The 57,671-nt window shown below is 37.4% G+C and carries 60 protein-coding genes and 2 pseudogenes (1 of these 62 running past the window's edge); 11 read left to right on the forward strand and 51 right to left on the reverse strand.

Features of this window, described 5'->3' with window-relative positions; all coding sequences use genetic code 11:
• Nucleotides 1-223: 223 nt before the first annotated feature.
• Nucleotides 224-2,041, reverse strand: a complete 1,818-nt coding sequence (gene glmS, locus HZR21_RS05320; protein WP_180746769.1) for a glutamine--fructose-6-phosphate transaminase (isomerizing) — start codon at nucleotides 2,039-2,041, stop codon at nucleotides 224-226.
• Between the two features lie 122 nt (nucleotides 2,042-2,163).
• On the reverse strand, nucleotides 2,164-2,856 hold the full coding sequence (locus HZR21_RS05325) for a LexA family transcriptional regulator (RefSeq protein ID WP_180746770.1): 693 nt from the start codon (nucleotides 2,854-2,856) through the stop codon (nucleotides 2,164-2,166).
• Between the two features lie 99 nt (nucleotides 2,857-2,955).
• Between HZR21_RS05325 and plsY the strand changes: the two genes are divergently transcribed.
• The 5 genes from plsY to nrdF all read left to right on the forward strand — a co-directional run bounded on the left by plsY (nucleotide 2,956) and on the right by nrdF (nucleotide 7,509).
• Nucleotides 2,956-3,597 (forward strand): glycerol-3-phosphate 1-O-acyltransferase PlsY, encoded by a 642-nt coding sequence (gene plsY / locus HZR21_RS05330; RefSeq protein ID WP_180746771.1) that lies wholly within the window; start codon nucleotides 2,956-2,958, stop codon nucleotides 3,595-3,597.
• Nucleotides 3,598-3,701: 104 nt separating this feature from the next.
• Nucleotides 3,702-3,920 (forward strand): glutaredoxin-like protein NrdH, encoded by a 219-nt coding sequence (gene nrdH / locus HZR21_RS05335; RefSeq protein ID WP_040526073.1) that lies wholly within the window; start codon nucleotides 3,702-3,704, stop codon nucleotides 3,918-3,920.
• Nucleotides 3,917-4,273 (forward strand): class Ib ribonucleoside-diphosphate reductase assembly flavoprotein NrdI, encoded by a 357-nt coding sequence (gene nrdI / locus HZR21_RS05340; protein ID WP_180746772.1) that lies wholly within the window; start codon nucleotides 3,917-3,919, stop codon nucleotides 4,271-4,273. The genes nrdH and nrdI overlap by 4 nt, the downstream gene beginning before the upstream one ends.
• A 3-nt stretch (nucleotides 4,274-4,276) precedes the next feature.
• Nucleotides 4,277-6,430, forward strand: a complete 2,154-nt coding sequence (nrdE, locus tag HZR21_RS05345) for a class 1b ribonucleoside-diphosphate reductase subunit alpha (protein WP_180746773.1) — start codon at nucleotides 4,277-4,279, stop codon at nucleotides 6,428-6,430.
• Nucleotides 6,431-6,546: 116 nt separating this feature from the next.
• On the forward strand, nucleotides 6,547-7,509 hold the full coding sequence (gene nrdF / locus HZR21_RS05350) for a class 1b ribonucleoside-diphosphate reductase subunit beta (RefSeq protein WP_219605575.1): 963 nt from the start codon (nucleotides 6,547-6,549) through the stop codon (nucleotides 7,507-7,509).
• A gap of 54 nt (nucleotides 7,510-7,563) precedes the next feature.
• Here the strand turns inward: nrdF and HZR21_RS05355 are convergent, their stop codons facing one another.
• The 5 genes and pseudogenes from HZR21_RS05355 to HZR21_RS05375 form a co-directional block, all read right to left on the reverse strand.
• Nucleotides 7,564-8,433 (reverse strand): glutathione S-transferase C-terminal domain-containing protein, encoded by an 870-nt coding sequence (locus tag HZR21_RS05355; protein WP_180746774.1) that lies wholly within the window; start codon nucleotides 8,431-8,433, stop codon nucleotides 7,564-7,566.
• A 35-nt stretch (nucleotides 8,434-8,468) separates the two neighbouring features.
• Nucleotides 8,469-8,606: a hypothetical protein gene (locus HZR21_RS05360; protein ID WP_180746768.1), complete on the reverse strand. Its 138-nt coding sequence runs from the start codon at nucleotides 8,604-8,606 to the stop codon at nucleotides 8,469-8,471.
• Between the two features lie 184 nt (nucleotides 8,607-8,790).
• Entirely contained in the window at nucleotides 8,791-10,005 is a 1,215-nt protein-coding gene (locus tag HZR21_RS05365; RefSeq protein ID WP_180746775.1) for an L-lactate MFS transporter, read from the reverse strand.
• Nucleotides 10,006-10,043: 38 nt separating this feature from the next.
• Nucleotides 10,044-12,471, reverse strand: a pseudogene (locus tag HZR21_RS05370) (flavocytochrome c).
• Nucleotides 12,471-13,091 (reverse strand): NADPH-dependent FMN reductase, encoded by a 621-nt coding sequence (locus tag HZR21_RS05375; RefSeq protein ID WP_180746776.1) that lies wholly within the window; start codon nucleotides 13,089-13,091, stop codon nucleotides 12,471-12,473. The pseudogene HZR21_RS05370 and the gene HZR21_RS05375 overlap by 1 nt, the downstream one beginning before the upstream one ends.
• A 151-nt stretch (nucleotides 13,092-13,242) precedes the next feature.
• On the opposite strand from HZR21_RS05375, the gene HZR21_RS05380 reads away from it, so the two are divergent.
• A complete protein-coding gene (locus HZR21_RS05380; protein WP_180746777.1) occupies nucleotides 13,243-14,169 on the forward strand; it encodes a LysR substrate-binding domain-containing protein in 927 nt (308 codons plus the stop codon).
• Here HZR21_RS05380 and HZR21_RS05385 read toward each other — a convergent pair.
• The 7 genes from HZR21_RS05385 to HZR21_RS05410 all read right to left on the reverse strand — a co-directional run bounded on the left by HZR21_RS05385 (nucleotide 14,166) and on the right by HZR21_RS05410 (nucleotide 20,159).
• Complete coding sequence (locus HZR21_RS05385) at nucleotides 14,166-15,089, reverse strand: FAD:protein FMN transferase (protein WP_180746778.1); 924 nt, start codon at nucleotides 15,087-15,089, stop codon at nucleotides 14,166-14,168. The two genes, HZR21_RS05380 and HZR21_RS05385, sit on opposite strands and share 4 nt — an antisense overlap.
• Before the next feature lie 200 nt (nucleotides 15,090-15,289).
• Complete coding sequence (locus HZR21_RS05390) at nucleotides 15,290-16,549, reverse strand: MFS transporter (RefSeq protein WP_180746779.1); 1,260 nt, start codon at nucleotides 16,547-16,549, stop codon at nucleotides 15,290-15,292.
• 22 nt (nucleotides 16,550-16,571) lie between these two features.
• Nucleotides 16,572-18,218: a glycoside hydrolase family 43 protein gene (locus tag HZR21_RS05395; RefSeq protein WP_180746780.1), complete on the reverse strand. Its 1,647-nt coding sequence runs from the start codon at nucleotides 18,216-18,218 to the stop codon at nucleotides 16,572-16,574.
• A gap of 192 nt (nucleotides 18,219-18,410) precedes the next feature.
• Nucleotides 18,411-18,875 (reverse strand): helix-turn-helix domain-containing protein, encoded by a 465-nt coding sequence (locus HZR21_RS11740; protein ID WP_246307810.1) that lies wholly within the window; start codon nucleotides 18,873-18,875, stop codon nucleotides 18,411-18,413.
• Nucleotides 18,876-18,886: 11 nt separating this feature from the next.
• On the reverse strand, nucleotides 18,887-19,303 hold the full coding sequence (locus HZR21_RS11745; RefSeq protein ID WP_246307811.1) for an AraC family ligand binding domain-containing protein: 417 nt from the start codon (nucleotides 19,301-19,303) through the stop codon (nucleotides 18,887-18,889).
• Between the two features lie 256 nt (nucleotides 19,304-19,559).
• The gene (locus tag HZR21_RS05405; protein WP_180746781.1) at nucleotides 19,560-19,835 is read right to left on the reverse strand and encodes a hypothetical protein; all 276 of its coding nucleotides are present in this window, start codon (nucleotides 19,833-19,835) and stop codon (nucleotides 19,560-19,562) included.
• A 57-nt stretch (nucleotides 19,836-19,892) separates the two neighbouring features.
• On the reverse strand, nucleotides 19,893-20,159 hold the full coding sequence (locus HZR21_RS05410; protein WP_180746782.1) for a metal-sensitive transcriptional regulator: 267 nt from the start codon (nucleotides 20,157-20,159) through the stop codon (nucleotides 19,893-19,895).
• Nucleotides 20,160-20,325: 166 nt separating this feature from the next.
• On the opposite strand from HZR21_RS05410, the gene HZR21_RS05415 reads away from it, so the two are divergent.
• The 3 genes from HZR21_RS05415 to HZR21_RS05425 are packed head-to-tail and all read left to right on the forward strand — an operon-like array spanning nucleotide 20,326 to nucleotide 22,575.
• Entirely contained in the window at nucleotides 20,326-20,640 is a 315-nt protein-coding gene (locus tag HZR21_RS05415) for a rhodanese-like domain-containing protein (RefSeq protein WP_180746783.1), read from the forward strand.
• Nucleotides 20,637-22,286, forward strand: a complete 1,650-nt coding sequence (locus tag HZR21_RS05420) for an FAD-dependent oxidoreductase (RefSeq protein ID WP_180746784.1) — start codon at nucleotides 20,637-20,639, stop codon at nucleotides 22,284-22,286. Before HZR21_RS05415 ends, HZR21_RS05420 begins: the two co-directional genes overlap by 4 nt.
• Nucleotides 22,279-22,575, forward strand: a complete 297-nt coding sequence (locus HZR21_RS05425; protein ID WP_180746785.1) for a rhodanese-like domain-containing protein — start codon at nucleotides 22,279-22,281, stop codon at nucleotides 22,573-22,575. The genes HZR21_RS05420 and HZR21_RS05425 overlap by 8 nt, the downstream gene beginning before the upstream one ends.
• A gap of 63 nt (nucleotides 22,576-22,638) precedes the next feature.
• Here the strand turns inward: HZR21_RS05425 and HZR21_RS11750 are convergent, their stop codons facing one another.
• From HZR21_RS11750 to HZR21_RS05445, 4 genes are all read right to left on the reverse strand, one after another.
• Nucleotides 22,639-24,876, reverse strand: coding sequence for an Ig-like domain-containing protein (locus HZR21_RS11750; RefSeq protein ID WP_180746786.1), 2,238 nt, complete (start codon nucleotides 24,874-24,876; stop codon nucleotides 22,639-22,641).
• 656 nt (nucleotides 24,877-25,532) lie between these two features.
• Nucleotides 25,533-26,123, reverse strand: coding sequence for a dTDP-4-dehydrorhamnose 3,5-epimerase family protein (locus HZR21_RS05435; RefSeq protein ID WP_180746787.1), 591 nt, complete (start codon nucleotides 26,121-26,123; stop codon nucleotides 25,533-25,535).
• A gap of 25 nt (nucleotides 26,124-26,148) precedes the next feature.
• Nucleotides 26,149-26,817, reverse strand: coding sequence for an SGNH/GDSL hydrolase family protein (locus tag HZR21_RS05440; protein ID WP_180746788.1), 669 nt, complete (start codon nucleotides 26,815-26,817; stop codon nucleotides 26,149-26,151).
• A 122-nt stretch (nucleotides 26,818-26,939) separates the two neighbouring features.
• Nucleotides 26,940-27,752, reverse strand: coding sequence for a class I SAM-dependent methyltransferase (locus HZR21_RS05445; protein WP_180746789.1), 813 nt, complete (start codon nucleotides 27,750-27,752; stop codon nucleotides 26,940-26,942).
• Nucleotides 27,753-27,894: 142 nt separating this feature from the next.
• On the opposite strand from HZR21_RS05445, the gene HZR21_RS12005 reads away from it, so the two are divergent.
• Nucleotides 27,895-28,428 (forward strand): GIY-YIG nuclease family protein, encoded by a 534-nt coding sequence (locus HZR21_RS12005; RefSeq protein ID WP_310592553.1) that lies wholly within the window; start codon nucleotides 27,895-27,897, stop codon nucleotides 28,426-28,428.
• 84 nt (nucleotides 28,429-28,512) lie between these two features.
• The gene (locus HZR21_RS12235) at nucleotides 28,513-28,782 is read left to right on the forward strand and encodes a DUF4357 domain-containing protein (RefSeq protein WP_489752608.1); all 270 of its coding nucleotides are present in this window, start codon (nucleotides 28,513-28,515) and stop codon (nucleotides 28,780-28,782) included.
• A gap of 326 nt (nucleotides 28,783-29,108) precedes the next feature.
• Here HZR21_RS12235 and HZR21_RS05455 read toward each other — a convergent pair whose 3' ends face one another.
• From HZR21_RS05455 to clpX, 33 genes and pseudogenes are all read right to left on the reverse strand, one after another.
• Nucleotides 29,109-29,720: a Fic/DOC family protein gene (locus tag HZR21_RS05455; protein WP_180746790.1), complete on the reverse strand. Its 612-nt coding sequence runs from the start codon at nucleotides 29,718-29,720 to the stop codon at nucleotides 29,109-29,111.
• A complete protein-coding gene (locus HZR21_RS05460; protein WP_003137318.1) occupies nucleotides 29,713-29,901 on the reverse strand; it encodes a hypothetical protein in 189 nt (62 codons plus the stop codon). The genes HZR21_RS05455 and HZR21_RS05460 overlap by 8 nt, the downstream gene beginning before the upstream one ends.
• 347 nt (nucleotides 29,902-30,248) lie before the next feature.
• Entirely contained in the window at nucleotides 30,249-30,443 is a 195-nt protein-coding gene (locus HZR21_RS05465; protein ID WP_180746791.1) for a hypothetical protein, read from the reverse strand.
• A complete protein-coding gene (locus HZR21_RS05470) occupies nucleotides 30,436-31,479 on the reverse strand; it encodes a hypothetical protein (protein WP_180746792.1) in 1,044 nt (347 codons plus the stop codon). The genes HZR21_RS05465 and HZR21_RS05470 overlap by 8 nt, the downstream gene beginning before the upstream one ends.
• A gap of 383 nt (nucleotides 31,480-31,862) precedes the next feature.
• Nucleotides 31,863-32,768 carry an AbiJ-NTD4 domain-containing protein gene (locus tag HZR21_RS05475; protein WP_180746793.1) on the reverse strand — a complete coding sequence of 302 codons (906 nt, stop codon included), beginning with the start codon at nucleotides 32,766-32,768 and terminating at the stop codon, nucleotides 31,863-31,865.
• Between the two features lie 241 nt (nucleotides 32,769-33,009).
• A complete protein-coding gene (locus HZR21_RS05480; protein ID WP_180746794.1) occupies nucleotides 33,010-33,654 on the reverse strand; it encodes a hypothetical protein in 645 nt (214 codons plus the stop codon).
• Between the two features lie 24 nt (nucleotides 33,655-33,678).
• Complete coding sequence (locus HZR21_RS05485) at nucleotides 33,679-34,239, reverse strand: hypothetical protein (RefSeq protein ID WP_180746795.1); 561 nt, start codon at nucleotides 34,237-34,239, stop codon at nucleotides 33,679-33,681.
• A gap of 72 nt (nucleotides 34,240-34,311) precedes the next feature.
• Nucleotides 34,312-34,656, reverse strand: a complete 345-nt coding sequence (locus tag HZR21_RS05490) for a hypothetical protein (protein WP_180746796.1) — start codon at nucleotides 34,654-34,656, stop codon at nucleotides 34,312-34,314.
• Nucleotides 34,657-34,916: 260 nt separating this feature from the next.
• A pseudogene (locus tag HZR21_RS05495) lies at nucleotides 34,917-35,399 on the reverse strand (recombinase family protein); the annotation flags it as partial.
• A 261-nt stretch (nucleotides 35,400-35,660) separates the two neighbouring features.
• Entirely contained in the window at nucleotides 35,661-35,897 is a 237-nt protein-coding gene (locus HZR21_RS05500; RefSeq protein WP_180746797.1) for a DUF2800 domain-containing protein, read from the reverse strand.
• Nucleotides 35,890-36,222, reverse strand: coding sequence for an rRNA biogenesis protein rrp5 (locus HZR21_RS05505; RefSeq protein ID WP_180746798.1), 333 nt, complete (start codon nucleotides 36,220-36,222; stop codon nucleotides 35,890-35,892). Before HZR21_RS05505 ends, HZR21_RS05500 begins: the two co-directional genes overlap by 8 nt.
• Complete coding sequence (locus tag HZR21_RS05510; protein WP_180746799.1) at nucleotides 36,209-36,418, reverse strand: hypothetical protein; 210 nt, start codon at nucleotides 36,416-36,418, stop codon at nucleotides 36,209-36,211. The genes HZR21_RS05505 and HZR21_RS05510 overlap by 14 nt, the downstream gene beginning before the upstream one ends.
• Before the next feature lie 83 nt (nucleotides 36,419-36,501).
• Complete coding sequence (locus HZR21_RS05515) at nucleotides 36,502-36,990, reverse strand: sigma-70 family RNA polymerase sigma factor (protein ID WP_180746800.1); 489 nt, start codon at nucleotides 36,988-36,990, stop codon at nucleotides 36,502-36,504.
• Nucleotides 36,991-37,344: 354 nt separating this feature from the next.
• Nucleotides 37,345-38,925 (reverse strand): ImmA/IrrE family metallo-endopeptidase, encoded by a 1,581-nt coding sequence (locus HZR21_RS05520; RefSeq protein WP_180746801.1) that lies wholly within the window; start codon nucleotides 38,923-38,925, stop codon nucleotides 37,345-37,347.
• Nucleotides 38,903-39,652, reverse strand: a complete 750-nt coding sequence (locus tag HZR21_RS05525) for a M48 family metallopeptidase (protein WP_180746802.1) — start codon at nucleotides 39,650-39,652, stop codon at nucleotides 38,903-38,905. The genes HZR21_RS05520 and HZR21_RS05525 overlap by 23 nt, the downstream gene beginning before the upstream one ends.
• Nucleotides 39,645-41,903 (reverse strand): type I restriction endonuclease subunit R, encoded by a 2,259-nt coding sequence (locus HZR21_RS12015; RefSeq protein WP_310592557.1) that lies wholly within the window; start codon nucleotides 41,901-41,903, stop codon nucleotides 39,645-39,647. The genes HZR21_RS05525 and HZR21_RS12015 overlap by 8 nt, the downstream gene beginning before the upstream one ends.
• 6 nt (nucleotides 41,904-41,909) lie before the next feature.
• A complete protein-coding gene (locus HZR21_RS11600) occupies nucleotides 41,910-42,323 on the reverse strand; it encodes a type I restriction endonuclease (RefSeq protein ID WP_220441090.1) in 414 nt (137 codons plus the stop codon).
• A gap of 10 nt (nucleotides 42,324-42,333) precedes the next feature.
• Nucleotides 42,334-43,017, reverse strand: coding sequence for an N-6 DNA methylase (locus tag HZR21_RS05535; protein ID WP_246307812.1), 684 nt, complete (start codon nucleotides 43,015-43,017; stop codon nucleotides 42,334-42,336).
• A 29-nt stretch (nucleotides 43,018-43,046) separates the two neighbouring features.
• On the reverse strand, nucleotides 43,047-43,259 hold the full coding sequence (locus tag HZR21_RS05540) for a type II toxin-antitoxin system Phd/YefM family antitoxin (RefSeq protein WP_180746803.1): 213 nt from the start codon (nucleotides 43,257-43,259) through the stop codon (nucleotides 43,047-43,049).
• 286 nt (nucleotides 43,260-43,545) lie between these two features.
• A complete protein-coding gene (rlmD, locus tag HZR21_RS05545) occupies nucleotides 43,546-44,910 on the reverse strand; it encodes a 23S rRNA (uracil(1939)-C(5))-methyltransferase RlmD (RefSeq protein ID WP_180746804.1) in 1,365 nt (454 codons plus the stop codon).
• Nucleotides 44,911-44,981: 71 nt separating this feature from the next.
• Entirely contained in the window at nucleotides 44,982-46,055 is a 1,074-nt protein-coding gene (locus tag HZR21_RS05550; protein WP_180746805.1) for an ABC transporter substrate-binding protein, read from the reverse strand.
• Complete coding sequence (locus tag HZR21_RS05555; RefSeq protein ID WP_180746806.1) at nucleotides 46,056-46,640, reverse strand: LemA family protein; 585 nt, start codon at nucleotides 46,638-46,640, stop codon at nucleotides 46,056-46,058.
• Nucleotides 46,641-46,692: 52 nt separating this feature from the next.
• On the reverse strand, nucleotides 46,693-47,532 hold the full coding sequence (locus HZR21_RS11915; RefSeq protein WP_180746807.1) for a TPM domain-containing protein: 840 nt from the start codon (nucleotides 47,530-47,532) through the stop codon (nucleotides 46,693-46,695).
• A complete protein-coding gene (locus tag HZR21_RS05565; RefSeq protein ID WP_003137310.1) occupies nucleotides 47,519-48,301 on the reverse strand; it encodes an ABC transporter permease in 783 nt (260 codons plus the stop codon). Before HZR21_RS05565 ends, HZR21_RS11915 begins: the two co-directional genes overlap by 14 nt.
• Nucleotides 48,298-49,098, reverse strand: coding sequence for an ABC transporter permease (locus HZR21_RS05570; protein ID WP_180746808.1), 801 nt, complete (start codon nucleotides 49,096-49,098; stop codon nucleotides 48,298-48,300). The genes HZR21_RS05565 and HZR21_RS05570 overlap by 4 nt, the downstream gene beginning before the upstream one ends.
• Nucleotides 49,095-50,276, reverse strand: a complete 1,182-nt coding sequence (locus HZR21_RS05575; RefSeq protein ID WP_180746809.1) for a DUF998 domain-containing protein — start codon at nucleotides 50,274-50,276, stop codon at nucleotides 49,095-49,097. Before HZR21_RS05575 ends, HZR21_RS05570 begins: the two co-directional genes overlap by 4 nt.
• An 87-nt stretch (nucleotides 50,277-50,363) precedes the next feature.
• Nucleotides 50,364-51,515 carry an ABC transporter ATP-binding protein gene (locus tag HZR21_RS05580; protein WP_180746810.1) on the reverse strand — a complete coding sequence of 384 codons (1,152 nt, stop codon included), beginning with the start codon at nucleotides 51,513-51,515 and terminating at the stop codon, nucleotides 50,364-50,366.
• A complete protein-coding gene (gene murB, locus HZR21_RS05585; protein WP_180746811.1) occupies nucleotides 51,505-52,419 on the reverse strand; it encodes a UDP-N-acetylmuramate dehydrogenase in 915 nt (304 codons plus the stop codon). Before murB ends, HZR21_RS05580 begins: the two co-directional genes overlap by 11 nt.
• An 87-nt stretch (nucleotides 52,420-52,506) precedes the next feature.
• On the reverse strand, nucleotides 52,507-53,394 hold the full coding sequence (gene rarD / locus HZR21_RS05590; RefSeq protein ID WP_180746812.1) for an EamA family transporter RarD: 888 nt from the start codon (nucleotides 53,392-53,394) through the stop codon (nucleotides 52,507-52,509).
• Nucleotides 53,395-53,608: 214 nt separating this feature from the next.
• Nucleotides 53,609-54,475 carry a homoserine kinase gene (thrB, locus tag HZR21_RS05595; protein WP_180746848.1) on the reverse strand — a complete coding sequence of 289 codons (867 nt, stop codon included), beginning with the start codon at nucleotides 54,473-54,475 and terminating at the stop codon, nucleotides 53,609-53,611.
• 17 nt (nucleotides 54,476-54,492) lie between these two features.
• Complete coding sequence (locus HZR21_RS05600; RefSeq protein WP_180746813.1) at nucleotides 54,493-55,773, reverse strand: homoserine dehydrogenase; 1,281 nt, start codon at nucleotides 55,771-55,773, stop codon at nucleotides 54,493-54,495.
• Nucleotides 55,774-55,867: 94 nt separating this feature from the next.
• The gene (yihA, locus tag HZR21_RS05605; protein WP_003137300.1) at nucleotides 55,868-56,458 is read right to left on the reverse strand and encodes a ribosome biogenesis GTP-binding protein YihA/YsxC; all 591 of its coding nucleotides are present in this window, start codon (nucleotides 56,456-56,458) and stop codon (nucleotides 55,868-55,870) included.
• 52 nt (nucleotides 56,459-56,510) lie between these two features.
• Nucleotides 56,511-57,671, reverse strand: partial view of an ATP-dependent Clp protease ATP-binding subunit ClpX gene (gene clpX / locus HZR21_RS05610; RefSeq protein ID WP_180746814.1) — the 3' portion only. The gene runs 57 nt beyond the window's last position; only the last 1,161 of its 1,218 coding nucleotides appear in the window; its start codon lies beyond the right edge, outside the window; it ends in the stop codon at nucleotides 56,511-56,513.

Consider the following 57,671-nt stretch of genomic DNA (forward strand, 5'->3'; position numbering starts at 1 on the left):
GGGTCTCCTTTTAAACTTAATTTTTCAAGATAGTCGCTATCTCCAAATAAATTCATCTTCAATACCTCGTTAGCTTATTTTTAATCTATTATACCTCTTTTCATACGTTTTTAGAGGTGCCCTTTATATTATACGGATAATCATTTTCTTAATCAAAGATTTAGATTATAAATTTAAACTATAAAAAAACAACCTCGAAAGGTTGCTTCCTATAAGATATAGTCTATTCAACTGTGACTGATTTAGCCAAATTACGTGGTTTATCAACATCTAGGCCTCGGTGTAAGCTAGCATAGTAGGCGATAAGTTGTGTTGGAATGACCATTGAAATACTTGATAGGTAAGGATGAACATTATTAATCACAATGTCGTCGCCTTCAATGGCAGCGTCTTGTTCTACTATCGTCACAACGTTTGCACCGCGTGCTGCAACCTCAGATACATTGCCACGGGTATGGGCAGCGACTTTAGGGTTGTTTGAGATAAGTGCGATAACTGGTGTGTTATCTTCAATTAAAGCGATTGTGCCGTGCTTGAGTTCGCCTGCTGCAAAGCCTTCACATTGGATATATGAAATTTCTTTGAGTTTGAGGCTCGCTTCCATTGATACATAGTAATCTTGTCCGCGCCCAATATAAAAAGCGTTACGAGTTGTTTCCAGCAATCCTGTTACTTTGCTTTCAATTAACTCTTTTTCAGACAAGGTCGCTTCAATCGACTGTGCGACAATTGATAGCTCGTGCACGACATCAAAGTTTGTAGCTTTCTCATTGTGAATTGCAGTACCTGTGGCTTTCGCCAAGAATGCCAAGGCCGCAATTTGTGCAGTGTAAGCTTTTGTAGAGGCTACGGCAATTTCAGGTCCGGCATGTAAGAGGAGGGTAAAACTTGCTTCACGTGACAAAGTTGAACCTGGAACGTTGGTAACTGTTAGACTTGGAATACCTAATTCATTTGCTTTCACTAAAACTTGACGGCTATCAGCGGTTTCACCTGACTGTGATAAGAAAATAAAGAATGGTTTTTTAGAAAGACGTGGCATATTATAGCCCCACTCTGATGCAATGCCGAGCTCAACTGGTTTTTCAACTAATTCTTCTAATAAATACTTACTTGCATAGCCTGCATTATATGAAGTACCTGCTGCAATAATATAAATACGATCAGCTTCAATTAGAGCTTGAACGATAGTATCATCTACTTTGACATTACCTGATTCATCTGCATAGACTTGACTGAGCTTACGCATAACAGCTGGTTGTTCATCGATTTCTTTAAGCATGTAGAAAGGATAAGTTCCTTTGCCGATGTCAGAAAGGTCAAGTTCAGCTGTGTAGCTATCTCGAGACAAGATATTGCCTTCTAAATCATGAATTTCAACATCATTTTGAGTCAAAATCACTAATTCATGGTCGTGAATCTCCATAAATTCACTTGTTTCACGAATCATAGCCATGGCATCTGAACATACCATGTTATAACCCTCACCAAGACCAATTAAAAGTGGTGATTTGTTTTTAGCAACATAGATGACGTCTGGTTCGGTTGCATCCATCAAGGCAAAAGCATAAGAACCTTCAATAATTGTTAGGGCTTTTTTGAAAGCTTCAAGTGTACTAATGTTCTCAGTTTCAGCAAGTTTAGCCACCAAATGAACAGCAACTTCTGTATCAGTTTGACCATTGAAAGCGTCACCTGCTAGGTATTCATTTTTGATATCAAGATAATTTTCAATGACACCGTTATGAACTAGAACGAAACGACCGTCTGTTGATGTATGAGGATGTGCATTGGTTTCCGAAGGCTTACCATGTGTTGCCCAACGTGTATGACCAATCCCTGCAGTGCCGGCTATGTCCATGCCGATTTTTTCGCGTAAATCAGCAATTCGACCAACTGACTTGATAAGTTTTGCATTTTGATTTTGATTGGTAACGAATATCCCAGCGCTATCATAGCCGCGATATTCAAGTTTTTCTAATCCCTGCATCAATATATCACGCGCATTTTTATTTCCTACTACTCCGACAATCCCACACATATTATTTCCTCTTCTTAAAATTGGTATAGTTCAATAATTCGTTTCACAAACTCGATATATGTATGATAAACAAAAGATTATAGAATGTCAAGTGATAACTGTTTTTTATTGGTATAGCTCAATTAGACATCAACTGGAAAGAAATTACCAATGATTTTTCCGACAATGCGCGGTTCTTCATCATAAGGTGCAAATTTATCTTGATATTTTTCATTAATAGAAACAAGTCGTAAACCTTCTTCTTCTTTATAGACTTTTTTGATATAGGTCTGCCCTTCCCAATCAATGGCATAAATCGCACCATCATAATCAAAAGAGGTATCTTTTATTAAGGCAACAGAACCATTAGCATAAACCGGTTCCATTGAATCGCCATAAACCCAACTGGCAAAATCATACGATAATTCAGCATCAAAATAGACAGTATCATAGCTACCATCGTCCATATATGAAAATCCTGTACCTGCTGATAATTTTTCGTAGACTTTATATGGAAATAACTTAACGATTTTTTCAGCTTGCTCTTGATTTTGTTCTGACAGCTGATCTTGTGTATAGCTCATGACTTTTTCCTTTCGTTTATCTGTTAGTTGATGAAATGCTGATAATAAATCGGCCGCCTCATCTTTGACTAACTTTTCATAGGGAATACCAAATACATCAGAGAGTTTCAATAAATTATCCTTTTTAGGTTTTGTTTTACCACGCTCCCAGGCAAAATAAGAGGTATTGGCAACTCCTATTTTTTTAGCTACTTCACGCTGGGATAAGCCTTTAGCTTCCCTGAGTTGCTTCAATTGATTTGCGATTGACATGTCACCCTCCTGTTAACTTGTTAGTTTTTAAAACTAACACCAGTATATAATTTTTATATTAGCATGTCAAATCGGTCGTTTTTTTGATATAATGTAGTAATGATAACGATATTATTATTATTAGTCGCCTACTTATTAGGTTCGATCCCTTCGGGTCTGTGGATTGGTCATTATTTTTTCCACAAAAACTTACGTGACTTTGGTTCTGGTAACATTGGTACGACCAATACTTTCAGAATTTTAGGTAAAAAAGCAGGTACAATCGTCTTTGCAATGGACTTGCTCAAAGGTACACTAGCTACTGTTTTACCATTAATTTTCGGGATAGAGACAATCTCACCGGCCTTATTTGGTTTATTCGCCGTTCTAGGTCATACTTTTTCTATCTTCAACCATTTCCAAGGCGGTAAGGCTGTCGCAACAGCGGCTGGTATGCTTTTAGGTTATAGTCCTAAATTCATCCTACTATTGGTCGTTGTTTTCTTTATTACGTTCTATTTAACGAGCATGGTGTCATTTGCCAGTGTATTGAGTGCAGGTGTCGCGGCTATTTTGGTACTAGTTCTCCCAGCCTTTCATCTCATATTCACTTCTTATGATTGGTTATTTACAAGTATTGTTTTATTTATAGCTTGTTTCATTATCGTTCGACATCGCGATAATATCACAAGAATCCGAAATAAAACCGAAAATATTTTTAACTTCGGTTTGAACATAACCCACCAAAAACACAACATCTAGTGGGTTGTTAGAAAAAACATCACAATATCTAGTTAAAATTGTTGACTAGATATTTTTTTATTGCTAAAATATAGAGACAATAAACTAATAAAAGGGGTATCCAAATGGTAACCGTATTTTCAAAAAATAATTGTATGCAATGTAACATGGTTAAAAAATGGTTAGCTGATAAAGCTGTCCAATATAAAGAAATCAATATCGATGAAGAACCACAATATATCGAGCAAATTAAAGCAATGGGCTTTATGGCTGCACCAATTATCGTTAAAGATGAGGTATCATTCTCAGGATTCCGTCCTACTGAATTGGCAAAATTGGTATGAAAATTGCCTATTATAGCGTGACACGACAGGTTAGCCGTTTCGTTAAAAAGCTAACCCTAACTGATGACCAGGCTGTCGAAGTCACGGATACGCTCACTTTATCTGAACCATTTATTTTAATCATCCCAACTTACGAGAAGGAAATCCTTCAAGAGGTTTGGGATTTTATGGTAGAAAACGCATCTAATTGCCAAGGGATTATCGCCAGTGGTAATCGCAATTTTGCTGAGCTTTATATTTATTCTGCTAAAGATTTATCGGCCGAGTTTAACGTGCCGATTTTATATGATTTTGAGTTCAACGGGACTAATGAAGATGTCACTGCTGTCAACTCTATCTTAGAAAGCTATTAACCTATGTCTTTAAAAACTTTGGAAAATGTGTCATATTTCCGTTTAAATAATGAAATCAATATCCCTGTCAATGGTCAAATTCCATTGCACAAGGATCATGAGGCCTTACTTGCCTTTTTCGAAGAAAATGTGCGACCTAATCTTAAAACCTTTCCAACAGTTGCAGAAAAAATCGCCTATTTACTAGAACATGATTATATCGAATCAGATTTTATCAAAAAGTATTCGATTGCTTTTATTACTGAACTGTCTGAGTGGCTTTATGCGCAAAATTTTCAGTTCAAATCATTCATGGCTGCCTATAAGTTTTATCAACAATATGCCTTAAAAACGAACGATGGTGAATTTTATCTAGAAAATATCGAAGATCGCATTTTGATGAACGCTTTGTATTTTGCGGATGGTGATACTGAATTAGCGCAATCACTCGCTGATGAGTTGATTCACCAACGTTATCAACCCGCAACACCAAGTTTCTTAAATGCAGGTCGTTCGCGTCGTGGTGAGCTAGTATCGTGTTTCTTGATTCAAGCAACTGACGATATGAATAGTATTGGTCGTTCGGTCAATTCAGCCTTACAACTTTCACGTATTGGTGGTGGTGTAGGAATTAACCTTTCTAACCTCCGTGAGGCGGGTGCACCGATTAAAGGCATTGAAAATGCTGCTAGCGGTGTTGTTCCTGTCATGAAACTTTACGAGGACAGCTTCTCCTACTCTAACCAACTTGGTCAACGTCAAGGGGCAGGTGTGACTTATCTTAGCGTTTTCCACCCTGATATCATGGCCTTTTTGTCGACTAAAAAAGAAAATGCTGATGAAAAAATACGTGTGAAAACTTTATCACTCGGTGTAACAGTTCCAGATAAATACTATGAACTTGTACGCGAAAATGCGGATATGTTCTTGTTTAGTCCTTATGACGTTGAGCGTATCTATGGTAAACCTTTCAGTTATATTGATATTACTGCAGAATACGATAACCTCCTTGCCAATAATGACATCAAAAAATATCGCATTCGTGCCCGTGATTTAGAGCAAGAAATTGCTAAACTCCAACAAGAATCTGGTTATCCATATATCATTAACATTGACGTTGCCAATAAAGCCAACCCAATCCATGGTAAGATTGTCATGAGTAACTTGTGTTCAGAGATCTTGCAAGTGCAAACAGCCTCAGAACTTAACGAAGACCAAACTTATAAAACTTTAGGTACTGATATTTCATGTAACCTGGGTTCTACAAACGTTGTTAACTTGATGCAATCTCCTAACTTCGAGAAATCAATTGATAGCATGGTTAAAGCGTTAACGTTTGTTACTGACCATTCAGATATCGATGCTGTACCAACGATTAAAAACGGTAATAAAAAAGCCCATACGATTGGTCTTGGTGCAATGGGACTTCACTCTTACTTCGCTAAACATCATATGGTTTATGGCTCACCTGAGTCAATTGAATTTACAGATATTTACTTTATGCTGTTGAATTTCTACACGCTTAAATCATCTATGAATTTTGCTCGCAAAACTGGTCAAACTTTTGATGATTTCGACAAATCAGCCTATGCTGACGGGACTTATTTCGAGCAATATATCGAAGATAAACACCTTTCTGATAAGGTAGCCACTTTATTTGAAGGTATCCATATTCCAACTGCTGAAGACTGGCGTGAACTGCGTCAAAATGTCATGACACACGGTCTTTACCACCAAAACCGTCTAGCAGTGGCGCCAAATGGTTCGATTTCATATATCAACGACGTTTCTGCAAGTATTCACCCCATTACCCAACGTATCGAAGAACGTCAAGAAAAGAAAACAGGTAAAATCTACTATCCAGCACGCGATTTAGCGACTGATACGATTCCTTACTATACAAGTGCTTACGACATGGATATGCGTCGTGTGATTGATGTCTATGCAGCAGCGACGAAACACGTTGACCAAGGCTTGTCAATGACCTTGTTCTTACGTAGCGAAATGCCTGTCGGCCTTTACGAATGGAAAACAGATACCAAGCAAACAACGCGTGACCTGAATATCTTACGTAACTATGCCCACCACAAAGGTGTTAAATCAATTTACTACATCCGCACATTTACCGACAACGGTGATGAAGTTGGTGCAAACCAATGTGAATCTTGCGTGATTTAATGACCATCATCAATAAGCAGACTGCCGCATATCGTGTAGTCTGCTTATCGCGTTGATCTTTAAAATAGAATTATTGTCCAACTAGGGACGTGATTTGATTAGAAACGGAAAAAAGAATGATAAATCCAAACTTTACCAAAGCTATCAACTGGAATAATATCGAAGACTTAATTGATAAATCAACTTGGGAAAAATTAACTGAACAATTTTGGTTAGATACGCGTATCCCACTTTCAAACGACTTAGACGACTGGCGTAGTCTGTCTGACGTTGAACGCCACTTGGTCAGCCATGTATTTGGTGGCCTGACGCTGTTAGATACAGTCCAATCTGATACAGGTATGGACTCTCTACGTGCTGATGCTCGGACACAACATGAAGAGGCTGTCCTAAACAACATTCAGTTCATGGAATCAGTTCACGCTAAGTCTTACTCTTCTATCTTCTCAACGCTCAATACCAAGACTGAGATTGACGAGATTTTCTCTTGGATTGATACCAACGAAAACCTCCAATACAAAGCACAAAAAGTCAACAGTATCTACAAAAACGGTACACCACTTGAAAAGAAAATCGCATCAGTTTTTCTTGAAACATTCCTTTTTTACAGTGGTTTCTACACACCCTTGTATTACTTGGGCAATAATAAATTGGCCAATGTCGCAGAAATTATCAAATTAATCATCCGTGATGAGTCAGTCCATGGCACCTATATTGGCTATAAATTCCAACTTGGCTATGATGAACTCTCTAGCGACGAACAGGAAAAACTCAAAACTTGGGCTTACGAACTTTTGTATGACCTCTATGCCAACGAAGAAATCTATACAGATGACCTCTATGGCGTTCTAGGTTGGTCTGAAGAAGTTAAGACCTTCTTGCGTTATAATGCCAATAAAGCTTTGATGAACCTCGGATTTGATCCACTCTTCCCTGACAATGCGTCAGACGTCAACCCTATTGTCATGAATGGTCTCTCAACTGGTACAGTTAACCACGACTTCTTCTCACAAGTTGGTAATGGTTACCTACTTGGTCAAGTTGAGGCTATGAGTGATGACGATTATATCTTTGATTAAAACATAAAAAATTCTTCAGTCTTGATAAAAAGACTGAAGAATTTTTTGTTTTGATTATTTGTCCCAAATACTTGTATCAGGGCCTAAGGGGACAATACGGTTAGGATTCCCCTCTAAATTATTCAATGCAAATCCCTTTTTGATGGCATCGAAGTTTGTCGTCTCCCGAAAAGCAGGGATTTGATAAAGTTCTTTCGCATAGCGCCAGAGGTTTGGAAAATCTGTCAAGCAATTGCGGTTAGCACGGAAGGTCGTATAGTAGGCTACATCAAATCGTGCTAAGCTGACATACAGACGAATATCGCTGTCCGTCAATTGCTCACCGAAAAGAAAACGTCGTTCTGCTAGGCGAGCATCTAATTCATCAAGTCGATTGAAAAAAATATTAAAGTATTTTTCGTAATCAGCTTGAGTTTTAGCGGCTTTCACCTTGTAGACACCTTGATTGATTTCTTCTAGTAAAATAGCGTTCAGGGCGTCTATCTCAGCGCGTAGATTTTCGGGATAGAGGTCAGGTGCATCTGCTTTAACAAAGTCAGAAAAGTTGGTTTCGAGTTGTAGCATAATTTCTTGAGACTCGTTGTTGACGATTTTTTTCGTTGTCACTTCAACAATGACAGGAATCGTGGCACGACCTGGATAATCCGCATCAGTTTGCTTATAGATTGCCATGAGATAGTCGATATCTAAGACTGGGTCACGTTGACCTTCGTCTAATGAAAACTGCCACCCTTGTTCAGTAATGACTGGATTGACTTTACCCTCACTGATGATATCCTCTAGACCCAACAAACGACGAAGAATCGCAATACGCTGACTCCAAGGACAAATTTCGCTCCAAATTAAGCGATATCGTCCTGCTTCTATTGGATAGGCTGCACTGCCTAGTATGCCTGAAAAATGTGGTACTGGTGTTTTTGTCATCTCTTCTCCCCCTTTTACTTTCCCCTAGTTATTACTTATTTATTGTAGATTTTGGGTCCTTTACGCATGTGTTTTCGGTCATTCTTGGTAGGCGTTTCTTGATTAGAACGACCACCAACGGCTTGTTTCTTCTTGATGATTTCTAACATCTTTTCTTTAGTTGTTTGATTCACTTTATTTCTCCTTCATAAAAAGTCGACAACGCGACTATCTTTTCTATTATAACAGAAATAATAGGTTTAGCTAGCCTATCCTGTTTTTAAAGTCAGAAAAATAAGACATTGTGACTTCAGGCAATTACTATCACCTCAATTCACAACGTCTTATCACATCATCAAACAATTAGTATGCACGGCCTTAGTTTTGAGCCGCACCTTTCACTTTTTGATAAACAAAATTCAAAATCAAACCAACCACAGCGACTGCTATCGCCACATAAAAGGCTTTTGAAAAATCCCCTTGGTTACTCTTGGCAATGCTGACAGCAATTTTAGGGCCGAAGAAAGCCGCAACAGAATAACCACAAAAGACAATACCATAGTTGACACCTTGGTTGATTGGGCCATAGTTTTCCATTACAAGTGGCGGATAAACCCCCATGACACCACCAAAGCAGATGCCCAAAATCATGATGCTGATTGCAAAGCCTGTAGCTGATGATAGGCTAAGTAATAATACAAAGGCTAAGATAATCACACCTAGGATGATATACAAGGTATTATTTCGACCTAATTTATCAGAGACCGTTCCCCAAATCACGCGCCCTAGACAGTTACTCAAAGAGTAAAGACTGACATAAAAAGCTGCCGTTGTTGGGGTTAAGCCAAACATCTGCTGGCCGATTACCGAGGCATTTGCTGCAATCATCAGGCCTGAGAAAGCGCCTGTAAACATCATTAAGAAAATGATATAAAAAGTAGGTGTTTTTAGCATGTCTAGCCAATTTTTATTGGCATTATCAAGCTTTTCTTGTCCTGCTATAGGTTGCGCAGTTTTTGGTGTCTGATTACCTGATGCAGATTTGATAAACAAACTCGCGATTAGGATAATCAACATATAAGCAATTCCTAAGACACGAAAGGCAAAAGTAACATCGTAATTTTGAATAAAGAAATTGGCAATCGGTGCCGCAATAATCGCAGCACCACCCATGCCAGCAGTAATGATACCTGCGGCAAGCCCTTTTTTATCAGGGAAAAGTTTAATCGTGTTACTCAGACATCCTGAGTAAGCCAACCCTTGACCAATACCTGCCAAAAGACCGTAAGTCAGATAAAGCATGGTTGGACTTGTTGCTAAACCAGATAGGCAAAAGCCAAGACCAAACATCAGACCACCAACTGTAATCGACCATTTTGCCAGACCACGGTCTGTGAAAAAGCCACCTAGAATCATGGGAATGGGTGCGACCGCTGAATTTATCGTAAAAGCCAGCATAATTTCGGGCATACCCCAACTTTTTGTCGCGCTTAGTGGTCCTGCAAACACACTGAAGGCATAGATTGCCCCTGTACAAAGTAAGACCACCGTTGAGGCGATAAGTACTTGCCATCTGTTCATATTCTGTTTCATGTTTTTCTCCGTCTCTTATCGCATGATGCGATGAAGGCTTAGGTTAACTTATCGGCAACAACAGTTTTACCTGCAATGCGGCCAAAGGTGAAAATATCAGTTAAGGAATTACCGCCCAAGCGATTGCCGGCATGAATCCCACCGGCTACTTCACCAGCTGCGTAAAGCCCTGAAATGATTTTGCCAGACTGATCTAAAACATGGGTTTTAGTATCAATTTTCAAACCACCCATGGTATGGTGAACCGCCGGTTTTCTTGGTGTTGCATAGAATGGTGCTGTGACAACTTTCAAGTCAAAAACGTCTTTACCAAATTCTGGATCTTCACCTTGATCAACGTAAGTATTATAGTTGTTAATCGTTGTCACGAAGGTTTCAGGGTCAATCGAGAGTTGTTTTGCCAAGTCTTCGAGCGTATCTGCTCTGTACAATGTACCGTTTTCAACTTGTCTATCAATTTTTTCTTGACTGGTGTTATAAGCTGTATTTTTGATATGCTCATCCGCAATCAGATAGAATAAACCGCCATTATCAATCGCTGCTTGGGTTAATTGGTCACGGCTACCATATTCATTGACAAACCGCTTACCGGATGTATTCACCATGACAAAGTTTTGAGGTGGTACTTGTAGCCCAGTGAATAAAGCGCCGGTTTCAGGGTCAGATACTGGCATCATTTGAGAGAATCCCATCCCGGTCAAATCTGCACCAGCACTTTGACCTAAGATAATCCCGTCACCTGTAATCGCAGGTGAATTTGATGTCTTAATGTCATCGTCAATATCCGTCCAATAGGTATTGTAGGCTTTAAGCATTTTAGTGTTGGCACAGAAACCACCGGTTGTCAGGATAAACTGCTTGGGCGCGAACGGTTACCTTGCCTCCTGCTAATCCTGTCCCTTCGATACCAGTTACTTTACCATTTTCAATGATGAAAGCATCAACTGGCGTATCTGTAATGATTTTTCCGCCATTATTTTCAACAAAGGTTTGCAAGGCAGAAACGAAAGCGTAGCCTTCACTTTTCAATGGTTTGTGACCACGGCGCCACAGTGCACCAACTGGCATCGTCACTTCTTCTTGATCAAATTCAACGCCGATTTCTTCCAACCATTTCACAGACTCTAAAGCACGATCGGTCAAGATTTTAACTAAATCATATTGACCATAGATGATATTACCAAGTTGGTCTGTCCGTTTGCCGCCGAAATAAGTTTGCAGTCGGTGGAAAATAGCTGAATCAAACAAATAACCTGTTTGACCATCAATATCATTGAGATAAGCTGCGACTTGTGTTTTAAAGACTCTAAAGTCTTCCAAGTATTCTGCATCGATTTGACTTTCGTCAATTGCGGCCATTTCTTGAAGTGTGTGGCTCTCACCAGCATTGGCTGCAAAAGTATTTTGCCAAACTGGGTCTGCCGCATTCATTGGTCCGCCAGTACGAACGGTATTGCCACCAACTGCTGGGAATTTCTCAACGACAATTACGCGTTTCCCTTGTTGTAAGATACTTGCTGCCGCAGCTAATCCAGCACCACCAGCACCGACAACCACAACATCTGTTTCATATGTTTCATCGCCATGGTATTGGGCGCTTGGTGCTTTTGAACGTTTTCTCAAGGTATCAGGATTCGCACCTGCCATTTTCACAGCTTTTGCGACACCATCAAGCACACCATTACTTGTCACAGAGGCGCCTGACAAAATATCAACATTGAGCGTTTGGCCTTCAATAATTTGTGTCGGAATCCGTGTAAAGACGACATCGGCAATCCCTTGAGACTCGCCAGAAGTATCAATGTCGATGTTCTCGATTTTTTCTTGACTGAATTTAACAACCATTGGTAAATCGCCATTATGACCAGGCGTTGTCACTGCATATTCACCAGCCTCAAAGACCACTTCTTCAGGAATATTGAGAATATTTGCGACTTCAGTGAACTTCATAAAGCGAAGGAAACAGCTCTCAAGGAAGTCAATCGTGCCTTCGTTTTTGAGTTGACCTGCTTCATCAAAGGCGTGATTTGCTTGTCCTAGCAAAAATTCATAGCCCGGCATCACAACTGCATTCACCCCAGGTGCATCTAAAATTTGGCGCAAATGGAGTTGGGCACGAGAAGAGCCTTGCACATCTAACGATGCGCCAACGATCATCACTGGCTTGCCATCAAGCGGATGAAGATTGAAAGACAACCATTCGATGAGACTCTTCAAACTTGAAGGGATTGAGTGGTTGTACTCAGGCGTTGCAATAATCACGCCATCCGCGTCTTCAATTTTCCGATTAAAGTCTTGAATCAAAGGTGAATAAGACGCATCTTTTGATTCATTGAACATGGGAACGTCTTTGATTTCTAAAATCTCGATTTCTGCTTTGTCGTTAAAATGTGTTTTCATGAATTGTAACAACAAACGATTATAAGATGATTTGGCATTTGTGCCAACAAGTCCAACAAATTTCATTATGCTATGCCTCCGTCTATATGTTCCCAAACAAATTTTCTTTTAATCTCTGTTTGTTCAGGATTTTGTCTGCTAATCTCATTTGTTATTTTTAAGAAGGATAGAAATTCAGCAAAATCTCCTTCAAGTTCTGCTACTTTATCAGCATAAAGTAAGTCATTAGCTTGACTAAACGCTTCTAGAGAACGACCTAAGAAAAATTCTGCCCCTGGTAAGATTCTTGCCTTTAATTCTGGTGCGTCTAAAATTTGACGGAGGTGGGCTTGCGCGCGTGATGTGCCAAGTGAGCCATGAGATGCACCAACAATCATCACCGGTTTATCAATCAAAGGTCTTGTTGTATAAGAAAGCCATTCAAGAACGCTCTTCAAAGCAGCCGGAATAGAATGGTCATATTCAGGTGTTGCGATAATCACACCATCTGAACTTGTGATTTTGTCAGATAAAAGCTGCACCTCGTGTGGCGCTTTTTTATCATCTGGTTCATCAAATGCTGGGATATCAGCAATTTCGCAAACATCAATCTCCACTGTCTCTTCAAAGTGTTTTTTCATAAATAGCAGTAATTTTCGATTGGTTGAGGTGTCAGAATTAGTTCCGACGATTCCGATAAGTTTCATATCAATTTCCTTTCCGCACAACTTTGAATTCGCTTACAAAGTTTGTGACTTAACTAACTTAATTCTAGCGCTATCAAATTAAAAAGTAAAATAGTTTTCTTGTTATCAAATCATAACAAATTTGTTATAATGGACAAAACAGGAGATTAATATGGCAGAACTATACTCTCAGCAGACTCTACACTACTTGGATATTCTATTAAAACACGGTAATTTCACTAAAGCAGCAAAAGATTTGTATGTCTCGCAACCACATTTAACACAAACCATTAAACGCATTGAATCTGACCTAGGCGCTCAAATCATCAATCGTGAAATCACACCACTTCAACTTACAGCCGCCGGTAAATTATATTATCAATACTTGGTCGCTGCTGAAAACAAAAAAGAACAGTTTCGACAACAGTTCTTCCAATATACCAACCCAGGTAAAAAAGTGATACACTTAGGCGTACTATCAAGTCTAGGCTCGTTTTTATTGCCGATTTTTTTGCCAGACTTTATTAAAGCTTATCCAGATGTTACTGTCGAATTGCACGAAGATTTACCAGAGCGTAATGAGTCAAAGCTCCTGAATGGCAGTATCGATTTCTTCATCGGCCAAAATCCAGAGACCATCTCACCTAACCTTAAAACAATTCATTTCGGAAAACATGGTTATTACGCATTGATACCGGAGTGTTCAGCATTTTATCAACCACAGCAATTTTTAATCTCAGATGAATGCATTCCGATGAAAACTTTGCTGAGTGAGCCTTTGGTGCTGACCAAGCGTGGCTCCGCCATCCGGCGGCAAGTTGATTATTTACTGCAAAAATATAAGATTCAGCCCAATATCGTTTTAGAGACCAACAACATTTTTACCGCCGTCAACCTAGCAAAAGCAAATGCAGGAGTTACATTTTTTGCTGAAAGCATTAAAGTTTTTGATAATCATAGCCCGTTTAATATCTATAAACTACCGCTAGACCTGCTTTCCTTGGATTATTTCATCAGCTATGACACCAAAAAAATTCTAGACCCGATTGAGCTAGAATTCGTTACTTTCTTTAAAAACGCTATTTCAAAACTACTTTAAAATTGTGCTAGGGCGTTTGTCGTACTGGCCATTTGGTTGTCTTTTGTAATGACGATCGCTTCAATGTTTGAGATGTTGTTTAACTCACGAATCACCTCAGCTGCTTTTTTACCAAACAGTTTCGTCGTCCAGATTTCACCATCTAACGATTTTTCGGAAATGATCGTCAAGCTTGCGAGGTCATTTTCTACCGGATAGCCCATTTTGCTATCAAAAATATGGTGAAAAATTTGTCCATCTGCTTTGATTTTTCGTTCATAAATACCGCTTGTCACGACTGACAAGTTTTTTAAATTCAAAACAAGGGCATTGTTCCCTCGTGGCAAGGCAGGATTTTGAATACCAATTTTCCATAAACCTGATGAATCTTTGGGAGAATCTCCGAAAGTTAAAACATTGCCACCCAAGTCTATGAAACCTGAGGTAGCCTTTTCACTTTTGAAATATGCCATGATTTTATCAGCGAAATAACCTTTAGCTACAGCCCCTAAATCAATCTCCATCCCTTTTTCAAGTAAAAATACCGTCTGTTTCTGCTTGTCTAACTGAATCTTCTCAGGATCAATCAGCGGCAAAACCTGTTTAATCTGATCATCACTTGGTTTCTGAGAGTCCTTAAAACCAATATGCCAGAGCTTAATCAATGGCCCAATCGCAATATTTAACAGCCCACCACTTGTGAGGCTTTCTTTTTTACCAATTTCAATCAATTCAAATAACTCAGCAGGCACTTGAATCGCTTTTATCCCAGCATTCTGATTAATCCTCATCAGTAAAGACTGGTCATCATTTGCACTGAATGTTTTTTCATAATCAGTCAATCTACGAAAAGCTTCAGCAAGCAAGGCATCCCCAAAAGGATGCGCAACGCCACACCTGATCACAGTCCCCATGAGTTTAATACTGTTTTCTTTGAACATATTTTTCCTGTCTTTTTGGAGAAGGTTATAAATTCTCTACTTATTATACCTCGTTATAGCAAATATTATACCACTAATATAAAAAAAATGACTTTTACTTCAATAAAAAATAAGGTGATCATCGTTAAAGGGACTTTTTCAAACCCTTTGACAATGACCACCTTATCTATAAACTAACACATAGAAAGCTTAATTTAACATTATCGTTTGACAGACTTTATTGACATAATACAAATACCACCGAGAAGTGCAAAAGCGAATGATACAATAAATATTGCTGAAAAGCCAAACACACTAATAACAAATGCAGCAATTACAGGCGCAAAGGCTTGCGTCACAGTATTACCTAAATTATAGACACCTAGGAAAAACGCAACTCGTTCTTTGTCTGGAATAACTTCCAAATTGAGCAAATTATCCAAAGAATTCCAGATTCCCATGCCAAGTCCTGCCATTAAACCATAAATCCAAATACTTGCATCATTTCTAAAGAAGAAAATACTAAGTGCACCAGCAGCTAAACATAAAGTTGACAAGGCAATTGGATATTTCAATAGCTTATATTTATCTGATAGCGGACCTGCTAAGAATCCCTTTGAAATGCCAAATACCAACATAATCGTATTAACAATTTGAATATAGCCTTGGGCGCCAGAAGTATTCTTGCCCATAAAATCAGTCATGATATAAAGTAAATAACCAGTAATTGCAAAATTCCCGATACCTTGTAGGAGTTTTCCTGCCAATGCTAAGTAATAATCTCTGCCGATTTTCCAACTTGGAAAAACATTTTTTAAATCTTTTAAAGTCGTTTTTTCTTTTGCTGTTTTTTCTTTTTTAGAAATTGCTGCCTTATCATTGAGATTTGAAGGCTCCTTAACAATAAGTACTGCTATCAACGTACCAACAAAAGTAATAATCCCAAAGATAATGAAACCAAGTCTGAATTGCCCCAATAGCATTGCCCCAAAAATACTAAAGCCATTATTTCCTAATGCCATGCCCAATCCACCGTAAGCACTTGAGGCAGTTGCTTTACCATCTTCTGGTGCCATATCTATCCATGCAACCATTGGCGCCACGATAAAATTCAAAGCAACTTGACTAATCATCCAAACAATAAGTAAGTAAGGGATAGTATTAGCAAATGAGGCTAAAATCATTGTCAACATGAAAGCAAATGCACCACCAAGTAACCAAGGTGTGCGTTGACCGTATTTAGAATATGTTCTATCTGAAAAATATCCTGCTACCATATTTGAAATTGCAGCGACAATCATACCACACGTTGAGAATAAAGCGACAAGCTCAATTTTATTGCCAGCATCAATCTTTTGAATTAATGTCGGTAGAAACAAACTGGCCGCCACAATATAAGGGCCTAACCATGCAGCAGGTCCGATGATTAGCCCAGGTACAAGTCTTTTTAATGGAATTGTTTTTCCAACTTCTTCAGTCATTTTTTCTCCTTAAATAAAATAATTAATAGTTTTTAACGTTGTAGTAGTCAAAGTCAGCATAAGAATCTCTTTGATGTGCATCTACTGACCCGATAAAATTAAATAATGCTGTAAATCCACCTATTTCTCCTGGCTCTCCATTGACACCTTCATCAGAAAGATAAGTAACATCTATATTTTTTTCTAATGTAAGCCACTCCTCTTCCAAAAGATACTGTAATGTCGCAAAACCATTTTGATAGATGATTTTTAGTGAAGCGATACCTTCAGGTACTTTTATTTTATGATTCGGGTATTCAATTCGTTGTCCTAATTTTGCCTGAAGTATCGTCAATATTGTACTACCATCTTCTTCAGAATAAGTTAGATATAAGTAAATCCAGTTATTGGCATCATAATATAAACCTGTACCAGCCGTTTCTGAATAATGATTTGGATGAAATTCAACTTTTGTTTCAACTTCATAATCAAAAGAAGTCGCACGAGTCGCCATAATAGCAGGATTTCTTTGTGAGAAATAAGAGTTTTCACCATGAATACGTAGGTAGCCAGTCCGTTCGTTGGTATTCACCCATTCTTTTGTTTGTTCACGATAAGGGGTCATAAAACGCAAATCATAGTCGTTATCAAAGTCATCAAATATATCCCAATTAGAGCTTGAAGTATAAGCAAAACCTTTTATACCATCGACCTTCATTTTAGCTAGATTGCTACCATCCGCCATCTCTAACCACTCATCTTCTGTCCAAATCATTTTTTGAATGGCTGTCTCTCTCCCAAGAGGGTTTAATAATTTATTTTCTAGAGGACGAGACATCAAGTGTGCTATATACCACTCGCCAGTTGTTGTCTCCACAAGTGACCCGTGTCCCGATTTTTGCATGACTGAATCAGGATTATACATTTCAAAATGTCCTGCATCGGGATCTCCTAATGAAAATAAATGTCGAGGTGATGAGGTAATGATTGGCTCACCCGATGGATGTGGTTCATATGGTCCTAGAATGTGTTTAGCTCTACCTATTTCTACACCATGAGCATAACCGGTTCCACCGGCAGCAATCAAAAGATAATAATATGAGCCATGCTGATAAATTTGGGGTGCTTCTGCACATCCACGCGTAGTGAAACCTTGTGTAACGCGGTGCCAGTCGCCAATTATGCCACCATTATCTAAATCTGCTTCCGCAATGACGATATGACCGGGCGCTTGATAACCATCACGATTCTCCCACTCTAAAATCGCGACATAGTGTTTACCATTCTCATGATAAATCGCTGGATCAAAGCCAATCGCTGTCATAAATATAGGTTTTGACCATGGGCCATGAATACTATCCGCAGACATGGCATAAGAATCTGAGTTAAACTCCCGACCACCCATATTGACCATATGAGAATAAGCCAACCAATATTTTTTAGTTGTTTTATCATAAGAAAGATGAGGTGCCCATATTCCTGCTGGTGTACTTGTCCCTCTCAAATTAACTTCGCCATCTTTTAGTGCATAATCTACCAGTTGCCAATCATTCAAATCCTTAGATTCAAAAAATTGGACAGCTGGTTGCCAATGGAAAGTAGACGCTGCTAAGTAATAGGTATCGTCCACTCTAATGATTGCAGGGTCAGGTGCCATACCTGGGATAATAGGGTTATTAATTGTTGTCATGAATTTCTCCTTTTTATCTGTAAGCGCTTACTAGATGCTTATATTCTATCAAAGTGGTATCTAATTGTTAATATCATTAGTCGGTGTGAAATTACCATTTCCCGTAAAAATCATAGATAAATGAATCAAAGTAAAAAAACCTACTTTCTTGAAAAGTAGGTTTTACGATTATCAAAAAGTAGGAGATGACATTTAATTTTTATCTATTTTTTGTCTATATTCTCTTGGCGATAAGTGACTCCATGATTTAAACTGTCTGGAAAAATGTGACACATTTTGATAACCAACAATCTCTGAAATATTAGAAATTGGCAAACTAGGCTGACTTAATAAATATTTTGATTCATTATATCTTAACTGATCTATATATTGTTTAGGACTGATAAAATATACTTTTTTAAAAGTTTTAAGCATGGTACTTTCGCTAATATTAAGACTAAAGGCAATATCTTCAAGCGATAGCAAATTTCTATACCTATCCATTGGATCAGAAGTAAATTTTCTAAAACGATATTGAATCGTATCAGCAATCGTTTTTGCCAATATTAATATATCATTACTAGAATCTTTAACTTGATTATTAACATAATCAGCATAATCAATAAGGGCAATCGTCAGCTCGAAAAAAAATTTTTCAACAATGAGTTGTTGTTTCAAAGAATAATTTTTCAAATGCAACAAATCAATATAGGCATATAATATTTTTTTATTTTTCCATATGCGGGACTTTCCCTATTTAACAAGATATTAAAATTTTTCAATAAATGATGTTGAATTTCTGAATTATCGATATCAAAATGAACACAAAAGTAAGTTAGACCCTCTTTTGAAATACAAGAATTTTTATGGTCCAATCCAGGAGGTATTAATATAATATCTTCTGCTTTAAAAACATACTCCCGATTTCTTAATTTTGTTTGTTGTACGCCAGAAACTATCAACATAATTTCAAAAGCGTGATGACATTCCCAATCAACAGACCAGTTATATTTAACACTCTGCTGATGACCGCCAAAAAATTTTATATTATCATTTATTTCTGGCAAATTTGGTAATTTTGTTAGCCATTCTGGATTTGGATGCATACGACTTCCTACTCAAATCTATTTTAAATCATTTATTATTGAGGCTTAATTTTTAAACTTTTTGTTTACTTCTCATAAAAATTAACTTTTTATACATTTTTATCTTGTTTTATCATAACACATATTGAATACGCTTTCAAGTTAAATGGAATTTACAACTCATAATCACATTGTTCCTATAAAGAAAAAGAAAGATTAGTCACATTATGATATCATTATATAAAAAAAGCATCTCTAAAAGAGACACTTAAGCTACTTATTTCAAATCTTCATTTGAAATTGCAATGGATGGATAGTGACCAATTGTTGTTAAATCTGTATCAAATGGTACGCTGTATACCATAAAATATACGTCATCTTCTTTTTGAGAGAGCAAACGTTCCATCTCATCTGCTGCTTTCTTTTCATTTAGTGTTGCAAATACAACTGCAACGACACCTACCTTATTTTCAATGAATCCTTTTAGAATAACTTTTAGCGGTGCTTCTCCATGCAGACCTATTGCTACCATTTCTTCGTATGATGTGTTCATTATGATACCTCCTGATGATGCTAAACTTTGATTATTTTTTAAAGCGTTGGGCCTTTGCTACTTCTTAATCACCATCTGAATCGCCTGCTCCATTTTTTCCAGTTGTTCATCTGGATTATCACTCGGATGTTCAAAGCACTGCTTCAAATTTTCAGCCACAATGATGCCCATGGTACGATCAATGCCAGAACGAACGGCACTAAGCTGCGTGACGATGTTGACGCAGTCTTTTTCTTCCGCAATCATTTTTTGAATGCCGCGTAATTGCCCTTCAACACGTCGTAGGCGATTGATAATCTGTTTTTGGTTATCTGATTCTAACATACTTGACTCCTTATATACTAAATTTGTATTGCTTGATACCTTTCATTATACCTATAAGGGGTATTTTAGTCAAGTCTAGTAAAATGAAAATGACAATCTTTTTTATTGACAAAGCTGATGATATAGTGTTTAATATACCCTACAAGGTATATAAGGAGACCACAACATGTTATCTTTTTTTAGAAAAACACCCTCAATTTCTATAACAGAATTAAGTAAGAAATTAACGAAACCTCTAACACTACTGGATGTTCGGACACCTCAGGAATACCAATCGGGACATATCAAACAAGCTAAAAATGTGCCTTTAACCGAAATCGGACGTTATTCAGGTCAAGATAGCAAGCTCTATGTCATTTGTCAATCTGGTATGCGCAGTCGCCAAGCGACTAAAATCCTTAATAAAAAAGGTTATGATGTCACTAATGTCCGAGGTGGCATGTCTCAATGGACTGGTTATACGGTAGGATGTATGAAATGAAAATTATTATCGTTGGTGGCGTTGCTGGTGGTATGTCAGCCGCAACTCGCTTACGTCGTTTAATGGCTGATGCTGAAATCATCGTTTTTGATAAGGGACCATTTGTATCCTTTGCTAACTGTGGTTTACCCTACTATGTCTCAGGTGAAATCAGTCATAAAGCAGCACTCCTCCTTCAAACGCCAGAGTCTTTAAAGGCACGGTTTAACTTAGATGTCAGACCCTTGCATGAAGTCACTAGCATTTCCCCTGAAAAACATGAACTGCAAGTTAGTTTTGAGGGAAAAGTGTGGACCGAAAGTTATGACAAACTCATCTTATCACCAGGTGCCAAGCCTTTCATCCCTGAGATCGCTGGCTTAGATCAGGCGAGAAATGTGTTTACTTTAAGAAATGTGCCGGATTTAGATCGCATCATGACGCATCTCACGCCTGAGACTAAAACGGCTGTTGTCATCGGTGCTGGTTTTATTGGTCTCGAGATGGCTGAAAACTTAAGCAAACGAGGCTTAGCGGTTACCCTCATTGAGAAAGCCCCACAAGTCTTACCGCCACTTGACATAGAAATGGCTGCTTATGTCAAAAATGAACTGATCGCATCTGGTGTGATGGTTAAAACATCGTCTTCTGCCCTTGCCTTTCAACCAGCTGGTCGCGAGATTGTCCTAAATACTGGCGAGGTTGTTACCAGTGATTTGACGATTTTGTCAGTTGGCGTTCAACCCGAAACTAGCCTGGCACAAGCCGCAGGTCTCAAACTCGGTATAGGCGGAGGGATTTTGGTCGACGACCATTACCAAACCAGTGCGCCTGATGTCTATGCCGTTGGTGACGCAATTGTCGTCAAACAGCAACTCACAGGACAAGATGCTTTAATCACCCTAGCATCTCCCGCCAATCGTCAAGGCCGTCAAGTCGCAGATGTCCTTGCTGGGATTAACCGCTTCAATCGTGGCAGTATCGGAACGGCTATTGTCCGTGTTTTTGGACTCACTGCTGCTTCGACTGGTTTGAGTGAAGCTCAGGCCAAATTAGCTGACCTTCCGACAGCAGTTGTTCATATCACAGGAAAAGATCATGCAGGCTACTATCCGGGTGCTAAAGATCTCCTCCTCAAGCTCATTTTTAACCCCCATTCTGGGGAAATTTATGGAGCACAAGGTATTGGTGAGAAAGGTGTCGATAAGCGTATCGACATTATCGCAACAGCTATCAAGGGCAACTTAACCATTTTTGATTTGCCTGAACTTGAATTAACCTATGCCCCACCTTTTGGATCAGCCAAAGACCCTGTCAATATGCTAGGTTATGCTGCTATGAATCTGGCAGAAGGCTTGAGCGACAACATCCAATTGCATGAGCTCAAATCCTATCTGGCAAAAGGCTATCGAGTTTTAGACGTTCGACAAGCTCAAGAACTCGAGCAAGGTAGCTTCCCAAACGCCCTGCATATCCCTTTAAACGACTTGAACGATAGACTGTCAGAATTAGACCCTGATCAAGCTTACATTGTCAGCTGCCAAAGTGGCCTACGGAGTTATCTAGCCGAGAGACTACTCAAACAAGCAGGCTTTACTGTTAAAAATTTAGATGGCGCTTTCGCCCTCTACCAAACTGTCCTACCGGAGGAAACTAACTATGTATAAAAACATGACCATATCAGACTTTTATCAAGCAAGCCTAGAAGGAAAGCTCACCATCATTGATGTTCGAGAAGCCTATGAATTCGACTATGGCCATGTGCCAGGTGCTGTGAACTTACCTTTGAGTGAATTTGAAGGCTATGACAAACGATTGTCGAAAAATACCCCCTACCATATCATTTGTCAAGCAGGCGTTAGGTCTGTTCAAGCCTGCCAATTTTTGGATCCCCAAGGATATGATGTGACAAATATCCTGGAAGGGACGGGTGCTTGGCCAGGGGAACTGGTCTAAGCCAATAAAAAATGCGTCAGGAAAACTGTTCCTACGCATTTTTTTGATTGATTGTCATTAACTTTATGAGGTTGGTTGATTGACGATAACGTTAGAGTCAAAGGCATCAGACCAACTCGTGTTGGGATTTGGAATGGTGACCGTGGTTAAAGCACTACAAAAATGAAAAGCATGATCGCCAATGGTCATTACACTAGACGGAATGATGACGCTTCCTAAACGACGACATAGTTCAAAAGCACCCTCTCCAATGGTTGTAACGCCTTTTGGAATCGTAAGGTGAGTTAGGTAATAATTACCACCAAAAGAGTAATCTCCTATTGTTCTGATGCTATCTGGAATCATGAGATTGGCTATGACGTAACGTGGCGTATCATCCGTAGCTATGGCAGCTCGGTTTAGAAAAGCTTTTTCCCCAATGGTCGTTACGGGATAAGTCACACCATTAATGATTGTGCTAGTCGGAATGACAAGATCAAGAGGATCCCCTTCTATGACAGGCTTGACTACTTCGATAAACCCTGTCACACATGCTTCACCGTTTGCGACACTATAAGTCAATTCTATCTTCTTACTCGTTTCTGAACTCGTGACAATGATATTAGATATTGCAGTCTTACCACCATCTGCTGTTTTGACTGTTAGCGTTGCAGTACCCGCTTTTTTAGCTGTTACTTTACCTGTGCTATCAACCGTTGCTACCGTGGTATCGCTTGACGAATAAGCGACAGCTTTATTAGTTGCGTTACTCGGTGACACTGTTGCTGTTAATTGTGCTGTCTTACCAACATCTAGCGTTGTTGCTGAAGACGTCAGGGATACTCCTGTTACTGGTATTGTTGCGACTGGATCGGTGACTATGATTTTTATAGTCGCAGTCTTAGAGACGTCTGCTTTCTTAACAGTCAGCGTTGCAGTACCAGCTTTTTTAGCTGTTACTTTACCTGTGCTATCAACCGTTGCGACCGCGGTATCACTTGACGAATAAGCGACAGCTTTATTAGTTGCGTTACTCGGTGACACTGTTGCTGTTAATTGTGCCGTCTTACCGACATCTAGCGTTGTTGCTGAAGACGTCAGGGATACTCCTGTTACTGGTACTGTTACTACTGGAGCGGTGACTGTGATTTTTATCGTCGCAGTCTTGCCACCATCTGCTGTCTTAACTATCAACACTGCAGTACCAGCTTTTTTAGCTGTGACTTTACCTGTACTATCAACCGTTGCGACCGCGGTATCACTTGATGAATAAGTGACAGCTTTATTGAATGCATTACTCGGTGACACTGTAGCTGTGATATGAGCAGTCTCTCCAACAGTCAAAGTCGATTTGTTTACCGTTGCAGTTACTTGGGAGACAGGTATTTTATCAACTAACTTGATTTCAATCGCTTCTAATCGCTTACTTTGTCCAGTCGTGCCACTCATGGCATCATTTTTGACCCAGTTTTGCCAACCAATACCTTCTATATGTGTGCGATAAACAATATCATATTGCTCGGCTGCAGGAGCATTTTGTTGCCAACGGATTTTAATGCCTTCCAATCGCAAAGCTTTACCACTTGTACCCGACATTTGTCCTGCTTTGACATAAGGTCGCCAACCAATCCTTTGAACATGAGTGGTGTATTCAATTTGACTTTTCAATTCAGGCGCAACGTTGATTTTAATAGCTTCAAGACGTAACGCTTTACCCCATGACCCACTAGATTGTCCTTCCCCAGCTGCTTGTTGCCAACCATAGTTCTGAATATGCGTACTATACGTCAGCCTATCTCCTGTTTTAGTCTGAGGTTTCGGCTCTAGCTTGATTTGAATCCCTTCCAAACGCAAACTACGGCCACTGGTCCCACTCATACCACCGTTAACTTGCCAGTCTTGCCAGCCAACGCTTTGAACATGAGTCCGATAATAAACATCATAGTATTTGGAGATTTCTCCTGTTAACCGGATTCTAATGCCCTCTAAGCGCAAGCCACGTCCACTGGTACCACTCATTTGATCATTTTTCTTCCATGCTTGCCAACCAATACTTTGAACGTGCGTTTGATACTCAATGCCCCCATTCATGCCTGAGATACGGATATTAATGCCTTCAAGACGCAGTGAACGACCACTGGTCCCGCTCATTGCGCCATCTTTAACATAACCTTGGCAACCAACGTTTTGAACATGAGTTCGATAAGACACCTGTGGTACGGCGGCGACAGCTTGAACCTGTATGGCCTGTAAGCCTAAACTGATTACAAACATCATTAATACGATCAATAATCGTAGTGGTTGAGTGATTTTATCTCTCATCTTCAGTTACTCCAATCTTTTTTACACCCTTATATCCTAATGCCGGATATGTATCATTTATGTCAAAAGTACTCATAAAAATATTTTAACATTAAACTCATTAATTGTATATCTTATTATAATAAAAAATAATAAAACAGTGCAGGTTTTTCTTATATAAAATAAGGGTATTTTAGGTGAATAGGTTTGATAATCTTAATATAAAAAGTGAAAATATAGATATGACAATTTCATTTTTTACAGAAAGATTAAATACAGCAAGACGATCCAAAGGACTGACCCAACTTGACTTGTAAAAAGGTTCGAAATCTCAAAATGTAAAGTTTCTGCATTTGAACAAGTCCTATCCTATCCATCGCTTGAAATGTTGATGTAAATTTGTTTGATAATTGATGCATCAGCTAATTATTTACTTGGAATTTCAGATGATCTCCTCTTTAAAATAGGCGATCTAACAGATAGTCAAATTCAAAGTGTTTTACAATTTGTCTCACTTATAGAAAGAGTTAATACCATTATAGATGACGACTCACACTAAGTGTTACAATAATAAAATTCCCCCTAGAAAATCAACAAAAAACTGGACACGTACGAAAATGAAGCCTATCAGCTAAAAAAGACTACTTGCGATTATACTCATCACAAGTAGTCTTTTTTTATAAACTTGGTTTATTTTCTTTATTAAACTCAATTATTTCTTTAAGCGTTGGAGCTTTAGCATCTTTTTCAGATACCTGATCAAGATTACCGAGCACGATCGGAATTGGCCATTCAATGCCTAATTCAGGATCTAGCGGGGTTAATGCGACACCTGACATGCCAGGGCGCCATTCATTATCAAAGCAATAAAGATATTCTGTGTCGTCATCTAGTGCCTGAAATCCATTACAGACGCCTTGCGGGACAAAAACTTGGACACCTGGTGTTAGATGGACAGTTACAACTGCTCCAAGCGTTTTGCTATCTGCTCTTGTATCAACATAAGCGCCAAATGCAGAGCCGTGAGCGACTGTCACTAATTTCGCCATCGCTTCGCCGTGCAGGCCTCGAACTGCACCACGCTTGGTTCGCGTTAAATTGATTTGTTGCCACGGATTTAATATATCTGGCAGCACATCAGCATGTGCGCTTGCGCGATAAAGCTCCCTAACTGTGCCGCGATCATCAGTCACTGTTTTGACATGGATGATTTGTAGTCCGTCAATTTGAGATGTTTCAGAAGCAAATTCGTTGATTTCTAATGTCATACAGACTCCTTATCTTTTATTTCAATTATAAATAGGGTACTAAATTTTCAAGAATCACCTTGCACCCATCAGGTAAAAGATGTGCGCCATCAAAAGTATAGGCTTTCTTCAGATTGCCATGTTCATCAGCCAAACCTTCACTCACATCAATAAAATGAACGCCCAATTTCTGAGCCATCTCCCGATTTTTTTCGCTTGCTTGGTTAAACAAGGCGTTACTTCGCGTTGCAAACAGCACAGCCTCATCTTTATCAGAACCAAAGTCGACATTATTCACGGGGTAATATTTCAACACAAAAATTTCTGCATCAGGTAATGTTGCCTGTATTTGTCTGATGATTTTTTCGTAATTTTCGTGAAAGATTTCAGGCTCCACTTGGAAGCCAATGTCATTGGTGCCAATGTTGATAAAAATTTTAGACGGTGCTAAATCAAAAATTTGAGTAGTGATGTGATCCAAGACAAATTGTGTCGTTGTAGCCCTTACAGCACGGTTATAAATATACTTATCGAACTTGACTTCACCCGCCTCTTCCCATTTTTCAATGGGAAAAAGTTCCATAATAGAACTACCGATAAATATAGTCTGCCCCTTTTTGACCGTTTTATTTTTTTCTTGATACTCAGCCAATAGATTGGTTTGAAAGGCTATCAAATTCGGGTTGCGTGTGAGCTCTTGCGTTTCCTTGCTCATAAAAACACCTCCTGCTTCCTTTTCTAACCATATTTTAACACTTATAGGCTTTGATAGCTACTTTAAAGATGATGTGATTAGAAAAAAAGTCAACCACGCTTATATTGGCTGACTTCAGTTTATTATTTCTCTACTAGCATCGCTAAAAGCTCGCCATTTTCATCGAATGGTCGATTTTCTATGCCACCGAAAGTTTGCATCACCTTAAAACCAGTATTTTCTACTTCATCACGCAATTGAGATTCACTAAAACCAACCGTCCATATATTGAAGATGCGGTTTTGATCGGCTTCATAAATCGCATAACGATCACCAATGACGCCTTCATCATAAATGAAATGTCCATGTAAAGCAATGTAAGGATGACCACTCCAAAATCCTAAGCCATCAGAAATCTCAATTTCACGGCTTTCTGATTGACTCACGACTGATGATTTTGTGAAAACATCAAACAATAATTGACCACCTGTTTTTAAAGCTCGGTAACTATTTTTCAAAATCTTTTCTCTATCTTCAGGGACTAAAGCACCATAATCGCAATAAATAAAGGTAATCAAGTCAAACTCATTTTCAAAGTCCATTTCAAGATAATCCTGTACAAGATAGGTCGTCTGAGTATCGTGTGCTTTTGCATACGCAATGGAGTTATCGCTAAAATCTAAGCCAGTCACATTAAATCCTTTATCGGATAAGCGTTTCGTATAAAGACCAGGTCCGCAACCAATATCAAGAATCTTAGCATCCTTTGATACCAAGGTTTCGATGAAATCGACTGCCTTATCAATCGTTTCAGGCTTGCGACTCGCTGCCTCAAGATCAGGATTCAAGTGCGCCTCAAGCATCGACTTGGCGATGTGTGGGTCATTCCAAAATAAGGTGTCAGTTTTTTCATAAAGGGGCGGTTTTACTAATGCTTTGAGCAATTCTTGATACAAAATTATACTCCTTTTGTTGTTTGATTATTATCACTCATTATATCATATACTAACATTTAGTAACAAACATCTTCCTAAACGCCTAATTTACAATTTACTCTGCTATAATAGCATTAAGCGTACTTACAAGGAGAGATAAACTATGGCAAGAGGTAAAACAATTCAACTGTATCTGATGGATAGTGTTCCGAAAAGTCGTATCAAATGTACATTGGCAAACTGGACAGGGATAGCCTATAAAATTCCAAGAACTGAACTTGAAAAAGCTAAATCTATTAACTACTTGAAACAGAGTGGCGTTTATTTTCTATTCAGTACGTCAGATGAGACGCAAGAAAATATCGTTTATATCGGGCAAGCTGGCACTCGCAAAAATGGCGAAGGCATTCTTAACCGACTTCAGGAACATAAAAGGAATCCAGATAAAGACTATTGGACGGAGGCAGTAGCTTTCACGACAACTAACAATACCTTCGGTCCAACAGAAATAAGCTATCTTGAGAATCAATTTACGAAACTCGCAATCGATAGCAAACGCTACATCGTAAAGAATAGCAACGAACCAAGTCTTGGTCATGTTACAGAAGAAAAAGAATCAGAGCTTGAAGAATACATCGATTATGCCAAGATTGTTATTGGTGCCTTAGGTTATCGGATTTTTGAGCCGATTATTTAGTCGCCTGAAATAATAGCTACTGTTCTAGCACCAACTCCTGAACCCTTACTTAGTCTAATCCTTAAGCAGGGTAAGAAGGAGAAGATTGTTGCTCAAGGTAAGCAGACTAATGAAGGTTTTGTTATTATAAAAGGGAGTAACATCAAATCCTCTACTGTAAAATCTGTACCTACTAAAGCTCTGAAAGATCGTGAACGAGCGAATCTTGATGATAATTTTGTTCTGCTTGAGGACATGCTGTTCAACAGTCCTTCTTCTGCTGCGTCATTTGTCACAGGTTATGCTATTAACGGTAAAGATGCTTGGAAAGATGAACACGGACGTTCCCTAAATGAAATTGAAAAATTGGAATAAGTATTGATGTCAGGAGCCTATCGTTTCTGACATTTTTCATTTCTATAAAAAAACAACCCTATAATAGTCGAAAATGCTCTAAATCTTAAATTATCAACGAATGCGTTTTTTACTACTTACGAATATAATAATCGTGAGTAGTAAAACTAATATATCATGAGTTAATCCTCAAAAACATTACTCACAAATAGTATTTTTATTATTCGAATTTTTCTCAATAGGTGTCAAAAAAGTAATCCTTAACTCTGGAAAAATCAAAAAAAGCCTACATGAATGAAATTGATCACTCTTATAGGCTTATTGTTTTTTGTATTTAATTATGGTTTTTATTCTTCTTCGAGTATTAGCTCGAACAGCTTAGTTAGTTTAGCAACATCACCAAATACCGTTCCATCCATATACAGATTATAAACTTCATCATCCTCTGTCAGATCAATATCAGCATAATAGCCTTTTTCAAGTGCCAAGGAACGAACTACTTCTCGTTGTGTTCTGCCGTTACCTTCACGAAAAGGGTGCATATAGTTCAAATTATCTAAGATTTCCGCTAATGCCTTTGTTATCGCCTGACGGGAATTAGCACGATCGTAAAAATTATTTATCAGCGAATTAATGTATTTTGTACCTGTATCAAAAGCCTGTAAGGCCATGAACGCATTGCCTTCTTTTGAAATATTTACTTTTCGCAGCTGCCCAGCCCATGCGTACATCTCACCAAATAGAAATCCGTGAATTTTTAGAACATCATCTATTTTTTTGACCGATAACGGCTCTAAGACTAGATCCAATCCCCGTAATCTGGCTAAGCCATATTCTTTTTCGTACGCTTCCTCGTTAGCTTTAATATCAAACTTATTAATTAATACGGATGAATTAGGATAGGTATATTCGTTATCAGGATCCAGATATTCACACGCTTCGTAAACTTTCCTAGACATTCTTCAGCTCCAGACGTTTGTTTGAAATGTAACTTTTCATTTCTTCTACGTCTTTAACGCTAGGTTGCCAACCTTCAATCATGCTAGAGCTAAGAACATACCAAACACCACGAAATTCCTGTTTATTGGTAAAACGAACACCCATGATGGTCATGTTTACTTTGTCTACATCTAATCTCATATCGGTAACCTCCTCGTTCTCTGTATTCTTATTATACCAAAAACAGTAGGTTATTGAAACAACCTCCGCGATTCTTACCTATTTAGTTCTATAACTCATCACTAACAACTTTATGTTATTTTGATGTACTCATCATTTTTGCACCAAAAAAGCAATCCCGACTAAAGCCGGAACCGCTACAATTTTCTATATATTAAGCATTTAGACGTGTCAGCAACCCAACCAACTCAATACAAGATTGATGTCTTGGGGCATTTTGGGGTATTTCTAGTATGTGGAAACTGTTCTACAGATATTTCTGAATGTTGTTAGTTTGTGGTAACATATCGACAGACTAAAAATTCAACTTATTTTTTAACTAGTTTAATAGCTGCACTTGCTATTTTAGGTCCATACTTCTTTAGACCAATACCTAAACTTGCTAACAAACCTAGCCCTGCAATGTTATTCCTTACTTTTTGATACTTTGGACATAATCCAGTTTTGTTTTTTTCATCGGTTATTATTCGGCCACATACTCTACAAATTTTTTCTTTACTCATTTTCTGAATCCTCCAATGAAACAATGTATATATCTTCTTCAACATCGTCATTATATTTTAATTTTAGCTTTTCCATATTTTGCTCAATAGCTGGTATCATCTCAGTAGAAAATGTGTGCCAACAATTAATGTTAGTTTTATCATAAGGAAAATAATCATGCATCAATGTTGCAGCGGTCAACCCTTTTCTAGTTAAGGGTTTAGTAAGAAAATCATGTATCACGTGATGATATTGTTGTAGAATTTCTTTCGAAGCTTCATTATCTCCAATGTGCTCCAATAATTGCAACCGGACACCAACATACTTTGTTGCCAACTGTAAGTCGTCAGTCAAATACCTCATATATGTGTTTATCGGATTACCAAAAGGTTGCAAAAATGGATAATTCACTTTTTTGGCAAAACTCTTAGAAGTAGTATCAATATTCTGATAAATAGCAGTCAAAGCTGTTCTTATTTTTCCATCAGCTTCCCTGACTAATCGAGTCTGGTCATCTTCCGTTTTTCTTGATTTAGATTCTAAAATTAGCGACCTTGCATCTAAGAAAGGAACAATAAAGTCACGGTCTCTATCCGTTTCAATTTGATACATTTGAAACTCTTGTATATCAGCTAACTTGGCGTAAATTTGTTGCATTTGAAGCTGATTGCTGATGTTTCTAAGTGTTTCAATATTATCAACTTTATTAGTGATTTTCTTTAGGGTTATATCTTTTATTCTAACACCATTTTCATCAAGTATAACTGGTCTGAGATTTCCATCTACTTGCTTTGACTCAGCAATACTGTAGAACTTGCTTTCCAATTTTCCCTTTATATCGTTTGGCAAACTATCAAAATCAGGAACTAATGTAATACCTCGATTTATCACAATATTAGCATGATGAACTACCTCATTAATAATCCCTAAATTACTTATTGGCAAATCACGAACTAATTCTAAGGATGACTCTTTCTTCAATTTTATTGCCATTTGGTGAACATATCCATCAAAGAAATCACTCATCTCCATAACATCCCTGCCATACTTATCCATGTCAGTTTTGAAAATTACTAACGGTTTTCAGTCTCATTTTCTGGAATAACAGACTTCTCTATAATTTCTAATTTCTCCTCCATACATGTTACCTCCCCAATTAAAACTATTGCAGTAATGCTCTTATTTGTTTGGCTAAGATTTCTTTACGCTTTTCATAGAGCTTATCAAGATCTTCAAGCTCTAATGATACATCTTTCAGAATCATAGCTTGTCCCTTGAATTCCTGCTTTTTTTACCTTATTCATACTCAGCTAGATCTCTATCTTACTTACTTTCCCTCCGTTAATTGATTGAATTCTTCATTTACATTGTTAGTTGTGACTTTCTGACGTTTGTCAGTATTGGTTGCTAGCATTAGTTTGATGATACAAACATTACCCTTAAACAAGATATTGTATTGCTAAAGCAATTAGTGATAAACAACGATTAAAAAGATAATCGTAGTATCGAATATCGGTGATATCAATCTTATTAGTTTCATGATGACGAATGCGGTATTTATTTCCTATATCTGTTAAGGTTTTAAATTCAGCATTAAATAGATCTACAAACCTATCATTCCCGTTTGCCATATCATTCACTATTTTTTCTGATGAATTTTTCTTATCTAATGTTGTATAGTAAGTTTTTAAGCGTTCTAATGCATCCCATATCTTTTCAACTGAGTCTTGCCGAGCTGCCGGATTTGGTGTTTTATATAATTCAACGGCATCTTTCAACAACTCTCTTGTGCCTTTCTCATGTACCGATACAAAAGATTTTTCTATTTCGGCTGTAAGTGGACTGTTCTCAACAATTCTTTCAATAATCTTTTCGTCCGTAAGTTCATATAATAACCCAGACTCAGAGAATACTTCATTTATTTCCTTTTGGAAATTTTCAAATACATCTGAAGAATCTTGGCAATCTATCGTTTGGTAGTTTCGGTATCTTTCATTATTCCATCGTTCTGAGATATCCTTAATGTTTTGTGCAAAGAACTCAATAAGGTCTAAAAGCGAATACTGATTGTATTCATCTCCATATTGCGGTATGCTAATACTGCCATGATTGTCCCGAAAAAGAGATGGTATTCTTATCTTTATTCTTGTTGAGAATCCGTTTTCATCAAATGCTACATAGTTGCTATCTGTAAAGTCATGATGACAATCTAAAGTAAAAATATGTGTTAAATTTTTTTTATATCTTTTACAAAAATCTAAGAGCAATGAATACATATCTCTATTAATAGAATATGTTTTTTCCTGCGGTGCTCTTATACCATGTCTTTCAGAGTATAATTTCATAAGCCATCTCCTCGTATATTTATTTTATACATTAAGCCACTAAAATGGCTAACATTAAATTAAAATCTATTTCATAGATTAGTTTCATCACTTAACAAATTCCAACATCGAAGAACTACACTAAAAGTTATTATTACCAATAATACTTTTCTTCTTTTAAGAATTTATTTTTTTCTTCATCAGTCTTATGATGTTCTCTTTTTCCCAATAGTTCGTCCTCAGCTGAGATTGTGGGATCAATCTAATCGGCCTTTCTTGACATCCACTCAATGGTTTCTTGATCGGATTTATCACTTTCTTTCAGAATATGTACAAACTTTCTTATTTCATCAGCGAGCTTATAATCTGAAAGTATATTTAGAAACTTTCTTGTTTTTTTCTTTTCATGATCTATGCGTTCTTGAACCATTCTTTCTTTTTGCTTTTCTTCTTCACGTATACGTTGCGCGTCTTCCCACTCTTCTCTTTGAGTACAAATTTCAAAATAAAGTTGATAAAACAGAATGACTATGTCAGAAATCATATCTTCCAGTTTGTTTGATTTTGTATCTTTAACATATTTACCGTTTGATACCTTAATTCTCAACACTCCATTAGGTATATAGTCATATTTTCGAATATTTGGTTTCAAGGCATAGCTGCGTCTCTTTACTTCATCATTATATTCAACTAGCTGACGTGCTTCTTCTTTAGTTAATTCGTGGTTCACTTTGACTGTGCTTTCAATAACTTCAAAATCTACAGTGTCTTTTCCAATTTGAATTCTTAAATCATCTGTTATTATTTCTCCTATTTTATCAAAAATTGTAAAAAGTGTATCTAAGATTCTATAAAGTCTAGGTAACTGTTCCGTGGATACCTCCTTAATAAATTTGGGTTGAGGCAAATCATTTCTTCGATATCTTGAATCTTAATAATTTCGTTCGGATGCTTTTACTCTTTTATGCCAAACGACTATGCTTTCTTTATAATCAATAACTTTTTTATGAAGTCTTTTCCTCTCATTAAATTCAAATTCAGATAGAATTTTGATAATAGCTTCAATTTTCTCTTTCTCTAAAAAATTAAGAGAAGAACTTAAAATATCCTTATCAAATAAGACCCTATTGACATCCTCATTTGGATTAGATTTATTTCCAAGGGTTTTCTCGATATTAATTGTTTTATCTTTATTAAATTCTACAATAATATCTTTAGTATCTTTTTTCTGAATTCTATTTTTCTTCTTTTCAACTTCTATTTTATTTACATCAGAATTAGGAAGTGGAACTATTAAATTGTCAATATCTAGCCCATGCAGTCGTTTATATAAATACTTGCCACTAGGTAAGGGGATGTCAATCTCTTTACATTGGTTTAGTAGCTTCTGATAGTTCAAACTATATTTAATAGCAACTTGACGAGCACTACTTTCCCATATCTCTTTATACAATTGTTCTCTAGTGAACTTCACCATCATTTGTACCACCATCCGTTCCTCTTAACATGCATTTAAAGTTATCATTTTTATATTTTCCTAGCGAAAACGCATACTCAAAAAGTTCTAATTCTCTGGTATCTCGTTTTCGCTTAATATAAAAAGCAGTTCTTGCTTAAGTGTGGAAAATTCTTCTACGATCTTATCTAACCCTTTTTCGATATTTTGAACATGGATTTCAGAGATTTTTCCATGATTATATGCAATTAGTCTTTCTGCAACGATGTGATAAGACCAACTCTCGCTGAATCTGCGATCTTTTTCTTTGTTATGAATAGCGAGTCCTATTGGCAATAAGTTATTTCTCATACCAATTCCGACCGCGTTTGGCGAAATACCCAGATAGTCACCTGCAATTTTTAACGTAACTTTCTTGCAATTTCTTATTTCTTCGTCTGTATATTTCCTCATAATATCCCCCGTATCTACAAATTATCTATTTATATTTCATTGCTGTCATACAAAATAAAAACAATCTTACTTTCATACGTTTTTTATTCATCTGAACACAAATTTCCACATTATAATTTCTTACAAAGACCATAGTATCATTTCATACTATTATACAATTTTTGCGACTGAAGTAACAGTCAGGAAGTTAGTTACAAAGTAACACGCAAACAGAACATCCTTAATCAAAAGAATGTCCTTAGACTTGAACCCTCAAGTTATTCTTTGAAAATGCGTTTGACCACTTCTGCTTTGGTTGGTTCAATAATCAAATGCCCATCTTCATCTTTGGTGTACCCTAAGAATCTGTTGTGGTTGATGGTAATCTCGCCCTGTTGATAGCGATATTGTAATCCTAACTTCACGTTTTGGCTCAAAGACTGACTTTCTTGTTGGGCCAAAGACGTCATTATCGTCAACATAATCTCTCCTTTGGAATCCATGGTATCTATATTTTCCTTTTCAAAAAATACGGGAATATTCTTCTCTTTCAACTGCCTAATGTACTTTAAGCAATCAAGTGTATTTCTAGCAAATCGGCTGATGGATTTAGTAATGATTCTATTTACCTTAGTGTCCATACAATCCTTTATTAAATGATTATATTCTTCTCGGTTCTTGGTGGAAGTGCCTGAAATCCCATAATCTGCATAAATACCTGCTAGTTCCCATTCTGGGTTGTTGTTGATAAAATTGGTATAATGCTACACCTGAACTTCGTTACTAAACGCTTTTATTCATCATTGCTCTGTACCTCCGTTTCTATTTGGCTATAAATGTATTCTGCTTGTTCAAAAGGATACGAAAACTTCTCTATAAAATGATTCATTTGGAATTTTGTACTTGCTACAACTGCAATCGTTGGTTTGGCTTTATATAACCGTCCCAACTTGGTTGCTCGTTTTAATCTTTCTTGCTGTGCCTGATCAAAGATTTCTGTTAGAATAATTGATGGATAAAATTCATCACCACAATATCATCGGTATGACCTTCCATTTCCTCATTGTCGTAAATTGAGGGTGGTAAATGCTTTTGTGGTTTAGAGGGGAGTTTAGCTTATGCTCAGACATTGCGTGAGCAGCTGTTCCCACTTCTGCTGCTGTACTTGTAGTATTTGGAAATTGTCGCTCCAACATGGCACTTGGCGGACATGATAACCACCTCGAACTTGATGATGCAGACAAAGTAGCATGTTTAGTCATGGCTCAGTTCCTCTGCTAACAGCAACATTTCTTCATAATACTTTGGATCTACATCACTCAGCTTTTTCGCATCGAATTGATGAATAATGGACTGTACTTGTTTGGTAAACCCTGCTTGCGATTGCTTAACCATAACTGCTTTTACTTCATCAAGAGTTACAGTTGGCTTAGTTGGTGTCATATCGGAAGTATCAAATGGCATCTCTTCCTCTTTAGTTTGAACTTGTGGCTCTCCTGCCATTAGTGCTTCAGCTAGAACTTGTAATGAATTACCCAATGCTTGGATATCTTGAACAACCTCCAGCAACAATTTAGTTCTGCTCATTAGGTTCACCTCCTACCTCTCTGATTTCTACTGAATCAACGCTTTGTCCAGAAGTCATCACTAGTATTTGTGTATCTTCACCAAACAGCCATTTCACCAGTCGTTTAGGCAAAGTACGAATTCCTGACTTCATCACCATTTGTTTCTTACCACAGTTGGAAGTAACGTTGATTTGTACTTTATGTTTTAGGTTCATAAATCAAACCACCTTTCTATTTTCTTTGCTTAGGACTTCTCCCTTACATTGGTATGCGAATTAAAAAGGGGAATCGAACCCCTTTAAATTAATTTCTTTTTTAACGACTCAATTGCCCCATTAATACACTTGCGAACTGCTGTCTCGGATTTACCTTGTAAATCAGAAATTGCAACCTTTGTCATGCCATCAAAGAAAAATAGCTTCAATGTATCTTGTTGCAATGGAGTTAATTCCGTCATCGCCATACGAAGTTTAGAAATTAGCTGTTCCTGCTCTTTGGTGGACTCCCATGCCAGTAATTCTTCTAATGGAGTTAGTGCATCATCAGTAACAACATCACCAAGTGAAATATCCTTACCATAATCATTATTGACGGTTTGGTCTAATGATTGAGTCACATAATATTCGTAGTGGCGGTACTTATTTACTGCTTCATCATCTTCGTCATGTAACAGTTCAATAAATACTTCCGTATCACCATTTGTCTCAATTACCGTTTTAGTCCCATCTGCATGAAAATAAATATAGTTAGTGCGCTTCTTTAGGCTTGTTTTGAAAAATCTAGTCATTTTCCCATTACCTTCCTGCCATCGAGACAGAAAGGAATTAGGAAAGCATTCGCACTGATTTGGGTGCAAAAAATGCACAACAAAAACAGAACAATCAACTAGTATCAAGAAACAGGTTGCCCAATTTCTCTACTTTCCTTGATTCGATTCTGTCCTTGCTGCGCAGGCTTAATGGACTTATATAATTTGAATTGGCTTTTTCCCAATCCATATTCTTAATATACAAGTTTTCTTTTTTATATGACCAACTCAATGAGTTGTGTATATAAGCTCAATTTATATAGCTTTTTCAAAAATCCACAAAAAAAAGACCCCTTTCGGGGTCAAACAACCAACTCATTGAGTTATCAAATTTTATTCTTTTATCGCACTTCCTAGTAGTTTTAAACTTTTTTTCTCTAAAATACCATTAAAGTCCTGAATATTTAATCCCGGCGTAAAATCTAGTATTCGAACCCAAGTCTTATCTGGGTCAGTATAAAAGTCGAGTTTATTATCAGATTTACTAAACACTTGTAGCGTTACTCTTGAACATAATTTCAATCCTACACATAACGCCATAAGATTTTCTTTTGACATATTGTTTAACTTATTATTTTTGATTTTACCATGGTAGTTCTTATGCAAGTCTGTTTTTTCATTGAATACTTCCGGATAATTCCAGTTTCTATTCTTCATCAAAAACCAAAGACAATCACACAATGATTTAGTGGGGTCACCTATCATTTTGACAAGTTCGATTTCCTCTTCTTCATTGTATTCTGTCAATTCATCAGAGAAGGCTTGATATACTTCATCTTCCTCATAATCAGTTGGGGTCTGAAACTTGGGATGGAACGTAAGTAGCCTACAATCAATCCCTTCAGACTTTTTTAAAGTTGCAAAACCAAGAAAATCTTTATCAGTATTAGCATAAGAAATAAAATGCTGCTCTCGTATATTTATGACACACTTCTCAAGATTTTTTCTATCCTTGCTAGTTAACGCTAATGCACCTTTTTTTCTTGTGACAAATTGCGAACTGGCTAATACAAAGTATCCATCAACAAAAACATAACGTCCTCCTCTAACCCAATTTTGCAAGGTAGAATTGGAATCTAGCATCTCAAAAGCTTCTTCGATTGTTATTTGTGTAAAGTCTCTAGTTGAGTTGATTTCATTATAAACAGATTCATAATCATAAAATTTAGAAATTACCTCTTTTAATCCAACCTCTAGCAGCCTAAATTTTGTCGATAATCTTGAAGTAATAAAGAATTCACTCAAATCTTCAATGAGAATGTCACATGATACCCTTTGGCTTTTTGAGGAGTACCCTTGAATTAACAATAATGCTTTTCTCTTAAATGATTCTTTTGGCATAAGAATTCTTGGCGTGATTCTATGGGCTTGCCATTCCAACCATTTTATTTCATTATCTTTTGTTTTCTTCCCTTCTGGAGGCTCAAAAAAAGTTTGCGATTGACGGCACATGATGGGTGCAAAATCCTCATCTATGATTCGATTCTTAATTTTTAATATCTCGAAATATCGCTTGTCTTTTTCCCAATGAACAGCTTCATGTACTAACGTATTTCTCCTTGAACCGACTCCATATATTTCTTCAGAAGCAGGATCTATTAAAATTGTTCCTGCCTCGAAGTACTTTGATTTAGTTGAATCATCCTCAGAGGAATAAATTTCTACATGTCCATCTAGTAACAAACAGCATCCAAATATGTCTAGGTTTCGTGATAGTGAAACTTGCCCTACTGTAAGCCCCATAGCATCAATCATTTCTTCCACTGGTAAAGCCATTGGTCCTATCAATGCTTGTTTAAAGTGTTTATTAAGAAATTTTGTCGCATAATCATCTAACCGATTTTTACCAAGTACAAGAGCGCCTGTTTTCCTATTAATATCAAAGATGTCACTAGTAGTTGTTTTGGAGTTCATGTAATTTCTCTTCATCCTTTCCAATGTAATCTAATGGCATATCTGATAATACTTTTTTTGCGACTCTCCAAGTTGGATAAAATTGTTCTACAAGAGCATGGAATCTATTGGTGTGATTCTTTTCCAATAAATGAACCATCTCATGAATTAAAACATATTCAAGGCACTCAACTGGTTTTTTGGCAAGCTGAAGGTTTATCCAAATTCTCCTACTATCGATATTACAAGTTCCCCACTTTGTACGCATATTTTTTATCTTGTACTCGTTAGCCGATAAATTTGTTTTTTGCTCACATTTGATAATTAACCCGTTCAAAACTCTGTTAAGCTCTTTACGATACCATTCATTGAATGCACGTTCTCTACTTTCAACAGTAGATGTATTAGGGACATAAAAAATAATTTTATTATGGTTTTTTACTACCTCATATTTATTCCCTTCAGAAATAACCTGTAATCTATAAAGTTTTCCCCATAAGTAATGAGATTCCCCCGAAACAAACTCTCTCTTGCTTTGTCTTACTTGTGATTGCATTCGATCCTTAACTTTCGTAATTTCGGGGATTTTTTTCAACACAAAGAGTTTAATTTCTTCATCTGGATAATCAATTGGGCTACTTACTGTAACTTCTCCTTCTGGCGGATTCACTCTAATATAAAGATTTTTTAGGTTTTTCTTTTTGATGATTTCAATTGGTATTCCACCAATAACTTCCTGACTAATCATTATATTCAACCTGTCCTTCAGCAATTGTAAAGATTATATTTGTTTGCTCTACTGCATCTTCCTCGCCATAATCAAAGTCTGCTAAACAGTGATATATAGCATTTCTGATTTTTTGTTGTTTCTGATAATTTTTCTTCCAATCAGGACGTATTGCGTTTCTAATGGATGTGTCAATCGCAAGAGCAATGTCTTCATTTTTATTAAAATAATCGTACAAGGCTCTTTTAGATTCACTTCCCTTAATTGAATCAGGATAATCTGCATGTTCTTCGGGATGTAAAATAGCTTGAGCAAGCTCAACAACATGTCTCAGATATTCTTCATAGCTCATAGCTTCGATTCTTCTTTGCTCAATAATTGTTTCAAGCATTTCAGAGAGCTTTCCATAATACACTTTGTTCGAAGACATTTTTTTGACTATTTCATGCTGCAAGTTATTATCAATCGTTTCTGCTTTTGCGTTATTGTCACCCGGTAAACCATCAATGATAGCACCAACTGGTGTTGTTGTAGTGTTATCAATAAGTAATTCAACCAAAGACATATTTCCTAATTTACTAACCGTTTTTGACTCTTCTGCTTTAATATAAGTATCAAGAATATATCTCATATCTGCTTCATAGGGTTTTTGGTCAATGTAATCACAACTTGCCAACTTTACCATTTCTTTGATACGATTGTAACTTGCTATGTTGCTTCTAATATTTGTCACTTCATTTTCTGAGTAGCCATAATCACTTACTAGCTTATCACTACAATTAGCAAATGAACGTGTCAATGATGATGTCAAAGAATATAGGATATCTCTTCTCCCAATAAATTCATCATTCTCACTATCATCGCCACAAAAATAATCAATATAATCTGTATCATTTTTAGGAGCCGAAACATTTTCTAACAAATCTTTTAGGGAGGCAATAGAGCCTACCATCTCAGATTTTGCTTCTTCATATCGATTTTTTATTAAGCCGTCAACATCTTCCTTATCAAAATCTTCAAAGGCTTCAGATGTATAATCAGCTACTGCCAATTGTACATTACGGAACAAGTCCATATAATCTACAATATACCCATAGTCCTTATCTTCTCCGTCGGGTCTATTTACTCGGCAAATTGCTTGAAATAAGTCATGATCTCTCATTGATTTATCAATATAGAGATAACTTGTACTTGGAGCATCAAATCCTGTTAGAAGTTTGTCTACAACAATTAGAAGTTTTATCTTGGCAGGGTCTTTTTTAAATTGTTCTTTAACTTCTTTTTCAAAAACCGACAGTTTTTGCCCGTTTAGCATCCGTTCATAAATAGACTTCTTATACTCTTCTTCCCCTTCACGAGTTAAATCACTTGTTGCGGTTCTCACTGAAGTTGAATTTGGTTCAAATGAAGTAACTACTGCACACTTAGTGAAACCATTATTTGTAAAAATTTCCCAATATTTACATGCTTCATAAACACTATTAGCGACAAGCATAGCTGTACCACGCTCATTTTTTAAACGTGGTTTGAAATCCATGTCAAAGATTATATCATTAGCAATTTTCTCTAGACGTTGTTTTGAGCTATATAATTTATTGATTGAAGTCCAGCTTTGTTTGAGTTGAGTTTTTGCACGTTCAGTTAAACCTGATGTTTTATTTTCAAACCACAAATCGACTTTATCTTTACTTGATAAATCTTGGTCAACATCTCTTGATTCATATCTAAGGTCAAGGACTACCCCATCCTCAACTCCTTCATTAAATTTATAAGTATGGATATATGTTCCAAATGTTTCAAGACTTGTTGCCTTGTCTTTTTTCAATAAAGGAGTACCTGTAAAACCAATTAGAAGTGCATCTGGCATCAACACTTTCACTGCCTCATGAAGTTTTCCAGAATTAGTACGGTGACATTCATCAATAAAAGCAACAATCTTACCTTTCGCCTTAAAATCAGATGGTAAGTCTTTTAATAGTTCTTTTCTATATTGGTCAACATCTGCTTGTTTTCCTGCATTATGACCATATTTATGGATTAAGGAACATATTATAGAATTCTCATTGGTGTTTAAGACTTCACGTAAATCGGAACTACTAGAGGTTCTTTTCACTTTTTCTTCAACATCTATAAATAAACTTTCGATTTGGTCATCAAGTTCTGTTCTATCAGTAATAATAACCACTCGGCTATTATCAATGTTTTCAATTATCCACTTAGTTAACCAGACCATAATTAAAGATTTTCCTGATCCTTGTGTATTCCAAATAATACCGCCTTAATCCGATGCGATTCTTTTTCTGACAGCAATATTTGCAAAATACTGATTGTGCCTAGCAATTTTCTTTGTCCCTGCATCATAGATAACAAAATCATGAATGATTGAAAGAAGTCTCTCTTTTTGACAAAGTGAAATAATCCCATCTCTCAATTTATTATTTTCTGAAGACTGAATATTTTGAACCTCTGACGAAAGGACATCTGTTGCTTTGGTATCTTCTTTCCATTTTAAAAAGTATTTTTCTGAAGTTTCAATTGTTCCATATTTAATACCTTCCGCTTCATTACCTGCGAAAACTAACTGCATGGTGCTAAAAAAGTTTTGAATATATTCTTTCTTTTGATTCGTAAGATTTTGACGAATTCCTTCACCAATACTTACACAAGAACGTTTTAACTCAAAAATCCCCACTGCAATCCCATTAATATAGATAACAATGTCTGGTCTTTACTATAGAATCTCCATTTTCATTAACAGGTGCTTCATCTGCTGACCTAATCAAAAGCGAACCACTTCCTGCTGCAGGGTCGTGTAGTGTCCAACTTTTACCAGTTTCCTGTTTAATGTTTCCGATTCCTATTAATCTAGCAACAACTCTAGAGACTTCACTTGGAGTATAAAATTGACCTTTACTTTTTCCTGATTCCTGTGCAAATTTCATCATGAAATATTCGTAAGCATCGCCAATGATATCATCGCCACTTGCTCTATTCGTTTTAAAGTCAATAGCAAGATTTTGAAAAATAGCAATTAATCCAGACACTTTATCAACTAATTCTTTTCCTGCACCTAACTCATCAGGATTATTAAAGCTTACATCAGGTAAGGAACCTTGAAGTTGATTATCTTCAAGAAACTTTTGAATAATTTTGTCGACACGTTCCCCTACATCGCTCTTTCCTTTAGCTGCAATTAAATCTTCAAATGATGCACCTTCATTTACAGTAAACTCTGCAAATCTTTGACCTTTATATCTATCAGATACATATTTAAAGAACAACAAGATTAGAACATAATCTTTATATCTAGATGGTTCTACACCGCCTCTTAATTTATTACAAGCTTCCCATAATAGAGAATACAATTCTGATTTTTTCACTGCCATTCATTTAGCCTCTTTCGCTCTCGATTTTATTAATACTCTGTTATATCTATTCCTGCTCTTAATAATCGTTCGTATCTATCATGAGAAATTAATATAGCAACTGGTTTCCCATTTTTTAATACAAATGCCGTTTTGTCTTCTTCAGATAATCCTGTTATTAATTTGGAAGATTGTCCTCTTAGAAAATCCGACATGTTATAGAATTCCATAGGCTGTTTTTGATTTTTATCGTCTATGACCATTTATTAACCACCTTTTTCCTTTAATTATACCACTTTTTTGTTAATATAAATACAAATTTCTACTTATAAAGTAATTACTTTATAAGTTCATCGAGTTCTAATAATATCATTATTGTAGCGACAACCCTACCAAAAAGCAATATTGTAATGTCGACCCTACTGATTTTAAATCAGTTGATATGTTTCCGAACAAACAAAAAAATGAGATTTTAAGCAAGATTTTCATCTCACCTAAAATCTCGATTATCTGTAAAACCCTTTATATCAAGTCTTTTTCAGTCCTGTCTTACTTCTTCCGTGTCAACAACCCAACCAACTCAATATGATGCGTCTGCGGAAACAAATCAACAGGCTGCACCTTCTCAAGCGCATACCCCAACTCTTCAAACCGCACGACATCACGCGCAAAGGTCGCGGCATTACAGGAAATATAAACAATACTTCGTGCGCCAACGCTAGCAGCTGATGTGATAAAGGACTCATCTAGGCCTTTACGCGGTGGATCGACCATAATCACATCAGGTTTCACGCCTTCAGTTACCCAGTCACCCATGACTTTCTCGGCTTTACCGGTCACATAAGTCACATTGTCGATGCCATTCAACTCAGCATTCTTACGCGCATTTTCAACGGCTGCTGCTACAACTTCAACCCCATAAACGTGTTTGACCTTGTCAGCAAACGTTAAACCAATCGTCCCGATACCTGAGTAGGCATCAATCACAACATCATCAGCGGTCAAATCTGCAAACTCGATCGCTTTAGCATACAAGACTTCTGCTGCAGGCGTATTAACCTGATAAAATGATGGTGCAGAAATGTCATACTTGCGCTCTAACATGATGTCGGTGATGAAATCTTGTCCAAACAAGACGTTCCAGTCACTTCCGAAAATGTTATTGCCAGTGGATGCGTTGACGTTTTGCATGATCGACTTGATGGCTGGGAATTGCTTGGTAAGAGCGTTTATAACACCGTCAACTTTGAAAAACGAGGCCTTGCGTGTGACGAAGATTACCATGATTTCGCCTGTTGCGTGGGCACGACGGACGACAACGTTGCGAACAAAACCTGTATTTTCAATTTCATTATAGGCTTTGAGCCCAAATTTTCTCAAGAGGTCACGAACTGCGATCACAACTTCATCAATTTCAGGTTGTTGAATAAAGAAATCTTCCACCGGAACCAGTGTGTGAGAATGTTTGCGGAAGAATCCAGTTTCCAGAACGCCGTTAACTGAACGGACAGGGATGCTGGCTTTATTGCGGTACTTTGTAACGTCTGGACTAGGAATGGCCTTTAGAACAGGAAAATCGACCTTGTGCGCTGTTTTAGAGAGCAGCTCGACAATCTGCTTGCGTTTGAATTTCAATTGCTCAGCATAGGCTAAATGGCCAAAATCGGCAATGCCTGTTCGCAAGTAGTCAAGATTGATATCTGTAACGCGGTGCTCAGAAGTCATCAGGTAAGTTTCAACCTTACCAAAGCCAAATTTCTTACCTGTTTTCAAGACGCGCATCTCAATCATCTCACCAGGTAGGGCATTCTCGACAAAAAACGGATAGCCGTCAATCTTCACGACACCCGCGCCTTCGTGGGTCAAATCTATTACTTGAACTTCAAAAATATCATTTTTATTAAAATTAGTCATGACCTCATTATATCATATCTTTGCGTGTGTCGTGCTATCAGCCATGAAAAAAACCGAGCGCAAGGCTCAGTTTATTTCCGATACATCTTAAACTCCAAAAACAAATCATTGTAAATCCCTAGATATTCTGGGCCAAGGTTTTTATAAACTTCTAAATTTTTCATAGCAGTCGCATCTGGATAGAAAGCTCTATCTGACGTGATTTGCTTAGGCAGTATAGCCTCGGCTTTCATATTTGGTGTGGCATAGCCAACATATTCCGCATTTTTAGCTGCAATTTCAGGTCTCAGCATATAATTGATAAAAGCATAAGCCGCATCATAATTTTTAGCCGTCTTAGGAATTACGATATTGTCAAACCAGAGATTTGAACCCTCGCTTGGCACAACATAATGCAGATGCTCATTTTCACTCACCATTTCTGCCGCTTCCCCAGAAAAAGTGACCGCAACAGCAGCTTCATTATTAATCATATACTGTTTAATTTCATCGGCAACAATAGCTTTGACATTAGTCGTCAATGACTTGAGATGATTATAGGCCTTATTTAACTGCCCCATATCTTTCGAATTAACACTATCACCTTGTTCATTAAGCGCCAGACCAATCACTTCACGCGCCCCATCAATCAACATCAAATTGTTTTTATAATCAGACGACCACAAATCTTGCCAATGCGCAGGTGGTGTTTTAACCTTCTCATCGTTATAGGTAATCCCAAGCGTTCCCCAAAAATAAGGAATCGAATAGGCATTGTCAGCATCAAAACTTTGATTTAAGAACCTAGGGTCGATATTATCCAACCCTTTAATCTTAGAATGGTCGAGCTTATTCAACAGCTTCTCCGACTTCATCTTATCGATCATGTACTCACTCGGAATCGCGATATCATAAGTCGTACCGCCCTGCTTAATCTTCGTGTACATCGCCTCATTCGAATCAAACGTCACATAATTAACCTTGTAACCCGTCTCTTTTTCGAAACTTTTCAGTAAACTTTCGTCGATATAATCGCCCCAGTTGTAAATGGTAAGCTGGTTACTAATCGCTGAGCTGCCGCTATCCGCGGATAATTTAACGGATAACACACCAAGCACAGCAATAATGGCGAGAACGCCCCCCATAAAGTAGACTAATCTTTTCATTTATTTACTGCTATCACCAAAATTAACACTTGGTGCATCTTTAGCAGAGTCAGCAGCTTTAAAGTAGTCTTTTTTACTTGCACCACGCATACTCGCGACGATAGACGTTGGAAAAAGTGAAATTTTTGTATTGTAAGATTTCACTGCATCATTATAACGCGTCCGTGCGACTGCAATACGATTTTCAGTACCAGCCAATTCATCTGCTAACTGCGTGAACTGTTTGTCTGCCTTGATATCAGGATAGCTCACTTGCAAGCGTAATAAACCATTCAAAGCTGAACTAACTTGGTCGTTAGCTGCAGCTTTATCTGTAACAGTTTCGGCTTTACTCATCGCACTTTGCGCCGTAGATATTGCTGTAAAGATTTTTTCTTCATGTTCAGCATAGCCCTTAACTGTTTCAACCAAATTAGGGATTAAGTCATTCCGACGTTGTAATTGCGTATCAATATCAGCATAGGCTGAATCTACACTGTTTTCTTCTTTTGTAATACCGTTGCCAATGCTGAAAAATGCTACAATCACAATGACAAGTACTGCTAATATACCTACAACTAAACCATTCTTTTTAATAAAATTCATCTTTTTTCTCTTTTCTATTTTGTAAAGTCATACACTTATTTAAATGAGTATATTATCGACCAGCTCCGCCACCCGATGAAGAACCGCCGCCAAAGCCGCCGCCACCACCTGATGACCCATCAGAACCACCACCATAGCCTCCTGAGCCACCACCACGATTATTGAAAATCGCAATGAGAATCCACATAAGGATATCGCCATGTCCAGTTAAAATCATACCTAAAATAAAGATAAATATAATCCCGAAAACAATCAAACCACCTATTGGATTACCCGAAGATTGTTCTTGATTATTCTCATAATCATTATGAGAAGGCGCTTCAGGTGTTTGTTCTTCAGATGTTTGCTCACTATTAGCATTGCCAGTTAAGACATCTGAAAATGCTTTAATGGTTTGAGATACTGCGGTATCATAATCATCTTTGGCACGATAGGGGACAAAGTCATTGTCTAAAATTCGACCGACTTTGCCATCGTTTAACTCTCCCTCGAGGCCTTGACCAACCTCCACCCATACTTTTTTCTCATCCTTTGCAATGAGCATGAGTAAGCCGTTATCACTCTCCTTATCTCCAATACCTGTTTGATTAAAGACCGTATTGGCATATTCTTGAATCATCTTATTTTTCAACGTATCAACTGTTAAAACAATAATTTGAGCTTTTTTACTCACATCTAGGTTTTCGAGTTGATGATTCAAGTCATTTTTAGTCGTATCTGATAATAAATCAGCCTGGTCATAAATATAGGTATGTTCTTGCCAGGTAATTTTCGATACTGCTTCACCAGCTTTATGGTCACCTTGCCACTTAAAAAAGCCGAAAACACCAGCTAAAGCCACTAGCATGATAGTCATGAAGATGATTTTTTGGGTAAATTTATTTGTCTTCATCTGCGCTCCTCATAATCATATAATAACCGATTACAAGCAAAATTGAAAGTATAAACACTAATGCAGATAACGCATTGATTTCAAGTGAGATGCCGTGACGTGCGCGTGAGTAGATTTCAACGGACAAAGTTGAAAAACCATTACCGGTAACAAAGAAAGTTACCGCAAAATCATCTAGAGAATAGGTAAAGGCCATGAAGAATCCGGCGATAATACCCGGAGTTAAAAATGGTAGCACAACTTCTGTCATTGTTTGGCGCTGAGTCGCGCCTAAATCATAGGCTGCATTGATCATATCCTGATCCATTTCTTGCAAACGAGGTAAGACCATGAGCACAACAATAGGTATCGAGAAGGCAATGTGCGCCATTAAAACTGACGCAAAGCCTAATTTAAACCCGATTGAGGTAAGCAAAATAAGAAAGCTTGCACCAATCATAACATCAGGTGAAACCAACAAGACGTTATTAAGTGACAAAATAGTATTCTGGCGTTTCTTTTTTGCTCGGTGAATATAGATTGTCCCAAAAGTGCCAATAATTGTCGCAATAAACGCTGATAAAAAAGCGAGTAAAAAGGTCTGAACGACAATTAAAATCAAGCGATGGTCAGCAAATAAAGCTTGAAAATATTCAAAAGTAAAGCCAGTAAAGGCATTCATATTGCCATTTTTATTGAAGGCATAAATAATTAGATAAAAAATAGGCAGGTACAAAAGAGCAAAAACAAAAATCAAATAAGCATTTTCAAATTTAAAACGTCGTTTCATGCTTTGCTACCTCTCTCCCGTGTCAAGAACATCACAGCAAACATTGTGATAATGAGGACCATGCCAATGGTTGCCCCCATACCCCAGTTTTGAGTAACAAGGAAATGTTCCTCAATGGCAGTCCCTAAAGTAATCACACGGTTACCACCGATTAATCTCGTCAGCATGAACAGGCTTAGACTGGGGATAAAAACAGCTTGAACACCTGACCTAACACCATTCATAGAAAGTGGAAAAATAATTTGTGTGAAATTTTGAAACCGTGTTGTCCCTAAATCATATCCAGCCTTAATCAAATTGCCGTCAATCTCATCTATCGCATTAAAAATAGGTAGGACCATGAAAGGAATTTCAATATAAGCAGCAACAAAAATAAAAGAAAAATCGGTAAACAAGATTTGTTGACTACCAAGCCCCATAAAGTTCAGGAAACCATTAACCGCACCAGATTGTCCGAAAATACCAATAAATGCGTAGGCTTTGAGTAAGAGGTTAATCCAGGTAGGTAAAATAATCAACATCAACCAAAGTTGTTTATGTTTTAATTTTGTCAAAAAATAAGCAGTTGGATAGCTGATGATAAGTGTCACAGCCGTAATGATAGCTGCATAAATCACAGAATTCACGGACATTTTCAGATAAGTCCAACTGGTAAAATACGTCCCATAATTAGCCAAAGTCACATTGCCATCAATATCGAAAAATGATTTATAAACCAATAAAGCGATAGGGGCTAGAACAAATAAGAATAGCCAAAGACAATAGGGAATAGCGGATAGTTGTGTTTTTTTAGTCATAAAGTTTCTTTTGGTGTCATATCGACAAGTTTAAGTTGCCAGCGACGATGTGATTGCGACAAATCTTGAATCGCATTAATCAACATCACTAGCCAGATAAAAGCAATAACAAAGGCGATGATTTCAAAAAATGTCAAAGACAGATAATGAATCCCTAAAAATAGAAAAGCAGATAATACTAGTAAACCAAGCGTGATAGCAGAAAATACGAGAAATTCTTTAGAAATGTCTGGTATAAGCCATTTTAAAAGCAGAATTAATACAATGATACAAATAACGATGCCAAAAGCAGATAAATTATGCACGGTCATCGTCCATGAATAACTATTAGCTGGGAAAATTCCGACACAGGCAATTAAGACTGCAATTAAATAATAGAAAAATCGAACGACTGTACTTTTTTTAGTATAAAAGGCACTTTGCGAAAACTCTGAAAACAAATAGTCAGTAATCGTTAGTAAAATGAATGCTGAAAAAATCAGCGTCATATTAAATTCCCAATGTCTTTTAGCCTCATAAGTCCCTAAAAAACTAAAGTTAAATTGCCACCAATCTCGTTGATTATTCAAAGCCATAGCAACGAGAACGCCAACAATGAAAGTAACAAATAGCATGGCGATTAGATTAGACACTTTGACAGACACGGCAGAAGAAATTAAAACAAAATTGATAACTGCTGAAAAGGCTAGAACAAATAAAGAGGCGGACACTGGGTCAAAACTAACCCCACTAAAGGTGTGGCGCATAATATAAAATGTAATGACAGTCACTGCTAAAGTCACTAAAGAATAGGTTAAAGATAAGGTCAATGTTTCCCGCATTTTCGTAAACCAAGATTGCTTAGCCTGAGCATGCGGTATTTTTCGATAAGCTAAAATGAACGAAATGAAACCTGTGAATATGCCGAAAACCGTACTTGCATGAGCAACGGAAATCACATCGTCGCCAGTAAAAGAAATTTGTGATTTTTGAGTGATTAAGAAAGTCATCAGAGCCATAAGCCAAGCAAATAAACTTGGAATTAGTAGGTGTCTTAAAGAGAAATTTTGACGATTGTTAATTGAGGCACTTTTTAATTTGATCAAAAACCCATTATCAACAGCTTCCAAAATCAAATCATCTTCATCACCGTTCAGTACTTCTGCGAGTGTATCTGGTACCTCAATATATTTCTTCATTTTTTCCCCCTATTACAAATCAGCTAATTAACTTTCTATCAGCTGAGTAAACTTACCAATCATGCAGATGTAACAACAGACCATCTTTTAGTCTTTGATGTTTTCCTCTTCAATTGCATTGATTAAACCAGCTTCAACAATCTCCTCATCTACATATTCTTCAATCCGAGCATCAAATTCTTCTTCTGTTTCATTGAGTCGCATAATATGAATGTCTTCTGATTCAAAATCAAGACCAATTACCTCCCCAACAATCGCGCGTCGTGTTGAATGAATCATCCAATCTTGTCCTAACTCGTCAACCGCAATGATTTCATAATGTACACCGCGGAAGAGTTGCGTTTGTACCTTAACAATTAACTTTCCTTCATCTGGTAACGTCAATCTTAAATCTTCCGGTCGAATGACAACTTCAACCGGTTCATTTTTTCTCATCCCACCATCGACAGATTCAAATCTTTTGCCATTAAACTCGACCAAATAATCATCTATCATAATCCCTGAGATGATATTAGATTCACCAATAAAATTCGCTACAAAGCGATTAATCGGCTCGTCATAAATATCCACTGGTGTGCCCGATTGAACAATTTCGCCATCATTGATGATAAATATCCAGTCACTCATGGCTAAGGCCTCTTCTTGGTCATGCGTGACAAAAACAAATGTAATGCCTAGTTTTTGTTGTAGCGCACGAAGTTCGTACTGCATTTCAGTCCGTAATTTCAAGTCAAGGGCGCTCAAAGGTTCATCTAGCAAAACAACCTTGGGTTGATTGACAATTGCTCTCGCAATTGCGACACGTTGACGCTGACCTCCAGATAATTTTTGAATGCGTCGGTTTTCAAAACCTGTCAAACGAACCATTTTAAGCGCATCTAGCACACGTTTTTCAATCTGTGATTTTTCAACCTTGCGAATTTTTAAAGGAAAGGCAATATTATCAAACACATTTTTATGAGGTAATAAGGCATAATTTTGGAAAACAGTATGCACATCACGTTGATTGATTGGCACATCATTAATACGTTCATTGTCAAGATAGATATCACCAGTCGTTGCGTCAGTCAAACCCGCAATAATATTGAGGATTGTTGATTTACCTGAGCCTGACGCGCCTAAAAGCGTATAAAATTTCCCCGCCTCTAACTCAAAATTAATATCTCTGAGGATGAGTTGACCGTTATCTTCAAAAGACTTAGACACATTCTTGAACTCAATGATTGGGTTAGTCGTCAATTTTTTCTTCTCCTAAAATTCGTACCTCTGGTTCTAATGTCACACCAGAAGACGCTTTGACTTGCGCAATGACATAAGCAATTAATGCCTCGTAGTCCTTGGCAGTACCGTTATCAACATTGACCATAAAGCCGGCATGCTTTTTAGAGACTTGAACACCACCAATCTGATGACCTTGTAAACCTGCATCTTGAATCAACTGACCTGCAAAGTAGCCAACCGGTCTCTTAAATACAGAGCCACAACTTGGAAATTTCAGCGGCTGTTTTAATTCTCGCAAGTGAGTTAATCGTGCCATCTCAGCTTTAATAACTTCGTAATCACCACTGCTTAACGAAAATTTTGCTGATAGGGCAATATAATGTTTACTTTTCAGAATTGATTTACGGTAGCCAAACTGCATATCCTCTGCAGAAATCACGAAAATATCACCTGATTGGTCCATGACCTGAACGCTAGATAGGACTGTCGCAATCTCCCCACCGTAGGCACCTGCATTCATAAATACAGCACCACCAACTGACCCTGGAATACCACAGGCAAATTCAAAGCCAGTCAATGAATTATCCAAAGCGACTTGCGTCGTATCGATTAAACTAGCACCAGCCTGCGCTTCAATCACATAACCATTGGCACGAATCGTGTTCATTTTTTCGAGTAGAATAACGAAACCACGAATACCACCGTTACGAACGATAAGATTACTAGCATTGCCCAAAACGAGGAAGGGTGTCTGCGTTTCGTTGGCAAGTTTAACCAATGTTTGCAACTGATATTTATCTGTCGGAAAAGCGAGAAAATCAGCTGGTCCACCAACTTTCGTGTAGGTATAATTGGAGAGTGGTTCATCAAATTTCACCACCAATTCCGGTAATTTTTCAAGTATTTCATTTTTTGTTAACATATTTGCTCTTTTCGTATCAAAAATTTTTTCGTGCAAGACGCATCTAGTCATCACATAAAAATAGCTTGTACCAAAGGTACAACACTATTATTTTACCATATTTTTAGTCTTTTTCATCAGCATAACTTGCCCGATGATAAAGACAATAATGGCAAGCCAAATGGCTGCAAAACCATATAAGTTTTCTAGTTTAAAAGTTTCGTGGAAAAGGAATATCGCCACTGCCAATTGTATCGTGGGACTAACATACTGCACAAAGCCAACGACGTTAAGAGGGGCTTGTTTCAGCGCTTCTGCAAATAAAAGCAAAGGAATGGCTGTAATAATCCCTGACAAAATCAAATAGATAATTTGGTAAACCGTATAATCACTTGGTGTATGCTTAGCAAAAAATAGAATAAAGATTAACACAAAGGGCGTCACAATGATTGTTTCCACAAACACGGCAACATCACTTGAGAGTGTCACATTTTTCTTTATCATGCCATAAGTGCCAAATGAAAAAGGCAATAGAATTGACACAATAGGTAAATGACCACTTTGAACTGTTAAAATTAAGACACCTAATAGAGCAAATGCAAGTGATATCTTAGTGAAGTTTTCCAAATTTTCTTTGAGAAAGACAACAGCCAATAAAACAGAAAACAGAGGATTAATATAATATCCCAGACTTGCGGCTGTTGCCTGTCCATGACCAACTGCATAAATAAAGACGAGCCAATTAATTGAAATCAGGAAACTTGCCAAAATCATGGAGATCAATTCAGATTTATTCGCAAGTAAACCTGATACCTCAGTTTTCAATTTATTCATTCGACCAAATAAGAGGAAATATAGCAGCATCGTCAACATCGTCGACATCATTCGATAAGAAAAAACTTCGTAGGCATCAACCCCACTCAATAATTTCCAAAATATGGAGAGAAATCCCCAAGCAATATAAGAGCCAAACGCTAGTAATAAACCTTTTTTCACATATTCCCCCTTTTGACTATCAAATTATTTATCTCTAGTCTTCCTTATTTAATATGACCTCAATCATGTCCGTGTAAAATTAAAAATAGAATTTTCACGAGTTCAAGATTGAACAAGACCGTAAAAATTCTAATTTTATGCGTAAGGCGACTGATTAACGTACAGTTTTCAATCTTTGATTTAAAGATAAAATTTGACAGCATCCCTGTAATACTTAATACACGACTTTAATACCTTGTGTATCAACTGCCAATTCTAATAACTGACCTGAAAATTCTTGTGCTTCAAGCTCTGACTTAATTGTTGTTAATTTATCTATTGGCATCATGATCATGACAGTTGGGCCAGCACCAGATAAATATGTCGCATAAGCACCCTTAGCATGACTGATTTCTCGGATTTTAGCAACTTCTGGCACAAGCTTACCACGATAGCTTTCATGGAATAAATCTTGTTCCATGAGTTGACCGGCAAGTGCCATATCACCTGTCAAAAGTGCTGCAATTGCAACGTTAGCAATTGCACTAGCTGCCACTGCATCATGATAGGTAAATTCGTTAGGTAGTACTTGACGTGAATCACTCGTTTTCAGTTCATAATCCGGAATAAAAGCAAGTAGACCCGTCTCTGGCATTGGTGCTGTAACATGATTGGTTTTTCCGCCTATGCTGTTGGCAATGACTAAATTACCAAAAATCGCAGGAGCAACATTATCAGGATGCCCTTCAATTTTTGTAGCAATTGCTATCTTGTCAGCACCTGTCAAATTAAGTTGACCAAGTTGGTTGGCAAGTTCAATCCCTGCAACAACGACTGAACTAGAAGAACCCAGACCACGCGCCAAAGGTATCTCACTAATCATTTTTATCTTGTGTGGCTGTAAGCTTGGAGATACCTGTAAGGCAGTCTCAAGTAACAAATTACGTTCATCAGACGGTACTTCTACCCCTAAATCATGCTCGATATGCCAATGATTTGTTGCTTCTAATAGCTCAATCGTCAAATAAAGATTAACCGCAAGCCCAACTGAGTCAAATCCTGGTCCAAGATTGGCTGATGTTGCTGGTACTGATATTGTCAAAGTCATCTGTCTTACCTTTAAATTACTTTAATTGTGTTGCGAAGTGTGAAACCTTCTAGATTTGAGATTTTTTCTACTAGACTGTCAAATTGATTCAAATCCATTTTGTGCGAAATAATAGCAATACTTGCGCGGTCATCACCAATATTTTCTTGGAAGACTTGCTCAAATGACACATTTTCTGCATGAAAAAGTTCTGCCAAGTGAAGAAGTTGCCCAGCTTTATCTTCTGTCTCAATCGCAAAATAGTATTTGTCGACTAAATCCTCTTTTGTTGCATAGACTGTTTCGCGTGTAAAGGTATTAAAAGCAGGTAATACTTCACCTTTATCAATCCCTTTAGCAAGTTCAATTACATCTGCAACAACTGATGTCGCTGTTGGTTTTTGACCAGCACCAGGACCATAGAACATGGCTTCATTAATTCCGATAGATTCAACAAAGACAGCGTTCATGACACCGTTGACAGTCGCGAGTTGGTGATTCTTAGGTAAGAATGTTGGCACAACCTCTGCATAAATACCTGAAGGACGTTCAACAATTTCACCTACTAATTTAATAACAAATCCCAATTTTTGTGCCAGCTTAACATCTTCTGGCGTAATATTTCGGATGCCTTCATGACGTACATCTTCAAATTTGATTGTCATACCAAATGCAAATTGACTGAGAATCACAATTTTATAAGCAGCATCAATACCGTCAACATCATTTGTTGGGTCTGATTCAGCATAACCCAGACGACTTGCCTCGGCTAGCGCTTCATCATAAGTCCAACCTTCATCAACCATCTTCGTCATCATGAAATTACTAGTCCCATTGACAACACCGAGTATTTTAGTAATTTTATCAGCTGTATAAGAGTTTGCAAGGGTACGAAGAATAGGTATTCCTCCTGTGACTGCTGCTTCATAATACAAGACCACACCATTGTCAGTAGCAACTTTTAGCAAGTCTGAACCATGAACTGCCAATAAATCTTTATTAGCAGTCACAACATGTTTTTTAGCTTGTAGGGCTTGTGTGATGAAAGTCTTAGCTGGCTCGATGCGGCCCATCAATTCAATAACTATATCAATTGTATCATCGTTCAGGATGGCTGTTATATCAGTCACAAATTCATACTGATGGCCTTGTGCTAATAACGCTTGTTTCTCAGCATCATCTCTAACCAAGAATTTTGCGATTTGAATATCAGTACCCGCTTGAGCAGTGATTTTTTCGCCATTTTCTTTTAGTAAAAAAGGAATGCCACTTGCTACTGTTCCGAATCCGAGTAAAGCAATATTGATTGTCATGTGTCTTAACGCTCCTTCAAAATATAAAATATCATTAGTGCCATTATAGCAGAATTTTCAGAACATTTCTATAATTTTTTTAATTTAGATGAGTTTAATCGACAAAACTTTCAATAACTTGCCATGCCTCGTCTAAGCCAGTTTTATCAAAACTTGAAAAAATGACAAAATCATCCGTACTATCGAACTGCAAAGTTCTCTTAATCATGCTCTCGTGCTTATTCCATTTACTACGCGGAATTTTATCAGCCTTGGTCGCAACCAAAATAACTGGAATTTCATAGTATTTCAGGAATTCATACATCTGAATATCATCAGCCGATGGCTCGTGTCGCATATCCACCAAGCTCACAACCGCACGTAAATTCGCACGTGTTGTCAAATATTCCTCAATCATGCCGCCCCATTTTTCACGTTCTTTTTTAGAAACGCGAGCATAGCCATAACCCGGCACGTCTACAAAATGAAGGGTATCATCAATATTAAAAAAGTTAAGGAGCTGCGTTTTACCAGGACGACCAGAAGTCCGAGCAAAGTTTTTACGATTAAGTAATGTATTGATAAAACTTGATTTACCAACATTTGAACGACCGGCTAGGGCAATTTCTGGCATATCAGTTTCAGGGTATTGTTTACTTGATGCCGCTGAAATTGTCAAGCTGACATTGTGAATATTAAATTTCATGTTTCTCATTTCTATCGCTGTGACCAACTTTGATCACGTTTGGGATTACCGTTTAGGCGCCTAAGATTAAAGGTTCTTCCGTTCCCCGAACAGCTTCCTCAGTAATCACGACTTTCGTCACATTTTCCATGCTCGGCACTTCAAACATGACATCCATCATCACTTCCTCGATAATTGAGCGCAAGCCACGAGCACCTGTTTTGCGTTCAATTGCCTTTTCAGCAATGGCATCTAAAGCACCAGATTCGAATTCTAAGGCCACGTCGTCAAAACTAAGGAGACGCTGATATTGTTTAACGAGTGCATTTTTAGGCTCGGTCAGAATATGTACCAAGTCATCCTTGGTCAAACGCTCAAGTGCTGCAACGATTGGCAGACGGCCGATAAACTCAGGAATTAAACCAAATTTTTGAATATCTTCAGCCACAATTTCTTGCATGTAAGAATCATTTTCGCCTAATGCTTTGTTATTGGCACCAAAACCGATGATTTTCTCACCAAAACGCTGTTTAACAATTTCTTCGATGCCATCAAAAGCACCACCAACGATAAAGAGGATGTTTTTTGTATCCAACTGAATCATTTCTTGGTTAGGGTGTTTACGTCCGCCCTGTGGTGGCACACTCGCAACTGTTCCCTCGATGATTTTCAGCAAGGCTTGTTGGACACCCTCGCCTGAAACATCACGTGTAATCGAGACATTTTCAGATTTTTTAGCAATCTTATCTATTTCATCAACATAGATAATCCCACGTTCAGCACGTTCAACGTTATAGTCCGATGCTTGTAAGAGTTTGAGTAGAATATTTTCCACATCTTCACCAACATAACCTGCCTCAGTCAAACTCGTTGCATCAGCAATGGCAAAAGGTACATTTAGTGAACGCGCTAAAGTTTGTGCCAAGAAAGTTTTACCAGAACCCGTTGGACCAATCATCAAAATATTTGATTTTTGCAGTTCAACATCATCATTTTCCTTGCTTTCCGAAAAGTTAATACGTTTGTAGTGGTTATAAACTGCAACAGAAAGTGCACGTTTGGCGGTATCTTGACCAATCACATATTCGTTTAAAACAGCCAATAATTCTTTTGGTGTTTTACTTTCCAAAACATCAGTTTGACCTTCGCCTTTAAACTCTTCACGCAAAATGTCCATTGATAATTCAACACACTCATTACAAATATATACATCGCTACCAGCGATAATCTTCTT

The organism is Pseudolactococcus laudensis (assembly GCF_013449735.1).
Lineage (GTDB): Bacteria > Bacillota > Bacilli > Lactobacillales > Streptococcaceae > Pseudolactococcus > Pseudolactococcus laudensis.

Coding starts and splice junctions, on each gene's coding strand:
- glmS (WP_180746769.1), bottom strand. CDS start 2,041: ATGTGTGGGATTGTCGGAGTAGTAGGAAATAAAAATGCGCGTGATATA.
- HZR21_RS05520 (WP_180746801.1), bottom strand. CDS start 38,925: ATGAACTCCAAAACAACTACTAGTGACATCTTTGATATTAATAGGAAA.
- HZR21_RS05410 (WP_180746782.1), bottom strand. CDS start 20,159: ATGTTAGAATCAGATAACCAAAAACAGATTATCAATCGCCTACGACGT.
- HZR21_RS11915 (WP_180746807.1), bottom strand. CDS start 47,532: ATGAAGACAAATAAATTTACCCAAAAAATCATCTTCATGACTATCATG.
- HZR21_RS12005 (WP_310592553.1), top strand. CDS start 27,895: ATGGCAAGAGGTAAAACAATTCAACTGTATCTGATGGATAGTGTTCCG.
- HZR21_RS05525 (WP_180746802.1), bottom strand. CDS start 39,652: ATGATTAGTCAGGAAGTTATTGGTGGAATACCAATTGAAATCATCAAA.
- HZR21_RS05570 (WP_180746808.1), bottom strand. CDS start 49,098: ATGACTAAAAAAACACAACTATCCGCTATTCCCTATTGTCTTTGGCTA.
- HZR21_RS05600 (WP_180746813.1), bottom strand. CDS start 55,773: ATGACAATCAATATTGCTTTACTCGGATTCGGAACAGTAGCAAGTGGC.
- nrdF (WP_219605575.1), top strand. CDS start 6,547: ATGATAAATCCAAACTTTACCAAAGCTATCAACTGGAATAATATCGAA.
- murB (WP_180746811.1), bottom strand. CDS start 52,419: ATGTTAACAAAAAATGAAATACTTGAAAAATTACCGGAATTGGTGGTG.
- HZR21_RS05575 (WP_180746809.1), bottom strand. CDS start 50,276: ATGAAGAAATATATTGAGGTACCAGATACACTCGCAGAAGTACTGAAC.
- HZR21_RS05500 (WP_180746797.1), bottom strand. CDS start 35,897: ATGACTAAACATGCTACTTTGTCTGCATCATCAAGTTCGAGGTGGTTA.
- HZR21_RS05475 (WP_180746793.1), bottom strand. CDS start 32,768: ATGAAATTATACTCTGAAAGACATGGTATAAGAGCACCGCAGGAAAAA.
- HZR21_RS05540 (WP_180746803.1), bottom strand. CDS start 43,259: ATGGTCATAGACGATAAAAATCAAAAACAGCCTATGGAATTCTATAAC.
- HZR21_RS11750 (WP_180746786.1), bottom strand. CDS start 24,876: ATGAGAGATAAAATCACTCAACCACTACGATTATTGATCGTATTAATG.
- HZR21_RS05435 (WP_180746787.1), bottom strand. CDS start 26,123: ATGACATTAGAAATCAACGAATTTGCTTCTGAAACATCTCAAATTGAC.
- HZR21_RS05415 (WP_180746783.1), top strand. CDS start 20,326: ATGTTATCTTTTTTTAGAAAAACACCCTCAATTTCTATAACAGAATTA.
- HZR21_RS05390 (WP_180746779.1), bottom strand. CDS start 16,549: ATGACTGAAGAAGTTGGAAAAACAATTCCATTAAAAAGACTTGTACCT.
- nrdE (WP_180746773.1), top strand. CDS start 4,277: ATGTCTTTAAAAACTTTGGAAAATGTGTCATATTTCCGTTTAAATAAT.
- HZR21_RS05550 (WP_180746805.1), bottom strand. CDS start 46,055: ATGAAAAGATTAGTCTACTTTATGGGGGGCGTTCTCGCCATTATTGCT.
- rlmD (WP_180746804.1), bottom strand. CDS start 44,910: ATGACTAATTTTAATAAAAATGATATTTTTGAAGTTCAAGTAATAGAT.
- HZR21_RS05460 (WP_003137318.1), bottom strand. CDS start 29,901: ATGAGATTAGATGTAGACAAAGTAAACATGACCATCATGGGTGTTCGT.
- HZR21_RS05510 (WP_180746799.1), bottom strand. CDS start 36,418: ATGAACCTAAAACATAAAGTACAAATCAACGTTACTTCCAACTGTGGT.
- HZR21_RS05375 (WP_180746776.1), bottom strand. CDS start 13,091: ATGAAACTTATCGGAATCGTCGGAACTAATTCTGACACCTCAACCAAT.
- HZR21_RS05565 (WP_003137310.1), bottom strand. CDS start 48,301: ATGAAACGACGTTTTAAATTTGAAAATGCTTATTTGATTTTTGTTTTT.
- HZR21_RS05405 (WP_180746781.1), bottom strand. CDS start 19,835: ATGAACACATCATACGAAGAAATGGTAGCAATAGGTCTGCATGGAGAA.
- HZR21_RS05505 (WP_180746798.1), bottom strand. CDS start 36,222: ATGAGCAGAACTAAATTGTTGCTGGAGGTTGTTCAAGATATCCAAGCA.
- HZR21_RS05515 (WP_180746800.1), bottom strand. CDS start 36,990: ATGACTAGATTTTTCAAAACAAGCCTAAAGAAGCGCACTAACTATATT.
- HZR21_RS05365 (WP_180746775.1), bottom strand. CDS start 10,005: ATGAAACAGAATATGAACAGATGGCAAGTACTTATCGCCTCAACGGTG.
- HZR21_RS05485 (WP_180746795.1), bottom strand. CDS start 34,239: ATGGTGGTACAAATGATGGTGAAGTTCACTAGAGAACAATTGTATAAA.
- HZR21_RS05395 (WP_180746780.1), bottom strand. CDS start 18,218: ATGACAACAATTAATAACCCTATTATCCCAGGTATGGCACCTGACCCT.
- plsY (WP_180746771.1), top strand. CDS start 2,956: ATGATAACGATATTATTATTATTAGTCGCCTACTTATTAGGTTCGATC.
- HZR21_RS05535 (WP_246307812.1), bottom strand. CDS start 43,017: ATGGCAGTGAAAAAATCAGAATTGTATTCTCTATTATGGGAAGCTTGT.
- HZR21_RS05355 (WP_180746774.1), bottom strand. CDS start 8,433: ATGACAAAAACACCAGTACCACATTTTTCAGGCATACTAGGCAGTGCA.
- yihA (WP_003137300.1), bottom strand. CDS start 56,458: ATGAAATTTAATATTCACAATGTCAGCTTGACAATTTCAGCGGCATCA.
- nrdI (WP_180746772.1), top strand. CDS start 3,917: ATGAAAATTGCCTATTATAGCGTGACACGACAGGTTAGCCGTTTCGTT.
- HZR21_RS05465 (WP_180746791.1), bottom strand. CDS start 30,443: ATGAGTAAAGAAAAAATTTGTAGAGTATGTGGCCGAATAATAACCGAT.
- HZR21_RS05470 (WP_180746792.1), bottom strand. CDS start 31,479: ATGGATAAGTATGGCAGGGATGTTATGGAGATGAGTGATTTCTTTGAT.
- HZR21_RS11745 (WP_246307811.1), bottom strand. CDS start 19,303: ATGCATCCAAATCCAGAATGGCTAACAAAATTACCAAATTTGCCAGAA.
- HZR21_RS05455 (WP_180746790.1), bottom strand. CDS start 29,720: ATGTCTAGGAAAGTTTACGAAGCGTGTGAATATCTGGATCCTGATAAC.
- HZR21_RS05425 (WP_180746785.1), top strand. CDS start 22,279: ATGTATAAAAACATGACCATATCAGACTTTTATCAAGCAAGCCTAGAA.
- HZR21_RS05440 (WP_180746788.1), bottom strand. CDS start 26,817: ATGAGCAAGGAAACGCAAGAGCTCACACGCAACCCGAATTTGATAGCC.
- HZR21_RS05490 (WP_180746796.1), bottom strand. CDS start 34,656: ATGAGGAAATATACAGACGAAGAAATAAGAAATTGCAAGAAAGTTACG.
- HZR21_RS05420 (WP_180746784.1), top strand. CDS start 20,637: ATGAAAATTATTATCGTTGGTGGCGTTGCTGGTGGTATGTCAGCCGCA.
- HZR21_RS05385 (WP_180746778.1), bottom strand. CDS start 15,089: ATGTTCAAAGAAAACAGTATTAAACTCATGGGGACTGTGATCAGGTGT.
- HZR21_RS05380 (WP_180746777.1), top strand. CDS start 13,243: ATGGCAGAACTATACTCTCAGCAGACTCTACACTACTTGGATATTCTA.
- nrdH (WP_040526073.1), top strand. CDS start 3,702: ATGGTAACCGTATTTTCAAAAAATAATTGTATGCAATGTAACATGGTT.
- HZR21_RS05325 (WP_180746770.1), bottom strand. CDS start 2,856: ATGTCAATCGCAAATCAATTGAAGCAACTCAGGGAAGCTAAAGGCTTA.
- HZR21_RS05555 (WP_180746806.1), bottom strand. CDS start 46,640: ATGAATTTTATTAAAAAGAATGGTTTAGTTGTAGGTATATTAGCAGTA.